Annotated in this window: 73 protein-coding genes, 1 other RNA gene and 2 pseudogenes (1 of these 76 cut by a window edge); 44 read left to right on the top strand and 32 right to left on the bottom strand. The window is 27.0% G+C overall.

The features are described from left to right. A protein-coding gene (locus tag MSROBK_RS08070) for a spiroplasma phage ORF1-like family protein (RefSeq protein WP_174842687.1) crosses the window boundary here: on the bottom strand, positions 1–230 show its 5' portion. 178 nt of this gene lie to the left of the window's left edge; the window shows 230 of its 408 coding nt (coding positions 1–230); it begins with the start codon at positions 228–230; its stop codon lies beyond the left edge, outside the window. Between the two features lie 163 nt (positions 231–393). On the opposite strand from MSROBK_RS08070, the gene MSROBK_RS14060 reads away from it, so the two are divergent. Together MSROBK_RS14060 and MSROBK_RS14055 are read left to right on the top strand one after the other, a co-directional pair. Beyond that, positions 394–846: an IS5 family transposase gene (locus MSROBK_RS14060; protein WP_040092446.1), complete on the top strand. Its 453-nt coding sequence runs from the start codon at positions 394–396 to the stop codon at positions 844–846. After that, the gene (locus tag MSROBK_RS14055) at positions 831–1,229 is read left to right on the top strand and encodes a transposase (protein ID WP_416375044.1); all 399 of its coding nucleotides are present in this window, start codon (positions 831–833) and stop codon (positions 1,227–1,229) included. Before MSROBK_RS14060 ends, MSROBK_RS14055 begins: the two co-directional genes overlap by 16 nt. Positions 1,230–1,314: 85 nt before the next feature. Here the strand turns inward: MSROBK_RS14055 and MSROBK_RS12395 are convergent, their stop codons facing one another. The 5 genes from MSROBK_RS12395 to MSROBK_RS08045 all read right to left on the bottom strand — a co-directional run bounded on the left by MSROBK_RS12395 (position 1,315) and on the right by MSROBK_RS08045 (position 4,611). After that, the gene (locus MSROBK_RS12395; protein WP_369123227.1) at positions 1,315–1,629 is read right to left on the bottom strand and encodes a transposase family protein; all 315 of its coding nucleotides are present in this window, start codon (positions 1,627–1,629) and stop codon (positions 1,315–1,317) included. Beyond that, positions 1,614–2,066 (bottom strand): IS5 family transposase, encoded by a 453-nt coding sequence (locus tag MSROBK_RS08055; protein WP_040093866.1) that lies wholly within the window; start codon positions 2,064–2,066, stop codon positions 1,614–1,616. The genes MSROBK_RS12395 and MSROBK_RS08055 overlap by 16 nt, the downstream gene beginning before the upstream one ends. 993 nt (positions 2,067–3,059) lie before the next feature. Continuing rightward, on the bottom strand, positions 3,060–3,458 hold the full coding sequence (locus MSROBK_RS14050; protein ID WP_242441474.1) for a transposase family protein: 399 nt from the start codon (positions 3,456–3,458) through the stop codon (positions 3,060–3,062). Next, positions 3,443–3,895, bottom strand: coding sequence for an IS5 family transposase (locus tag MSROBK_RS14045; protein ID WP_040092446.1), 453 nt, complete (start codon positions 3,893–3,895; stop codon positions 3,443–3,445). Before MSROBK_RS14045 ends, MSROBK_RS14050 begins: the two co-directional genes overlap by 16 nt. Positions 3,896–3,921: 26 nt before the next feature. After that, positions 3,922–4,611 (bottom strand): rolling circle replication-associated protein, encoded by a 690-nt coding sequence (locus MSROBK_RS08045; RefSeq protein ID WP_227991203.1) that lies wholly within the window; start codon positions 4,609–4,611, stop codon positions 3,922–3,924. A 156-nt stretch (positions 4,612–4,767) separates the two neighbouring features. Here MSROBK_RS08045 and MSROBK_RS14040 point away from each other — a divergent pair, with 156 nt between their 5' ends. Together MSROBK_RS14040 and MSROBK_RS14035 are read left to right on the top strand one after the other, a co-directional pair. Continuing rightward, positions 4,768–5,220, top strand: a complete 453-nt coding sequence (locus tag MSROBK_RS14040; protein WP_040092446.1) for an IS5 family transposase — start codon at positions 4,768–4,770, stop codon at positions 5,218–5,220. After that, entirely contained in the window at positions 5,205–5,603 is a 399-nt protein-coding gene (locus MSROBK_RS14035; RefSeq protein ID WP_242441474.1) for a transposase family protein, read from the top strand. Before MSROBK_RS14040 ends, MSROBK_RS14035 begins: the two co-directional genes overlap by 16 nt. Before the next feature lie 338 nt (positions 5,604–5,941). Here MSROBK_RS14035 and MSROBK_RS08035 read toward each other — a convergent pair whose 3' ends face one another. Beyond that, the gene (locus tag MSROBK_RS08035) at positions 5,942–6,121 is read right to left on the bottom strand and encodes a hypothetical protein (protein ID WP_040093865.1); all 180 of its coding nucleotides are present in this window, start codon (positions 6,119–6,121) and stop codon (positions 5,942–5,944) included. 179 nt (positions 6,122–6,300) lie between these two features. On the opposite strand from MSROBK_RS08035, the gene hpt reads away from it, so the two are divergent. Together hpt and MSROBK_RS08025 are read left to right on the top strand one after the other, a co-directional pair. Continuing rightward, positions 6,301–6,888 carry a hypoxanthine phosphoribosyltransferase gene (hpt, locus tag MSROBK_RS08030; RefSeq protein ID WP_040093864.1) on the top strand — a complete coding sequence of 196 codons (588 nt, stop codon included), beginning with the start codon at positions 6,301–6,303 and terminating at the stop codon, positions 6,886–6,888. 43 nt (positions 6,889–6,931) lie between these two features. Continuing rightward, entirely contained in the window at positions 6,932–7,582 is a 651-nt protein-coding gene (locus MSROBK_RS08025) for a hypothetical protein (RefSeq protein WP_040094052.1), read from the top strand. Positions 7,583–7,614: 32 nt separating this feature from the next. On the opposite strand, the gene MSROBK_RS11790 is transcribed toward MSROBK_RS08025, so the two are convergent. The 4 genes from MSROBK_RS11790 to MSROBK_RS14025 all read right to left on the bottom strand — a co-directional run bounded on the left by MSROBK_RS11790 (position 7,615) and on the right by MSROBK_RS14025 (position 10,072). After that, complete coding sequence (locus MSROBK_RS11790; protein ID WP_227991201.1) at positions 7,615–7,875, bottom strand: hypothetical protein; 261 nt, start codon at positions 7,873–7,875, stop codon at positions 7,615–7,617. Beyond that, positions 7,847–8,662 carry a TSUP family transporter gene (locus tag MSROBK_RS08020; protein WP_227991199.1) on the bottom strand — a complete coding sequence of 272 codons (816 nt, stop codon included), beginning with the start codon at positions 8,660–8,662 and terminating at the stop codon, positions 7,847–7,849. Before MSROBK_RS08020 ends, MSROBK_RS11790 begins: the two co-directional genes overlap by 29 nt. Positions 8,663–9,236: 574 nt before the next feature. Then, entirely contained in the window at positions 9,237–9,635 is a 399-nt protein-coding gene (locus MSROBK_RS14030; RefSeq protein WP_242441474.1) for a transposase family protein, read from the bottom strand. Then, positions 9,620–10,072, bottom strand: a complete 453-nt coding sequence (locus MSROBK_RS14025) for an IS5 family transposase (RefSeq protein ID WP_040092446.1) — start codon at positions 10,070–10,072, stop codon at positions 9,620–9,622. The genes MSROBK_RS14030 and MSROBK_RS14025 overlap by 16 nt, the downstream gene beginning before the upstream one ends. A 229-nt stretch (positions 10,073–10,301) precedes the next feature. Between MSROBK_RS14025 and MSROBK_RS08010 the strand changes: the two genes are divergently transcribed. The 14 genes and pseudogenes from MSROBK_RS08010 to MSROBK_RS14005 all read left to right on the top strand — a co-directional run bounded on the left by MSROBK_RS08010 (position 10,302) and on the right by MSROBK_RS14005 (position 18,658). Beyond that, positions 10,302–10,988, top strand: coding sequence for an SGNH/GDSL hydrolase family protein (locus MSROBK_RS08010; protein WP_040093863.1), 687 nt, complete (start codon positions 10,302–10,304; stop codon positions 10,986–10,988). Positions 10,989–11,025: 37 nt separating this feature from the next. Continuing rightward, positions 11,026–11,601, top strand: coding sequence for a dephospho-CoA kinase (coaE, locus tag MSROBK_RS08005; protein ID WP_040093862.1), 576 nt, complete (start codon positions 11,026–11,028; stop codon positions 11,599–11,601). After that, a complete protein-coding gene (locus tag MSROBK_RS08000) occupies positions 11,601–11,741 on the top strand; it encodes a hypothetical protein (RefSeq protein ID WP_227991197.1) in 141 nt (46 codons plus the stop codon). Before coaE ends, MSROBK_RS08000 begins: the two co-directional genes overlap by 1 nt. 26 nt (positions 11,742–11,767) lie before the next feature. Further along, entirely contained in the window at positions 11,768–12,220 is a 453-nt protein-coding gene (locus tag MSROBK_RS14020; RefSeq protein ID WP_040092446.1) for an IS5 family transposase, read from the top strand. Next, positions 12,205–12,603, top strand: a complete 399-nt coding sequence (locus MSROBK_RS14015; RefSeq protein WP_242441474.1) for a transposase family protein — start codon at positions 12,205–12,207, stop codon at positions 12,601–12,603. The genes MSROBK_RS14020 and MSROBK_RS14015 overlap by 16 nt, the downstream gene beginning before the upstream one ends. Before the next feature lie 169 nt (positions 12,604–12,772). Beyond that, positions 12,773–13,390, top strand: a pseudogene (locus MSROBK_RS07990) (RsmE family RNA methyltransferase); the annotation flags it as partial. Positions 13,391–13,402: 12 nt separating this feature from the next. After that, positions 13,403–13,978 (top strand): hypothetical protein, encoded by a 576-nt coding sequence (locus MSROBK_RS07985; protein ID WP_040093861.1) that lies wholly within the window; start codon positions 13,403–13,405, stop codon positions 13,976–13,978. 44 nt (positions 13,979–14,022) lie between these two features. Beyond that, on the top strand, positions 14,023–14,682 hold the full coding sequence (locus tag MSROBK_RS07980) for a hypothetical protein (protein ID WP_040093860.1): 660 nt from the start codon (positions 14,023–14,025) through the stop codon (positions 14,680–14,682). Positions 14,683–14,735: 53 nt separating this feature from the next. After that, positions 14,736–15,725 (top strand): Gfo/Idh/MocA family protein, encoded by a 990-nt coding sequence (locus MSROBK_RS07975; protein ID WP_040093858.1) that lies wholly within the window; start codon positions 14,736–14,738, stop codon positions 15,723–15,725. Continuing rightward, on the top strand, positions 15,716–16,378 hold the full coding sequence (gene deoC / locus MSROBK_RS07970) for a deoxyribose-phosphate aldolase (RefSeq protein WP_040093857.1): 663 nt from the start codon (positions 15,716–15,718) through the stop codon (positions 16,376–16,378). Before MSROBK_RS07975 ends, deoC begins: the two co-directional genes overlap by 10 nt. A gap of 29 nt (positions 16,379–16,407) precedes the next feature. Beyond that, the gene (locus tag MSROBK_RS07965; protein WP_040093856.1) at positions 16,408–17,247 is read left to right on the top strand and encodes an aldose epimerase family protein; all 840 of its coding nucleotides are present in this window, start codon (positions 16,408–16,410) and stop codon (positions 17,245–17,247) included. Between the two features lie 328 nt (positions 17,248–17,575). Then, on the top strand, positions 17,576–17,803 hold the full coding sequence (locus MSROBK_RS07960) for a hypothetical protein (RefSeq protein ID WP_052443528.1): 228 nt from the start codon (positions 17,576–17,578) through the stop codon (positions 17,801–17,803). A 19-nt stretch (positions 17,804–17,822) separates the two neighbouring features. Further along, positions 17,823–18,275 (top strand): IS5 family transposase, encoded by a 453-nt coding sequence (locus MSROBK_RS14010; RefSeq protein WP_040093083.1) that lies wholly within the window; start codon positions 17,823–17,825, stop codon positions 18,273–18,275. Continuing rightward, entirely contained in the window at positions 18,260–18,658 is a 399-nt protein-coding gene (locus MSROBK_RS14005) for a transposase (protein ID WP_416375046.1), read from the top strand. The genes MSROBK_RS14010 and MSROBK_RS14005 overlap by 16 nt, the downstream gene beginning before the upstream one ends. 85 nt (positions 18,659–18,743) lie before the next feature. Here MSROBK_RS14005 and MSROBK_RS07950 read toward each other — a convergent pair whose 3' ends face one another. From MSROBK_RS07950 to MSROBK_RS07900, 12 genes are all read right to left on the bottom strand, one after another. Continuing rightward, entirely contained in the window at positions 18,744–19,499 is a 756-nt protein-coding gene (locus tag MSROBK_RS07950; protein WP_040093855.1) for a hypothetical protein, read from the bottom strand. Between the two features lie 2 nt (positions 19,500–19,501). After that, positions 19,502–19,849: a hypothetical protein gene (locus tag MSROBK_RS07945; protein ID WP_040093853.1), complete on the bottom strand. Its 348-nt coding sequence runs from the start codon at positions 19,847–19,849 to the stop codon at positions 19,502–19,504. A 96-nt stretch (positions 19,850–19,945) separates the two neighbouring features. Then, positions 19,946–21,412: an Mbov_0396 family ICE element transmembrane protein gene (locus tag MSROBK_RS07940; protein WP_040093852.1), complete on the bottom strand. Its 1,467-nt coding sequence runs from the start codon at positions 21,410–21,412 to the stop codon at positions 19,946–19,948. A gap of 16 nt (positions 21,413–21,428) precedes the next feature. Then, the gene (locus MSROBK_RS07935; protein ID WP_040093851.1) at positions 21,429–21,701 is read right to left on the bottom strand and encodes an Mbov_0395 family pilin-like conjugal transfer protein; all 273 of its coding nucleotides are present in this window, start codon (positions 21,699–21,701) and stop codon (positions 21,429–21,431) included. Between the two features lie 179 nt (positions 21,702–21,880). Continuing rightward, the gene (locus tag MSROBK_RS07930; protein ID WP_040093847.1) at positions 21,881–23,572 is read right to left on the bottom strand and encodes a hypothetical protein; all 1,692 of its coding nucleotides are present in this window, start codon (positions 23,570–23,572) and stop codon (positions 21,881–21,883) included. A 196-nt stretch (positions 23,573–23,768) separates the two neighbouring features. Further along, positions 23,769–24,167 carry a transposase family protein gene (locus MSROBK_RS14000; protein ID WP_242441474.1) on the bottom strand — a complete coding sequence of 133 codons (399 nt, stop codon included), beginning with the start codon at positions 24,165–24,167 and terminating at the stop codon, positions 23,769–23,771. Further along, entirely contained in the window at positions 24,152–24,604 is a 453-nt protein-coding gene (locus MSROBK_RS13995) for an IS5 family transposase (protein WP_040092446.1), read from the bottom strand. The genes MSROBK_RS14000 and MSROBK_RS13995 overlap by 16 nt, the downstream gene beginning before the upstream one ends. A gap of 26 nt (positions 24,605–24,630) precedes the next feature. Beyond that, positions 24,631–25,065, bottom strand: a complete 435-nt coding sequence (locus MSROBK_RS07920; RefSeq protein WP_159373254.1) for a hypothetical protein — start codon at positions 25,063–25,065, stop codon at positions 24,631–24,633. A gap of 3 nt (positions 25,066–25,068) precedes the next feature. After that, positions 25,069–25,869, bottom strand: coding sequence for an IS3 family transposase (locus MSROBK_RS07915; protein WP_206780852.1), 801 nt, complete (start codon positions 25,867–25,869; stop codon positions 25,069–25,071). Positions 25,870–25,901: 32 nt separating this feature from the next. Further along, positions 25,902–26,177 carry an IS3 family transposase gene (locus MSROBK_RS07910; protein WP_040092565.1) on the bottom strand — a complete coding sequence of 92 codons (276 nt, stop codon included), beginning with the start codon at positions 26,175–26,177 and terminating at the stop codon, positions 25,902–25,904. A gap of 22 nt (positions 26,178–26,199) precedes the next feature. After that, positions 26,200–26,532 (bottom strand): IS5 family transposase, encoded by a 333-nt coding sequence (locus MSROBK_RS07905; RefSeq protein WP_052443527.1) that lies wholly within the window; start codon positions 26,530–26,532, stop codon positions 26,200–26,202. 26 nt (positions 26,533–26,558) lie between these two features. Beyond that, on the bottom strand, positions 26,559–27,272 hold the full coding sequence (locus MSROBK_RS07900; RefSeq protein ID WP_206780826.1) for a Pr6Pr family membrane protein: 714 nt from the start codon (positions 27,270–27,272) through the stop codon (positions 26,559–26,561). Positions 27,273–27,502: 230 nt separating this feature from the next. Here MSROBK_RS07900 and MSROBK_RS07895 point away from each other — a divergent pair, with 230 nt between their 5' ends. Next, on the top strand, positions 27,503–27,775 hold the full coding sequence (locus MSROBK_RS07895; RefSeq protein WP_040093842.1) for an HU family DNA-binding protein: 273 nt from the start codon (positions 27,503–27,505) through the stop codon (positions 27,773–27,775). Positions 27,776–27,853: 78 nt separating this feature from the next. Further along, entirely contained in the window at positions 27,854–28,363 is a 510-nt protein-coding gene (locus MSROBK_RS07890; protein ID WP_258267085.1) for a DnaD family protein, read from the top strand. Here MSROBK_RS07890 and MSROBK_RS07885 read toward each other — a convergent pair. Further along, entirely contained in the window at positions 28,338–28,823 is a 486-nt protein-coding gene (locus MSROBK_RS07885; RefSeq protein WP_227991564.1) for a Holliday junction resolvase RecU, read from the bottom strand. The genes MSROBK_RS07890 and MSROBK_RS07885 overlap by 26 nt on opposite strands. A 90-nt stretch (positions 28,824–28,913) precedes the next feature. On the opposite strand from MSROBK_RS07885, the gene MSROBK_RS07880 reads away from it, so the two are divergent. From MSROBK_RS07880 to MSROBK_RS07815, 16 genes are all read left to right on the top strand, one after another. Next, entirely contained in the window at positions 28,914–29,240 is a 327-nt protein-coding gene (locus MSROBK_RS07880; protein WP_040093836.1) for a DivIVA domain-containing protein, read from the top strand. A gap of 68 nt (positions 29,241–29,308) precedes the next feature. Next, positions 29,309–29,678: RNase P RNA component class B (gene rnpB / locus MSROBK_RS07875), an RNA gene on the top strand. Positions 29,679–29,926: 248 nt separating this feature from the next. Next, complete coding sequence (locus MSROBK_RS07870; RefSeq protein ID WP_227991195.1) at positions 29,927–30,754, top strand: hypothetical protein; 828 nt, start codon at positions 29,927–29,929, stop codon at positions 30,752–30,754. Positions 30,755–30,852: 98 nt separating this feature from the next. Beyond that, complete coding sequence (locus MSROBK_RS07865; protein WP_040093830.1) at positions 30,853–32,760, top strand: ABC transporter ATP-binding protein; 1,908 nt, start codon at positions 30,853–30,855, stop codon at positions 32,758–32,760. 134 nt (positions 32,761–32,894) lie between these two features. Then, positions 32,895–33,608, top strand: a complete 714-nt coding sequence (locus MSROBK_RS07860) for an alpha/beta fold hydrolase (RefSeq protein WP_258267084.1) — start codon at positions 32,895–32,897, stop codon at positions 33,606–33,608. A 17-nt stretch (positions 33,609–33,625) separates the two neighbouring features. Continuing rightward, complete coding sequence (locus MSROBK_RS12175) at positions 33,626–33,829, top strand: prolyl oligopeptidase family serine peptidase (protein ID WP_255516886.1); 204 nt, start codon at positions 33,626–33,628, stop codon at positions 33,827–33,829. 114 nt (positions 33,830–33,943) lie between these two features. After that, positions 33,944–34,852 carry a hypothetical protein gene (locus MSROBK_RS07855; protein ID WP_040093828.1) on the top strand — a complete coding sequence of 303 codons (909 nt, stop codon included), beginning with the start codon at positions 33,944–33,946 and terminating at the stop codon, positions 34,850–34,852. A gap of 92 nt (positions 34,853–34,944) precedes the next feature. Further along, on the top strand, positions 34,945–37,146 hold the full coding sequence (locus MSROBK_RS07850; RefSeq protein ID WP_040093826.1) for a lipoprotein: 2,202 nt from the start codon (positions 34,945–34,947) through the stop codon (positions 37,144–37,146). A gap of 23 nt (positions 37,147–37,169) precedes the next feature. Continuing rightward, positions 37,170–41,534 carry an ABC transporter permease gene (locus tag MSROBK_RS07845; RefSeq protein WP_040093825.1) on the top strand — a complete coding sequence of 1,455 codons (4,365 nt, stop codon included), beginning with the start codon at positions 37,170–37,172 and terminating at the stop codon, positions 41,532–41,534. 160 nt (positions 41,535–41,694) lie between these two features. Further along, a complete protein-coding gene (locus MSROBK_RS07840; protein ID WP_040093823.1) occupies positions 41,695–41,898 on the top strand; it encodes a hypothetical protein in 204 nt (67 codons plus the stop codon). A 14-nt stretch (positions 41,899–41,912) separates the two neighbouring features. Next, positions 41,913–42,749, top strand: a complete 837-nt coding sequence (locus tag MSROBK_RS07835) for a MurR/RpiR family transcriptional regulator (RefSeq protein WP_040093820.1) — start codon at positions 41,913–41,915, stop codon at positions 42,747–42,749. A 127-nt stretch (positions 42,750–42,876) separates the two neighbouring features. Beyond that, positions 42,877–43,401, top strand: a complete 525-nt coding sequence (locus MSROBK_RS12390) for a PTS sugar transporter subunit IIB (protein ID WP_227991194.1) — start codon at positions 42,877–42,879, stop codon at positions 43,399–43,401. A 1,222-nt stretch (positions 43,402–44,623) separates the two neighbouring features. Continuing rightward, positions 44,624–45,529: an N-acetylmuramic acid 6-phosphate etherase gene (gene murQ, locus MSROBK_RS07825; protein ID WP_040093818.1), complete on the top strand. Its 906-nt coding sequence runs from the start codon at positions 44,624–44,626 to the stop codon at positions 45,527–45,529. Positions 45,530–45,591: 62 nt separating this feature from the next. Beyond that, positions 45,592–46,383, top strand: a complete 792-nt coding sequence (locus tag MSROBK_RS07820; protein ID WP_227991193.1) for a MupG family TIM beta-alpha barrel fold protein — start codon at positions 45,592–45,594, stop codon at positions 46,381–46,383. Positions 46,384–46,388: 5 nt separating this feature from the next. Further along, positions 46,389–46,631: a phospho-sugar glycosidase domain-containing protein gene (locus MSROBK_RS11780; protein ID WP_241460191.1), complete on the top strand. Its 243-nt coding sequence runs from the start codon at positions 46,389–46,391 to the stop codon at positions 46,629–46,631. A 192-nt stretch (positions 46,632–46,823) separates the two neighbouring features. After that, positions 46,824–49,358 carry a vitamin B12-dependent ribonucleotide reductase gene (locus MSROBK_RS07815; protein ID WP_040093816.1) on the top strand — a complete coding sequence of 845 codons (2,535 nt, stop codon included), beginning with the start codon at positions 46,824–46,826 and terminating at the stop codon, positions 49,356–49,358. 335 nt (positions 49,359–49,693) lie between these two features. On the opposite strand, the gene MSROBK_RS07810 is transcribed toward MSROBK_RS07815, so the two are convergent. From MSROBK_RS07810 to MSROBK_RS07795, 6 genes and pseudogenes are all read right to left on the bottom strand, one after another. Next, positions 49,694–50,704, bottom strand: coding sequence for an Mbov_0401 family ICE element transposase-like protein (locus MSROBK_RS07810; RefSeq protein WP_133165070.1), 1,011 nt, complete (start codon positions 50,702–50,704; stop codon positions 49,694–49,696). Positions 50,705–50,864: 160 nt separating this feature from the next. After that, positions 50,865–51,572, bottom strand: a pseudogene (locus MSROBK_RS07805) (IS30 family transposase); the annotation flags it as partial. A gap of 165 nt (positions 51,573–51,737) precedes the next feature. Beyond that, complete coding sequence (locus MSROBK_RS13990; protein ID WP_416375049.1) at positions 51,738–51,983, bottom strand: transposase family protein; 246 nt, start codon at positions 51,981–51,983, stop codon at positions 51,738–51,740. 23 nt (positions 51,984–52,006) lie between these two features. Next, positions 52,007–52,135, bottom strand: a complete 129-nt coding sequence (locus MSROBK_RS13985; protein WP_416375025.1) for a hypothetical protein — start codon at positions 52,133–52,135, stop codon at positions 52,007–52,009. Beyond that, positions 52,120–52,572, bottom strand: a complete 453-nt coding sequence (locus tag MSROBK_RS13980) for an IS5 family transposase (RefSeq protein ID WP_052443414.1) — start codon at positions 52,570–52,572, stop codon at positions 52,120–52,122. Before MSROBK_RS13980 ends, MSROBK_RS13985 begins: the two co-directional genes overlap by 16 nt. 26 nt (positions 52,573–52,598) lie before the next feature. Further along, the gene (locus MSROBK_RS07795; RefSeq protein WP_040092612.1) at positions 52,599–52,841 is read right to left on the bottom strand and encodes a hypothetical protein; all 243 of its coding nucleotides are present in this window, start codon (positions 52,839–52,841) and stop codon (positions 52,599–52,601) included. Between the two features lie 497 nt (positions 52,842–53,338). Here MSROBK_RS07795 and MSROBK_RS07790 point away from each other — a divergent pair, with 497 nt between their 5' ends. The 6 genes from MSROBK_RS07790 to MSROBK_RS07765 all read left to right on the top strand — a co-directional run bounded on the left by MSROBK_RS07790 (position 53,339) and on the right by MSROBK_RS07765 (position 56,717). After that, positions 53,339–53,578 carry a hypothetical protein gene (locus MSROBK_RS07790; RefSeq protein ID WP_040092486.1) on the top strand — a complete coding sequence of 80 codons (240 nt, stop codon included), beginning with the start codon at positions 53,339–53,341 and terminating at the stop codon, positions 53,576–53,578. A 690-nt stretch (positions 53,579–54,268) separates the two neighbouring features. Next, positions 54,269–54,457, top strand: coding sequence for a hypothetical protein (locus MSROBK_RS07785; protein WP_133165036.1), 189 nt, complete (start codon positions 54,269–54,271; stop codon positions 54,455–54,457). 2 nt (positions 54,458–54,459) lie between these two features. Further along, positions 54,460–54,597 (top strand): hypothetical protein, encoded by a 138-nt coding sequence (locus MSROBK_RS07780; protein WP_157944213.1) that lies wholly within the window; start codon positions 54,460–54,462, stop codon positions 54,595–54,597. A gap of 2 nt (positions 54,598–54,599) precedes the next feature. After that, on the top strand, positions 54,600–55,301 hold the full coding sequence (locus MSROBK_RS07775) for a hypothetical protein (protein ID WP_040093813.1): 702 nt from the start codon (positions 54,600–54,602) through the stop codon (positions 55,299–55,301). Between the two features lies 1 nt (position 55,302). Continuing rightward, on the top strand, positions 55,303–56,232 hold the full coding sequence (locus MSROBK_RS07770) for a recombinase RecT (protein WP_052443526.1): 930 nt from the start codon (positions 55,303–55,305) through the stop codon (positions 56,230–56,232). Next, positions 56,217–56,717, top strand: a complete 501-nt coding sequence (locus MSROBK_RS07765; RefSeq protein WP_133165035.1) for a hypothetical protein — start codon at positions 56,217–56,219, stop codon at positions 56,715–56,717. The genes MSROBK_RS07770 and MSROBK_RS07765 overlap by 16 nt, the downstream gene beginning before the upstream one ends. Positions 56,718–56,922: 205 nt before the next feature. Here the strand turns inward: MSROBK_RS07765 and MSROBK_RS07760 are convergent, their stop codons facing one another. Both MSROBK_RS07760 and MSROBK_RS07755 read right to left on the bottom strand, forming a co-directional pair. Continuing rightward, positions 56,923–57,252 carry a hypothetical protein gene (locus MSROBK_RS07760; RefSeq protein ID WP_133165051.1) on the bottom strand — a complete coding sequence of 110 codons (330 nt, stop codon included), beginning with the start codon at positions 57,250–57,252 and terminating at the stop codon, positions 56,923–56,925. Between the two features lie 77 nt (positions 57,253–57,329). Continuing rightward, a partial coding sequence (locus tag MSROBK_RS07755) for a hypothetical protein (protein ID WP_159373253.1) occupies positions 57,330–57,671 on the bottom strand: 342 nt, incomplete at its 5' end.

Here is a 57,671-nt window from a genome sequence, read left to right as displayed (position 1 = left end):
TTATTTACTAATCAAATCGCCGCATTTTGTATATGACACGCAACATTATATCAACTACAATTTTTATAAGGTATTTCCCAAATATCGCCACCATTAATCTCATTGTTTCAATCAGTAGCATTATAAATGCTAAAATTAAACCCATTAATTGAAATACTATTATTTTCAGTTAACCTAGTCGTATTAAATCTAATTAAATTAAAACCTTGATACTTTGATTTATCTGTCATATCTAATAATTTTATTGATTGAATATATTTATCATTGTTAGAAGGCAAAACATCAGTAATATAATCTCAATTTGAAAAATAAGAAAAATAATCATTAGACTTCTTGCGATACCCTTTTTATTAAAATATTATTATAAAATATAATTTATGAGGACATAAAAATATGAACAATAATAAATTTAATACTCTTAATGATAGAGAATGGTTAAGATTAACAGGAATAAAAAAATCCACTTTTAATAAAATGTTAGATATTTTAAAAGTTGCTGAAATAGAAAAATTTAAAAAAGGTGGTAAAACTAATAAATTATCATTAGAAAATAGATTATTGATGACTTTATTATATTGACGAGAATATCAGACTTATTTTCATCTTGGTAAAAGTTTTGATATTAGTGAGGCTAATTGTTATCGTAATATTAAGTGAATTGAAGATATTTTAATTAAAAACTCTGATTTTCAACAACTTGCTGGTAAAAAAGCACTAATAAATGATTATTTTAATGATAAAACTATTATTATTGATGCTACCGAAACTCCAATCCAACGCCCAAAAAAAGACAAAAACAATCTTATTCTGGTAAAAAGAAAAAACACACGATCAAAACACAAGTAATTATCGAACAAGAAACCAAAAAAATTATTGCAACAAGTTTTTCGCTCGAAAAAAAACATGATTATGCTTTATTTAAAGAATCAAAAATCCCAATTTTAAAAAATACCAAATTAATAGTTGATAGTGGTTATCAAGGAATACAAAAAAATCACAATAATGTTCTAATACCTACAAAGAAAACAAAGAAAAACCCTTTAAACAAAGAACAAAAGCAATATAATAGACTAGTTTCAAAAATGAGAATTATTATTGAAAATATTTTTGCTATTCTTAAAAAATTTAAAATTATTACAGAAAAATATCGTAATCGAAGAAAAAGATTTGGTTTAAGATTTAATTTAATTGCCTCAATTTATAATTTACAATTATTATATTTAACATAAAATATTTATTTAAAATTAAATAATTTAAATAATAAATTAATTTTTCGTTGTGGAAAAATATTAAATTTTTAAATAAAAAACATAATTAATTAAAATTATATTTTTCTATTAGTATCTTTTTTACAAATATTTGCAATTTTTTAACAAGTAATGCAAGAAGTCTATTATATTGCTTTTGTTCTTTGTTTAAAGGGTTTTTCTTTGTTTTCTTTGTAGGTATTAGAACATTATTGTGATTTTTTTGTATTCCTTGATAACCACTATCAACTATTAATTTGGTATTTTTTAAAATTGGGATTTTTGATTCTTTAAATAAAGCATAATCATGTTTTTTTCCGAGCGAAAAACTTGTTGCAATAATTTTTTTGGTTTCTTGTTCGATAATTACTTGTGTTTTGATCGTGTGTTTTTTCTTTTTACCAGAATAAGATTGTTTTTGTCTTTTTTTGGGCGTTGGATTGGAGTTTCGGTAGCATCAATAATAATAGTTTTATCATTAAAATAATCATTTATTAGTGCTTTTTTACCAGCAAGTTGTTGAAAATCAGGGTTTTTAATTAAAATATCTTCAATTCACTTAATATTACGATAACAATTAGCCTCACTAATATCAAAACTTTTACCAAGATGAAAATAAGTCTGATATTCTCGTCAATATAATAAAGTCATCAATAATCTATTTTCTAATGATAATTTATTAGTTTTACCACCTTTTTTAAATTTTTCTATTTCAGCAACTTTTAAAATATCTAACATTTTATTAAAAGTGGATTTTTTTATTCCTGTTAATCTTAACCATTCTCTATCATTAAGAGTATTAAATTTATTATTGTTCATATTTTTATGTCCTCATAAATTATATTTTATAATAATATTTTAATAAAAAAGGGTATCGCAAGAAGTCTAATAGTCTTCTTTACCAGTTTTGTTATTTTTAATAACTTTATTTTTGTTAACCTTTGTTAACATCACTAAATATTTCATATTTGAAATCTCCTTTTAAAAAACTATATAGTTTCTTAAAAGATTTCTTAAAAAATTAAAACTTAAATATAAAAATGATTAATTAAAATATTTATTGCTACAAAGTTAGTGTTTTTTATTTGAATAAATTTATAAATAAAATATAAAAATCATTTAATTATATTTAAGTTCCGCTCAAGGAAATCTTTTAAGATTTAAAACTCAAACACAATAAAATGTTTAAGTTAAATTAATAATACAATAAAATATTAAAAAGTCAAATTTTCAACACAAAATTAAATATATTGTAAAATATACATCCCCATCTTGTTTTTTTTGTTTTAATTAATTTGTGGTGATTGTTGCTCAAGGCAATTGCCACTTTTTTTAATGAGTTTTTAACTCATTTTTTAATTTTAACACCTTAAATTTTTAAATTTATTTTTGTAATTTTCAATTATTTTATTATTTTGATTTCTTCACATTTTACTTTCGTGTGAAACATATTTTTTAAATTCTCTAAATTTATCTAAACCATAATAACTATCACAACTAAAACCAACACGAATACCTTGCTTATTACCAAAACTAAAATAATTAAGTGTTTCATCAGATGACAGAATTAAATCTAATGTATCTAATTCAACAACCCCAACTTTTATTTTTGGGTTTTTACAATTACGACTAAATTGATATGCTTTAATAGACTTCTTGCATTACTTGTTAAAAAATTGCAAATATTTGTAAAAAAGATACTAATAGAAAAATATAATTTTAATTAATTATGTTTTTTATTTAAAAATTTAATATTTTTCCACAACGAAAAATTAATTTATTATTTAAATTATTTAATTTTAAATAAATATTTTATGTTAAATATAATAATTGTAAATTATAAATTGAGGCAATTAAATTAAATCTTAAACCAAATCTTTTTCTTCGATTACGATATTTTTCTGTAATAATTTTAAATTTTTTAAGAATAGCAAAAATATTTTCAATAATAATTCTCATTTTTGAAACTAGTCTATTATATTGCTTTTGTTCTTTGTTTAAAGGGTTTTTCTTTGTTTTCTTTGTAGGTATTAGAACATTATTGTGATTTTTTTGTATTCCTTGATAACCACTATCAACTATTAATTTGGTATTTTTTAAAATTGGGATTTTTGATTCTTTAAATAAAGCATAATCATGTTTTTTTCCGAGCGAAAAACTTGTTGCAATAATTTTTTTGGTTTCTTGTTCGATAATTACTTGTGTTTTGATCGTGTGTTTTTTCTTTTTACCAGAATAAGATTGTTTTTGTCTTTTTTTGGGCGTTGGATTGGAGTTTCGGTAGCATCAATAATAATAGTTTTATCATTAAAATAATCATTTATTAGTGCTTTTTTACCAGCAAGTTGTTGAAAATCAGAGTTTTTAATTAAAATATCTTCAATTCACTTAATATTACGATAACAATTAGCCTCACTAATATCAAAACTTTTACCAAGATGAAAATAAGTCTGATATTCTCGTCAATATAATAAAGTCATCAATAATCTATTTTCTAATGATAATTTATTAGTTTTACCACCTTTTTTAAATTTTTCTATTTCAGCAACTTTTAAAATATCTAACATTTTATTAAAAGTGGATTTTTTTATTCCTGTTAATCTTAACCATTCTCTATCATTAAGAGTATTAAATTTATTATTGTTCATATTTTTATGTCCTCATAAATTATATTTTATAATAATATTTTAATAAAAAAGGGTATCGCAAGAAGTCTAATGTTTAAATCATAATGATTTTGTGACTTATCATTATTAGCAGTTTTAACAATATATTTAGCAAGATATTTAACAACATCTTCGTTTGTTCCACTACGAACTTTAATATTTTTATTAATACCGTGTTTTCAATACTGTTGTACAGTACTATTTGGTATTTTTTGGTTTAAGATTATATGAAAATGGGCTGCTCCCCGTTTTTGATACTCATAATTATACATATATTTTAAAATTCCTTTATGATGTTTTGCTCTAATTGGGTTATTATATCAACGATTAATATTTTGAAAGAATTTCATTAAATCATATTTACACTTTTTAACATCCGTTTCATTAACAGCATAAGTTAAAGTTAGAAAACTTAAATTTTTAGAATTTGAAAAATTATGATATGCTTTACGGATACAATTTCCTTGTGTACGAATACGACTATTTAATAACTTTTTATCATTTTTCCCAGTATTTTTAATACCATCTTTATTACGGGGGATATTATTAATTATATCTAGTGGTAAAACAATATTTTTAACATAATTACCATAAAATACTTTTTTTAAATAATATTCTCTTTTAGCATAATTTAATTTATTCATAAATATATTATGACTATTAATCTTTAAATTATCGTAAATAAAAACATTATTCATTTTTATAAACTCCTTTCAAATAAAAAAACACTAAATTACATTTAAAAATTCCGCTCAAGGAAACTATAAATAGTTTGAAACTTTCAATAGACTTCTTGCGATACCCTTTTTTATTAAAATATTATTATAAAATATAATTTATGAGGACATAAAAATATGAACAATAATAAATTTAATACTCTTAATGATAGAGAATGGTTAAGATTAACAGGAATAAAAAAATCCACTTTTAATAAAATGTTAGATATTTTAAAAGTTGCTGAAATAGAAAAATTTAAAAAAGGTGGTAAAACTAATAAATTATCATTAGAAAATAGATTATTGATGACTTTATTATATTGACGAGAATATCAGACTTATTTTCATCTTGGTAAAAGTTTTGATATTAGTGAGGCTAATTGTTATCGTAATATTAAGTGAATTGAAGATATTTTAATTAAAAACTCTGATTTTCAACAACTTGCTGGTAAAAAAGCACTAATAAATGATTATTTTAATGATAAAACTATTATTATTGATGCTACCGAAACTCCAATCCAACGCCCAAAAAAAGACAAAAACAATCTTATTCTGGTAAAAAGAAAAAACACACGATCAAAACACAAGTAATTATCGAACAAGAAACCAAAAAAATTATTGCAACAAGTTTTTCGCTCGGAAAAAAACATGATTATGCTTTATTTAAAGAATCAAAAATCCCAATTTTAAAAAATACCAAATTAATAGTTGATAGTGGTTATCAAGGAATACAAAAAAATCACAATAATGTTCTAATACCTACAAAGAAAACAAAGAAAAACCCTTTAAACAAAGAACAAAAGCAATATAATAGACTAGTTTCAAAAATGAGAATTATTATTGAAAATATTTTTGCTATTCTTAAAAAATTTAAAATTATTACAGAAAAATATCGTAATCGAAGAAAAAGATTTGGTTTAAGATTTAATTTAATTGCATCAATTTATAATTTACAATTATTATATTTAACATAAAATATTTATTTAAAATTAAATAATTTAAATAATAAATTAATTTTTCGTTGTGGAAAAATATTAAATTTTTAAATAAAAAACATAATTAATTAAAATTATATTTTTCTATTAGTATCTTTTTTACAAATATTTGCAATTTTTTAACAAGTAATGCAAGAAGTCTAATATAATTAAGTGTTTATATCTGAAAGTTATTTTGATTATAATATATCTTTTATAATTTTACAATTTTTTTTAAATTTAAAATGTCGGAAAACACTGTTCTAAAACCATTATTTTATGAGGGTCTAATTTTTTAACCCCTTATGTTTATTGGGTTTTTTTGATGTTGAGTTGTGTTAGTTAATTAAATCAATTTTAACATAAGTTTTATTTTTGTTAGTATCTTTTGCAATAGCAAGGCGATATCCTTCCCGTGTAAAGGAAAAGTATGCGGCAAATTTTAATTGGCTTAATCTTAAATGCATACGAATGTTTTCTAAGCAATTAATAATCCTGTGATAAATTTCAATTTTCATTTTAGAATTCTCCTGTTAAGTTTGCTACTACCTTTATTTTAACCAAGTTTTTTTATAAAACTTTTTAAAAACAAAAAAATCACTTGTATTATAAATAATGATTTTTTAAAACTAAGAACCTTTTAATTGGGGCTTGATTATAATATAATTAACTTATTAATATTAAGTGAGGCAAAAAAATGAAATTACATCCACTCGTCAAAGAAGTTTTAATTACCGCAGAAGAAATTGAACAAAAATGCTTAGAATTAGGGCAAGAAATTAGTGGTTATTATCTTAATGAATATCCGGTTCAAGATAATACCATTTTGTGTTTGGGATTACTAAAAGGTTGTATTCCTTTTATGGCAAAATTTATTCCCCATTTAGTTGGGGTCGAATGTGAGACGGAATATATGGTTGTTTCATCATATTTTGGTGGGGTAAAAAGTAATGGTGTTCCACAAATTTTATTAGATTTACCAATTCCGGTCACAAATCGTGATGTTTTATTAGTCGAAGATATTATAGATAGTGGTAAAACAGTTAAAATGATTAAAGAATATTTATATTTAAAAGGTGCTCGTAGCGTTAAAGTTGTTACTTTATTGGATAAAAAAGCGGGACGCAAAGTAGATTTAGTTGCTGATTGATATGGTTTTGACGTTCCGGACGCTTTCTTAATTGGTTTTGGGTTAGACTATGAAGAACGTTTACGAAACTTACCATATATTGCGATTGCTGATACAGCAAAGTTAAAAACATGACAATGAGGAACAAAAAAATAATGAAACAATAATAGTAAGTGTGAAATTATTATTGGAGGCACAAATGAAAAAAATTACAACAAGAATGATTACAATTAATAGTATTATTATTGCTATTTTTTTACTGTTTGTATTAGTTCCTTCATTAGGATATATTGCGGTTGGTCCAGTTAATCTAACTTTAATGCATATTTTATTTTTAATTGGAATGTATGCGTTATATGTCACAATGAATCTAAATTTAATTTGAGCAGGTTTAATTTATGGTCTTGTTTTTGGCCTGTCTTCGTTAGTTCAAACACTTATTTCCCCAGGGATTACAAGTTTTATTTTTATTAACCCCTTATTTTCCGTTGTTCCCCGTGTTTTAATGGGACTTTGTGTCGGGGTTTTGGCTTATTTTTTAACAAAGATTTCTGATAACATTGAAACAAAAATTTATGCAAATCAAATTACTGAATTAACATGATATCAACGACATTATTTAAAAATTTATAATGTTATTATTGCCTTTACAACAGCAACTTTAAATACTATTTTTGTTTTAGTTTTTATGTATTTTATTGGACCATTAATTTATACTAATCCTGATCAACAAGCTATTTTTCGAACTTTTACTTGACTTATTTTAGCAACAAATTACTTACCTGAGATGGCTTTAGCAGTTGCGATTTTCCCACCTGTTGCTTATGCTTTACGAAAACGTTATTTATAATTTGAATTTGTATAAAAGAACATTTATCTTATTTATGGTTTAGCTAAAACTTTTCGATGTTGTTGATAATAATTATAAAACATCATTGCTGCTGTATATCAAATTACTACAATAATAATTCAGTTTAACACATTAATAAAATTAGTTTTATCTAGTCCTAATCCATTTTGAATTCCGATAAAGACAATTAAATAAGAGGCAATAACCCCAAAACTACCACCTAAGGTAAAACTAGTGGCAATCTTAATATCGTAATTTTGATCTTTAATAAAACGAAAGGCCCCGATGGGCATTAAAAAGTCTGCTGATCCCATCATAATTGGGAAGGCACATAATGAACTTAAGCCCATTAAATATGTTACCGCCATTGCTGGCGCATAAATTCCGACCCCTAATGATTGTAGAATTCCTAATATAAAAAAATATCATAGATCCTAAGAGATATTTTCACCACACTTCTAACGAATCACTTGTTCTAGCGGATGGCATAACATGAACTTCTTTTTGACCTAATAAAATAATGATTGAAATAATAATTAGAGCAACTCCTAGTAAAATTTGAGTTCATCCTAATTTAATCTTATTAACTAAAAAAGCGCCAATATAAGCACCAATAGCAGCTAATGTAATTAATAATATTAGTGTTATTCATTCGACTTTTACTAAAGAAATAAAAATAATTGCTTGTAAACAAGTAGGAATAGCATGACCAACATTTAATGTTCCTAGTAATTGTTTATCGTTTTTAACTTGCTTTGTTAACTTTAATAAAACAATGCTAATGGCAAAAGAACCAATCCCAATTGTGTCACAAAAATCTGCAATAAAACCAATTAATCCTAATTTTCAAAATTTTTGTTTAATATTATACTGAAATTCACCGGGATCATCTTTTGCAAAGTTCCGATAACTATTTTGTAAATAAACTACGGCAAAAATTCCAACAATAATTAATAAAATACTATTAATAACAATTGCAATGACTGTTGGCTTTCAAATATTTGTAAAATATAACGATAATAACAGAATTACCATTACAATTGGAATACTAATAAAACTTCAAAAAAAGATTTTTTTCACAACCCAATAAATGCTCCTTTACTAATTACGAATATTTTAACAAATTTATTCGAAAAGAAATATCATTTATTTATAATTGCAAATTCTAACTTAAAAAAACAATTTGTATTGTATTCTTGTTTAGAACATTATAAGATTAATAATAGTAAGAAAGAAGCGAGAAATAGTGAAACAACCGGCAGGACTTATTTTTATAAAGGTAATTTTATTTCTTTTGTTGTCACCACTGTTATATTTTTGATATCTTTTATTATGACCATTGGGTTATTTTTTAGCTCGGTTCCACACCACAGACGAATTTTCTGAACAACTAGAAAAGAATACTACTGAGTGAGTAAATATTATGGTTGTAATGTTATTATGAATTTTTTGTTCTATTATTATTGCATTGTTATTTTTAATTTATACATTAGACTTCTTGCATTACTTGTTAAAAAATTGCAAATATTTGTAAAAAAGATACTAATAGAAAAATATAATTTTAATTAATTATGTTTTTTATTTAAAAATTTAATATTTTTCCACAACGAAAAATTAATTTATTATTTAAATTATTTAATTTTAAATAAATATTTTATGTTAAATATAATAATTGTAAATTATAAATTGAGGCAATTAAATTAAATCTTAAACCAAATCTTTTTCTTCGATTACGATATTTTTCTGTAATAATTTTAAATTTTTTAAGAATAGCAAAAATATTTTCAATAATAATTCTCATTTTTGAAACTAGTCTATTATATTGCTTTTGTTCTTTGTTTAAAGGGTTTTTCTTTGTTTTCTTTGTAGGTATTAGAACATTATTGTGATTTTTTTGTATTCCTTGATAACCACTATCAACTATTAATTTGGTATTTTTTAAAATTGGGATTTTTGATTCTTTAAATAAAGCATAATCATGTTTTTTTCCGAGCGAAAAACTTGTTGCAATAATTTTTTTGGTTTCTTGTTCGATAATTACTTGTGTTTTGATCGTGTGTTTTTTCTTTTTACCAGAATAAGATTGTTTTTGTCTTTTTTTGGGCGTTGGATTGGAGTTTCGGTAGCATCAATAATAATAGTTTTATCATTAAAATAATCATTTATTAGTGCTTTTTTACCAGCAAGTTGTTGAAAATCAGAGTTTTTAATTAAAATATCTTCAATTCACTTAATATTACGATAACAATTAGCCTCACTAATATCAAAACTTTTACCAAGATGAAAATAAGTCTGATATTCTCGTCAATATAATAAAGTCATCAATAATCTATTTTCTAATGATAATTTATTAGTTTTACCACCTTTTTTAAATTTTTCTATTTCAGCAACTTTTAAAATATCTAACATTTTATTAAAAGTGGATTTTTTTATTCCTGTTAATCTTAATCATTCTCTATCATTAAGAGTATTAAATTTATTATTGTTCATATTTTTATGTCCTCATAAATTATATTTTATAATAATATTTTAATAAAAAAGGGTATCGCAAGAAGTCTATTAGTACAATATTTGCGAGTTTATCAAGATTTAAATAATGCTTTACGTAGTTTATTTGGTTTAGCATGAATTATTTCCTTTTTTCAAAAAGTTTTAAAAATTAAAGCATAATTAATTATAAGTAAGATAAAATAATCGTATAGAGGAGAGAGTGGTTTCAATGAAGAAAAAAATTGCAATTTTAGGAGATTCATTAACATTTGGTTATTTACCAATGGGAAGTGGTAAGATGCCAGAAGCGGATAATTGACCGGCAAAATTAGCAAATTTATTAACTCAACATTATCAAACAACAGAAATTGAAATTCAAACTAATGCACAACCAGGACGAACAATTATTAAACCATTAATTGATTTTGGGTTTCCACAAGATAATGGGATGAATAGTTTATTAGCATTGTACCAAAAAGCGAGTCCGTTTGATTTGTTTATCGTTTTTTTAGGAACAAACGATTATTTTGGTTATGATGCGTATGCAAAGTTAAAAGAAATCGCAGACTATCCAATTGAAGAAAAAATCGTTACTTCATTAGGACAATTAATTAATCAAATTAAAAATTTTCATCGTGATAATCATGAAGAAATTAATTATAAAATATTAGTTGTTTGTCCACCAAAAGCATTAACAATGCATAATGGTGAATTATTAACTTCATTACCAAGTGCTTATCAAAAATATTTTGCTAATTTAACAATTCCTGTTGTTAATTTACAACTAACTGCTAATCCACATGTAGAAGATCAAACAACATATGATGGAATTCACTATACGCCATCTGAAACTTCAGCGGTAGCACAAGCCATTTTTGATGTTATTATTAATGACAATTTATTAGCAGTAAATTAATGTATTTTGTAAAACATTGTGAAAGGAATAAATAAGAATGATTCTTGGTGTTTATGGTTATATTGGTACGGGTAAAACTAGTGCTTGTGAATATCTGCAAAATAAATATCATTTAACTTATTTAAACGCTGATCAAATTGCTAAAGAAATTATGCAGGAAAAAACTACTTTAATATTTTTAAACAAAACTTTTCCTGGGGTTGTTAAAGATGGCGTTTTAGATCGCCCTTCTTTAGGAACAATTATTTTTACTAATCAAACAGCTAATACAAAGTTAAATAGTTATTTGTGACCAAAAGTAAGAGACAAGATATTAACAATAATTAATAATAATCCGGCGCAAGATTTTTTAATTGAAGCGGTGGGACTTAATATCTTACCTTTAACTTTTAGAGCTAAGATTTTGATTACAGCTAGGGAAAAAACAGTTTTAGCACGAATTGCCGCTCGTGATCAACAATCAGCATCGCAAACAAAACAATTATTAAAAATTCAGAAGGCTTTATTTAAAGATATTAAACCAGACTATCAAGTTAAAACCACTGCATCATTACAATTTTTATATAATCAATTAGATGAAATAATGAGAGAAATATTAGGAGATAAACAGTAATGCATCGTTTTTTTGCAATAACATTAGAACATAATTATTTTGTTTTAACAGCTGATGATGTTAAACAAATTAAACAAGTTTTACGCTTAAAAGATAATAGACTTCTTGCGATACCCTTTTTTATTAAAATATTATTATAAAATATAATTTATGAGGACATAAAAATATGAACAATAATAAATTTAATACTCTTAATGATAGAGAATGGTTAAGATTAACAGGAATAAAAAAATCCACTTTTAATAAAATGTTAGATATTTTAAAAGTTGCTGAAATAGAAAAATTTAAAAAAGGTGGTAAAACTAATAAATTATCATTAGAAAATAGATTATTGATGACTTTATTATATTGACGAGAATATCAGACTTATTTTCATCTTGGTAAAAGTTTTGATATTAGTGAGGCTAATTGTTATCGTAATATTAAGTGAATTGAAGATATTTTAATTAAAAACTCTGATTTTCAACAACTTGCTGGTAAAAAAGCACTAATAAATGATTATTTTAATGATAAAACTATTATTATTGATGCTACCGAAACTCCAATCCAACGCCCAAAAAAAGACAAAAACAATCTTATTCTGGTAAAAAGAAAAAACACACGATCAAAACACAAGTAATTATCGAACAAGAAACCAAAAAAATTATTGCAACAAGTTTTTCGCTCGGAAAAAAACATGATTATGCTTTATTTAAAGAATCAAAAATCCCAATTTTAAAAAATACCAAATTAATAGTTGATAGTGGTTATCAAGGAATACAAAAAAATCACAATAATGTTCTAATACCTACAAAGAAAACAAAGAAAAACCCTTTAAACAAAGAACAAAAGCAATATAATAGACTAGTTTCAAAAATGAGAATTATTATTGAAAATATTTTTGCTATTCTTAAAAAATTTAAAATTATTACAGAAAAATATCGTAATCGAAGAAAAAGATTTGGTTTAAGATTTAATTTAATTGCCTCAATTTATAATTTACAATTATTATATTTAACATAAAATATTTATTTAAAATTAAATAATTTAAATAATAAATTAATTTTTCGTTGTGGAAAAATATTAAATTTTTAAATAAAAAACATAATTAATTAAAATTATATTTTTCTATTAGTATCTTTTTTACAAATATTTGCAATTTTTTAACAAGTAATGCAAGAAGTCTAATGAACAAATCATTTGTATTTATAATGCTGAACATTATTTAACAACAATTGAAGTTGTTCCAGCACAAAATTATTTATTTAAGTTAACAAAAAAATTAAAACAAAATCACGAAAGTTCAATTAAGATTCGTTTAATTGCTGGTTTAATTCGCAATACAAAATGAGATTATTTATTGCAAAAAGCTACTGAATTAGGTGTTAATGAAATCATTCCCTTTCAGTTTAAACGTTGTGTGGTACAATTAAAAGGTGAAAATAACATTAAAAAAATTGAGCGTTGAACAAAAATTTGTAAAGAAGCTAGTGAACAATCATATCGAAATCAAATCCCTTTAATAAGTAATGTTGAGAGTGATTTAAAAGTTTTACAAAAATATCAGAGTGATGTGAACCTTGTTTGTTATGAAAAAGTGGGGCAAAATTCACAACTAAAGGATTTTTTACACCAAGACTTTACAACAGTTACTATTGTAATTGGACCAGAAGGTGGCTTTACGACAGAAGAAATTACGGTTTTAACAGCGAATGGTTATAATCTAGTTTCACTAGGACAACGTATTTTGCGAGCAGAAACAGCACCGTTAGCTATTTTAGCAATGATTATGTATGAAAAAGAGTTATAGGAGAAAATAAGAATGACAAAAGTAGTATCGATTAAAGCACTAGTTAGTGTTGCAAATATAATATTATATACCGCTTTAGTATTAATTTTTTTAATTCTAGGATTACAAAAATGAAATATTGCGGCAGTAACAGGATATAAAATTGGTTATGTCTTAATTGGCTTTGCGACTATTATTTTTATTATTTATCATTTAGTTCGAATTAATGAATTGAAAAAAACTCCATTACAATTATTACGTAAGCATATTATTTTTATGCAAGTTTTTTATATTGGTCAATATTTAATTTTTGATATTAGTTTATTTTTTTTAATTTTAGCTAATGCCAAAGTTTTAAATCCAACGCAAATTTGTATTTTTTGATATGTTTGGTTTCCAACTGTTTTTGTTGGAACAATTGCTTTTTCTGTTTTAGAGTCAATTGTTCGTGTTGAAGAACGAATTTTTATTGTAAAGAAAAATTGGCAGGACTCTGAGTTATGAGAAAAAGAACAACAAGAATGTGATGATAAGCTAATATTAGAAAAAAAAGATTCCACAAAAAAAACACAAAATCCTTTTTTTGATGATGATAAAAATAGTAATTAGTTTATAATTAGTGCAAAGGATAATTAATAAAGGAGTATGAAGAAATGAAGAAATTTTCAGTTTTACTAACCAGTATTTCATTAACAACAGTCGTTAGTGCAAATGTTATTGCATGTTTACCTCAACCAAAAGATGACGGGAATAATGCTATTGGTGATAAATTAGATTTAAGTTTATTTGCTTTTGATAAAATAGGTAATAAATTTAATTTGAAAAAAGATAATGTCATCGAAAATAATCAAGTTGATTTAAAAACAGGAATAACAAAAGGAATTCAAGACCTTGCGTCAATTTATTTACCTTGAAATGAAGTTGACGTGACAGTTTCAGCTATTACACCAAAACCAACTTTTAAACAAGTATATGTTAAAATGCAAGCAAAAGATGGGGCAAAATCAATTAAAGGTTCAGTAGTGTGAGGAAATGCCGAAGCAAAACCACCAACATATGTTGATCTTCGTCCTAGTTTAAAAGATTGACAACCAGAAGGACAACAAACATTAACTGTTAGCGCAGAAGGTGAATTAGAAGCAGCAGCTTTTACAGCGTTAGGGGGAGCCGCTCTAGGCAAAACCACTTTAACAGAACTTGGTTTAAGAGGGAAATATGATCAAGCAAGTAATTCTTATACTGTTTCAGCTGATGGTACAACAAGTGATTTCTTTGCAACGAGTGATTTTATTTTTAATGCAGTTATTAAGTAAATAATACTACCAACCACTTAACAAAAATGAAAGGTGCATAGTGAGGTGCTTTTATGTTAAAGATTGGAACAATTGGAACTGGGAATATTGTTAGTGAATTTATTGAAGCTTGTCGGGAAGTAACGGGAGTTGAAGTTAGTTGTCTTTACTCGCGTAGTTTAGAAAAAGCGAAAATTTTTGCGTTAAAAAATAATTTATCAGTGCGAATAGTTGATAATTTTGAAGATATGCTTGATCATATTGATATTATTTATATTGCTTCCCCAAATGGGTTACATTATCAACAAGCAAAATATTTTTTACAGCAGCAAAAATATGTTTTAATTGAAAAACCAGCAACTTTTTTAGCGCAAGAGTTAATTGAATTAAGAGAGGTAGCGATTATTAATAATGTTTTTTTAATGGAATCTTTTAAACCAATCCATTTGCCAGCATATCAGGTTTTACAAGAAAACGTTAATCGAATGCATCCTTTTTTAGCAACATTTCATTGTAACCAATATTCAAGTCGGATGAAAGAAGTTTTATTAGATGATTATAATTCTGTTTTTGATGAAATCTTAGGGAAAGGTTCGTTATATGATATGTTAATTTATCCAGTTGAACTAGCGGTGGCATTGTTTGGCCCAGTGAAAGATGTTAAGGCAATGAGTCATAAGTTAAAAAACGGTGTTGATATTAACAACGTTGTTCTCTTACGTCATCATAGTAATATTTTAACAAATATTGTTTGTTCAAAAGCAGCGGTTGGGATTAGTGCTAGTGAAATTTTAAGTTATGATGCAACAATTAATTTTACTAATTTAACAAAATTAGAAACAATTAGCGTATATAACCGTTTAACAAATAAAACAACGATGATTCCCTTACCAGCTGAATATCAGAATAAAATGTATTATGAATTACAACATTTTGTGAATATAATAAATACAGGGAACTATTCTGAAATGCAACGCTTATTAGATTATTCTATTGCTGCAATTCGCATTTTAGAGGCAGTACAAGTTAACGAAGAACAACAGGGAGAACTATTATGAAATTAAATAAATATATTGATCATACTTTATTAAAACCAGATGCCACAACGACGGATATTAAGCAGTTATGTCTTGAAGCAAAACAATATGATTTTGCTGCAGTTTGTATTAATCCAACATATGTATTATTAGCTAATGAATTATTGCAAGATAGCAATGTTAATGTTTGTGTTGTTGTTGGCTTTCCATTAGGAGCAAATACAACAGCAACAAAAGTAACAGAAATTACTAATGCTTTACAAGATGGCGCCAATGAAATTGACATGGTAATGAATATTAGTCAGTTTAAATCAAATAATTATGATCTAGTAGCAGCTGATATGATGGCATGTAAAAAAGCGGCCGGAACAGCTGTTGTTAAAGTTATTTTAGAAACATATTTATTATCAGACGCAGAAATTATTAAAGCATGTCAATTAGCTGAACAAGCAGAGGTTGATTTTGTTAAAACGTCAACTGGTTTTAGTAAAGCAGGAGCAACAACGGCGAATGTCAAGTTAATGAAAGAAACAGTTGGTAATCGTTTGCAAGTTAAAGCAGCCGGGGGCGTTCGTAGTAAAGCTGATGTTTTAGCAATGATTGCGGGGGGAGCAACTAGAATTGGAACTAGTGGTGGTGTTGCTATTATGCAAGATAAAACACACTTAACGGGCTATTAATTAAAACAAATAGAAAAGTGGGAAGAAGAATGTACATTTTAAAAAATGAAAACTTAACAGCACAGATTAGTAAAAATCCTTTTGAATTAGTTTCATTAAAAAAAGATGGCAAAGAATATGTTTATCAACAGGATAGCACTTGAAAAAAATCATGACCAATTTGTTTTCCAATTACAGGAAAATTAATTAATGACCAATATCGCCTGGATGATAAAACATATCATATGACAGGGTATGGTTTTTTTCGTGCTATTACTGACTGAAAAGTTGTTACACAGACAACGGAGATGTTAGTTGTTGAGTATGTTGCAGCAAAAACTTTTTATGACCAATATCCGTTTACCTTTAAACTAGAAGTAACATATAAATTAGTAGGAACTGAGCTAATTAATAAGGTTAAAATTACTAATCTTGATTCAAAACCATTACCTTATAATTTTGGGTGGCATCCAGCGTTTATTTGTGATGATCATTTAGGAAAAATTATTTTTGATCAACCTCAAATAGTTACGCATATTCCTGGCGGTGCTTTTTTAGGAACAACAATGACAACAGAAGTTAAAAATGAAATTGGATTAGATGAGTATGATTTTGCGACAGGGCAATGTTACGCTTTATTAAATCAAACAACTGAACAAGTATTAATTGTTGATCCAATCCGAGTTATCCGCTTAACAACAAAGGGTTATCCTAATGTTTTGGTTTGAAAATGTCAAAATGATGCAAAATATATTTGTGTTGAACCATGAGATGGTCATCAAGATGATGTTAATTATGCAACAACACCATTTGATCAAAAACCATGAATTAATCATCTTGCTCCACAAGCAACAAAAGAATATTTATTACAAGTTGAATTAAAAAAATAAAACCTCTTAATTTCTTAAGAGGTTTTAATCAATTAAATGAATATTATTTTAAAGGTTACAATAACCAAGCAGGGGGGCTGCTTGATGCCTAAAGAAAATATTGGGTAGGAAAATATGATCAGTAGATTTTTTATTGTAAAAAGTTTTTTACTTTTGTAAATTGTAAATGCAAGTGCAACAAATCTATTAATTAAATAATAACATAAAAAAGACATAAAAAATGTATTATATTAATTAATATCAAATTGGAGGAATATAATAGACTTCTTGCGATACCCTTTTTTATTAAAATATTATTATAAAATATAATTTATGAGGACATAAAAATATGAACAATAATAAATTTAATACTCTTAATGATAGAGAATGGTTAAGATTAACAGGAATAAAAAAATCCACTTTTAATAAAATGTTAGATATTTTAAAAGTTGCTGAAATAGAAAAATTTAAAAAAGGTGGTAAAACTAATAAATTATCATTAGAAAATAGATTATTGATGACTTTATTAGACTTCTTGCGATACCCTTTTTTATTAAAATATTATTATAAAATATAATTTATGAGGACATAAAAATATGAACAATAATAAATTTAATACTCTTAATGATAGAGAATGGTTAAGATTAACAGGAATAAAAAAATCCACTTTTAATAAAATGTTAGATATTTTAAAAGTTGCTGAAATAGAAAAATTTAAAAAAGGTGGTAAAACTAATAAATTATCATTAGAAAATAGATTATTGATGACTTTATTATATTGACGAGAATATCAGACTTATTTTCATCTTGATAAAAGTTTTGATATTAGTGAGGCTAATTGTTATCGTAATATTAAGTGAATTGAAGATATTTTAATTAAAAACTCTGATTTTCAACAACTTGCTGGTAAAAAAGCACTAATAAATGATTATTTTAATGATAAAACTATTATTATTGATGCTACCGAAACTCCAATCCAACGCCCAAAAAAAGACAAAAACAATCTTATTCTGGTAAAAAGAAAAAACACACGATCAAAACACAAGTAATTATCGAACAAGAAACCAAAAAAATTATTGCAACAAGTTTTTCGCTCGGAAAAAAATATGATTATGCTTTATTTAAAGAATCAAAAATCCCAATTTTAAAAAATACCAAATTAATAGTTGATAGTGGTTATCAAGGAATACAAAAAAATCACAATAATGTTCTAATACCTACAAAGAAAACAAAGAAAAACCCTTTAAACAAAGAACAAAAGCAATATAATAGACTAGTTTCAAAAATGAGAATTATTATTGAAAATATTTTTGCTATTCTTAAAAAATTTAAAATTATTACAGAAAAATATCGTAATCGAAGAAAAAGATTTGGTTTAAGATTTAATTTAATTGCCTCAATTTATAATTTACAATTATTATATTTAACATAAAATATTTATTTAAAATTAAATAATTTAAATAATAAATTAATTTTTCGTTGTGGAAAAATATTAAATTTTTAAATAAAAAACATAATTAATTAAAATTATATTTTTCTATTAGTATCTTTTTTACAAATATTTGCAATTTTTTAACAAGTAATGCAAGAAGTCTATTTATTAAAGTAACATTATCAGCAGTAATCATTAAAAAGTAAGCAGTTTTTAATTTTTGATTACCATATTGCAAATTCATATATCAATTTTTTCAATTTGTTAACTGAGTTTTTTTAAACTCAGTTTTTTCTTTGAGTAATAATTTATCAATATTTTTAATTTGTTTGTTAAATTCATACGGAATTTGAATTTTACAAATTTCAAAATCAATATCTATTGTTTTAAAAATGCTTGCTAATTTATAGATAGGAGTATCACGCTCTTGTTGATTAGCCAACGAAATATCAACAGCTTCAATACGATAAACAACACTAGTTTTATGTTTAAATTTAATGGTATTGTTTTCTATTTTTTGAATTTGACTAATTTTTAAAACATCATTATTTTGTTTTTTAACAAAAATATATTTGAATGCAGTTCAAATAACGCTGTATACTTTGTTTCCATTTTTTGTTGGAAACATTAAAATTAAGCTTGTTAATCACATAAAAATGGTAATAAGCACACTAGCGATTATTTGATACTTAAATAGAAAAGAAAATATCAACGCTGTAATTAAAAAATCAATTACAATAATTCCAATTTCAACTTTACCAATACCACCAAGAGCATTAGAAATCGTAAAACGAATTTTACTGGCTCGTTTTGTAATAATGCGTGCTTTATTATCATCCATAATTATTCACCCCCTAGGTTTTTTGTTGCTTGTTGTTTGTCAAGTCAAGCAACAATCTTTTTAAATTCTGCTTGATAAAGATTGATTAAGTACTGTCCTTGTCAAATTTCACTTTTTAAATGGCGGTTGCTATCAGCGTCATATATTCAAATCATATATTCATCATTCTTTTTAATACTAACAGCAAACATTTTACCGTTACGCGACCCGTGAATACATTTTTTACTAATTCACACCGACAACCCCCTATGCTTGGGGATAGAAAATAAACTGGCCTTTTCGGTTTCGCGTTTTAGTTTTCTGCGTGCCATAATGTTAACTGTTGTTCACTTGTTTTCTTTTGTTTCCATATTTTATGTTTCCTTTCTAAGCGTTTTTAACGCATTGAGTTAATTCTTTTATTCATTAAAATAACTTTCACTGCGTTACAAACGACAATTTAAAATTTATTTATCAGTGAACCACTGATTAATTTTTTCACTTGTTTTGCTGTTTTGATTTTTATAATCGCCAGTGAATGCGTTTTTAAATTGTGCCTTGGCAACATTTTTAAACCCGTGTTCTTTCGCCCCAGCTTGATATGCACGAACCGCTCCAATTCCACGAGCAGTTTTCTTACTTAAACTATAACTTGCCTTCACACCACTAACTGTCAATGCACCACCAGTCATAAAGGTATTGGTTGCTATTTTCAACCCCATTATATTACCAATCCCGTCACTCAACGATGTAGTACCACCCAACAGTGAGGATAAGAGTTGCGGTGATTTCACAACAACAATGCCAAAAGCAAAAATACCTAATAAAGTAAAAATTGGTCTTGTTGTTGGGTCGGGAATGGCTTTGCCAATTTCCGCGAACACCGACATACTCCATAAGAACAAACTATATGCCAAGAAAACCATATTAAAACTAATAAAGCGAGCAACAGTTAATTCTTTTCAGTTTTTAAATCTTCGTCCCTCATCTTGAATTGCTGATACTATCACAACGGGCGATAATACATAAAGAATTAATAGTTCAGCCGTGCGTCAAAATAAAAACAATGCAATCAACAAGAAAATGTAAATCATAAAGCCCTCTGAAAACAAACACAGCAAATAATTAAAATGCCCACTATCTGTAAACGTTCAACTCACTGGCACATAATCAAAGTCGTGCATACCATTATCAAACGACGAATTAAATATAAACAACCCGATATTTTGAAGCTTCAAGTTACTTGCTTGCATAATCGCTTGTGTTAGCAAGTTAACAATAATATTCAAGGTATAGAAAATAACTGGTATTGTCGGAATAGCTACAAACAATAAAATCATATTACGCAATGTCATTCTTAACTTGTTATGTTTTTCATCAGCCAATATTATTTCAATCATCCGCCCTGCCAATAGCAACGCCAATATTATTCCCGCAATTGATAACATCATAATAAATAACATCGGCACACCACTAGCAGTATTATTTTCAAACAACAAACGATTTGCCAAATTCCCACCCGACATAAAATAAATTATGTCTTGGAATTTATTTAAAAGCCACAACAACGGTTTTATGAAAATAATATATAAAACCATAAATACCGCGTCCATAATTTTACCAAGCAACCAACTTGGTGCGTCCCCACCACCATCACTCACTGATTGATTATATTGTATAAACATTTCTGAGGAGTTAGTGCTAGTAAAATGATTGATTGTGTCAGGGGTAAATATTGCTATAATCGCGGCGATGATAGCAACAATAATAACCGCTATTAACATCAACGGCAAAAATGATATAATAAGAAAGATAACCATTTTCTTAATCATATTATTGACAATGGCTATGACATTTTTAAATGATGTTGGTTTTATCTTGGCCGATTTGCCAACACGAAAAGGGTTTTTTAACCCTTTTTTATTTTGGACCATATTTTCTTTTTCCCCCTTACGCAATGCCTAAAATAACATCTTTTAGACCCAATACAATTGCACTCGCAAGAATAACAATTCCCAAACAAACCCCCACTCAGGTTACACGAGAAATCGTTTCTCTGCGTTGTTCGGCGTTTTTGGCAAATTTCCCAGCAATGCCATAATATGCTACCATAACAATACCAATTGTTACTGCTAACCCGATTAGAATTGGCATTCCAACGGAAATAATTTTATTACCGATTTCTTGCAAGTTAGTTGACCCACTTGTCGCTAACAACATCATATCTACCACCTCCTTTCATTTGTTTATTTAATTTCTTTTTCTTTCTAACGTCACAAATGCCTTTGCAGAAACCAGTTATAAAACCTAAAAGACCTAGTATTTTTCTAAATACTCACCACGCCGGACGAGCAAAAAGACAGATAAGAATAAGCACAGCAAAGAAAATTGTTCAATTCATGTTATTTCCCTCTTTTTTCTTTTTCGGCTTCTTCTTCGGCTTGTATTTCTGCTAAGGATTTGTCTTCTCTAATTCTTCACGCTTTTTGTTTTTTATCGCGGATTGGTCCTAAAATAAACCGGTCAACCACAAATTTTCATAACAACCACCCAAGAAGAGCAAAACCCGCAAGCGACCCAACAACAATTCCAACAATTGCTAAACCAGTTAAACCACCTTTTTTATTATCTGGTACATTACTGTTTTTTATTTGTAAAGTAAATTGTTCTGCTGTGACATTGTTGTATTTAACAATAATGTTGACTTTATCGTTTGGGTTAAATTCAGTTTGGTTTAGTTGAAACGAAACTTTGTTTACATCATAATTGCTAGTATTTACCGCAGGAATTGTGATATCACTTGGAATTTGTTTATTTAATTGCTCTACTACTTGCTCTTTTGTCAACGGTTCTTTCGAAGCAAGTTTACCATTGGTTTTAAACCAATCAGCAAGAGCAGTTGCAAATTGACTATCACTAGCTAGTTGCTGTCAGTTTTTACTTTCTTCAAACAATTTATTCAATTGACTAGCATCGTAGCCACGGATATTATCATGTCCATTTGCTTTGGCTCACATTTCAAACTGTTTACCATTATCAGTATCAAAATAATTTGCTACTTGTTTGTCCTTTGCAATTTGTAAATAAACATTATTGGTATGACCTAAGTTATCTGCCAGTTCAACAACATATTTACCATTTGTTGTTGCCAACTGTGAGCCATCAAGTTTAATCCCACTTGTTGGGTCAATGGTGCTTGATTGTGATGTTTTATTTCATTGCTCATCACAACCATACACAACCCCAGTTATAACACTACTTGGTGTTGGTTTAACCATTGTAATAACACTTTCACTATTCGCATAAGAGAATGTGTTAACTGGGTTTGTGATATTGCTATCATCAATTTGCCCTAGATAATCTTTTATTACCGTTGCTTTTGATGATGTTGGTGTTACATCAATTTTTAAGTCAACCACTGTCGCTGGTACAACATTATAAGTTACATCAACAGAACCTTTGTAGCTTTTACTATCATCACGTGCTTTTAAAGTTGCTTTGTTGTTGTCTTTTTTCTCAATTGTAATTTGTGAAAAATCATCAATGACATTGCCGTTTTTCTGATTAACAGCAGTGAAAATAGTATTATCGTTGTTATCAATGATAGTACCTAAATCAGTAGTTTTTATTAAATCAATTAGAGTTTGTTGCACTGGTGGGCTTGGTGGATCTATTTTTGCCTGCATAGAGACCGTAATTTCACTGGTATATTGCTTACCACCCAAAGTAAACATTACTTGTAAATTATGGTCTCGTGGTGCAGTTTCGGGTTTAACATTGATTTTTCATTGTTTATTTGTTTGTCCTTGTTGGACATTATCAAACATAACTTTATTAATGTTTGGGTTAGCAATATCAATGTTAACCTCCCCATCAACCGCAATCAAGTCGTTTCGTGTTCAAGTTTGCGTTTTACTACTATCCACCAAAGTAAACTGACTTTGTTGTTTTGTTCACGACAAAGCAGATTGAAAAACAAATGTACCCGTAGAACTACTAAAATAAATATTGTCATCATTGTTGCGGTTAATAGAAGAAGTATATTCATTTATTGCATTAAATTTATTTGCTGTTGTTTCACCATTTTTTAACAAATAAATTCCATCAGCAACACCGAAGTAAACATTAGACTTCTTGCATTACTTGTTAAAAAATTGCAAATATTTGTAAAAAAGATACTAATAGAAAAATATAATTTTAATTAATTATGTTTTTTATTTAAAAATTTAATATTTTTCCACAACGAAAAATTAATTTATTATTTAAATTATTTAATTTTAAATAAATATTTTATGTTAAATATAATAATTGTAAATTATAAATTGAGGCAATTAAATTAAATCTTAAACCAAATCTTTTTCTTCGATTACGATATTTTTCTGTAATAATTTTAAATTTTTTAAGAATAGCAAAAATATTTTCAATAATAATTCTCATTTTTGAAACTAGTCTATTATATTGCTTTTGTTCTTTGTTTAAAGGGTTTTTCTTTGTTTTCTTTGTAGGTATTAGAACATTATTGTGATTTTTTTGTATTCCTTGATAACCACTATCAACTATTAATTTGGTATTTTTTAAAATTGGGATTTTTGATTCTTTAAATAAAGCATAATCATGTTTTTTTCCGAGCGAAAAACTTGTTGCAATAATTTTTTTGGTTTCTTGTTCGATAATTACTTGTGTTTTGATCGTGTGTTTTTTCTTTTTACCAGAATAAGATTGTTTTTGTCTTTTTTTGGGCGTTGGATTGGAGTTTCGGTAGCATCAATAATAATAGTTTTATCATTAAAATAATCATTTATTAGTGCTTTTTTACCAGCAAGTTGTTGAAAATCAGAGTTTTTAATTAAAATATCTTCAATTCACTTAATATTACGATAACAATTAGCCTCACTAATATCAAAACTTTTACCAAGATGAAAATAAGTCTGATATTCTCGTCAATATAATAAAGTCATCAATAATCTATTTTCTAATGATAACTTATTAGTTTTACCACCTTTTTTAAATTTTTCTATTTCAGCAACTTTTAAAATATCTAACATTTTATTAAAAGTGGATTTTTTTATTCCTGTTAATCTTAACCATTCTCTATCATTAAGAGTATTAAATTTATTATTGTTCATATTTTTATGTCCTCATAAATTATATTTTATAATAATATTTTAATAAAAAATGGTATCGCAAGAAGTCTATTATCATTACTATCAACGGCAATGGAATTAACAGTTTTATCAATACCATCAATTTTTGTTGATGTTGTTGAACCTTGTTTCAACACATACGCACTATTGTTTGTTCCAAAATAAATGTTATTTGAACTATCAACAGTAAGCGAGTTAATAGTACTAGTTATTATTGCATTAAATTTATTTGCTGTTGTTTCACCATTTTTTAACAAATAAATTCCATCAGCAACACCGAAGTAAACATTATCATTACTATCAACGGCAATGGAATTAACAGTTTTATCAATACCGTTAATTTTTGTTGATGTTGATTGACCTTTTTTTAAAACAAACGCACCACTTTCTCCTACATTATGACTAAAGTAAATGCTATGGAATGGCAAGGGTTTTTTGGACAAATTTTATGTAGAGTAAAGATTTTTATATTCAATTGGTGTTAAATAATTTAATTTGCTGTGAATTCGTACATTATTGTATCAATTAACATAGTCAAATAATTCTAATTTAAATTGTTCAATATTTTTAAATTTTCTGTTTTTAATTAATTCTGTTTTTAAAATTTTATAGGTTGATTCAGAAACAGCATTATCATAAGGACAGCCTGGTTTACTATAAGATTTTGCAACATTGTTTTTAGCTAAAAGATTGTAAATGATATTGTTATTAAATTCGCTGCCTTGATCAGTATGAAATATTTTAATATTATCTAAAGAAAAACTAAGCTTTTTAAAAGTATTTTCAACTAATTTGGCATCTTTATGAGAACTAACATCATAACCAATAACTTCACGATTAAATAAATCAATTAGAAAGCACACATAATATCATTTGCTATTGATAGCAACTTGTGTTAAATCACTGACAACAACTTCATGTAGTTTATAATTATTAAATTCTTGATTTAACAAATTATGATATTTGTATGTAGCGTTTTTGTTACTTTGATGTTTATATTTAAGTTTTGTATAATTGGAAATTAAGTTATATCTTTGCATTATTTTACTAATTTTTATTCGTGATAATAAAATATTTTGTTGTGCTAACATAACTTTAATTTTTCTTGTACCATAATTTTTACGACTTTTTAAGAAAATACTGATAACAGCATTATCAATAGTATGGTTTGATTTAGGATTATTTGATTTCAATTGATAATAAAACGTTGATCTAGGAACTTTTAGTGTTTTGCATAAATTAGTAATTGCATATTTTTCTTTGTTGTTTTTAATAATTACTATTTTTTGCCTATTATCAGTGTGGCTTGCTTTAAAATATCATTTTCCATTCGTAATTGTTTAATTTCTTTTCTTAGATGAATTAGTTCATTTTCTTCTGGGCTTCGATTATCTTTTGCTTTAAATGAACCAGAATTATTGAATTCATAAATTCATTTTCAAACTGTTGATTTACCGACCTGATAGTCACTGGACAATTGTTTTGCTGTTTTACCTGTTTTATAAAGACTAACAATTTGTTGTTTAAATTCATCGGTATAATGATTCTTTGCCATAATTACACCTCCATTTATTAATTTAATTATAATCCTTACTCCACATTATTGTTGTCCAATTTATCTTAACCCATCCAAAAATATCTTCAATTAACTTAATATTACGATAACAATTAGCCTCACTAATATCAAAACTTTTACCAAGATGAAAATAAGTCTGATATTCTCGTCAATATAATAAAGTCATCAATAATCTATTTTCTAATGATAATTTATTAGTTTTACCACCTTTTTTAAATTTTTCTATTTCAGCAACTTTTAAAATATCTAACATTTTATTAAAAGTGGATTTTTTTATTCCTGTTAATCTTAACCATTCTCTATCATTAAGAGTATTAAATTTATTATTGTTCATATTTTTATGTCCTCATAAATTATATTTTATAATAATATTTTAATAAAAAAGGGTATCGCAAGAAGTCTAATAAATCACACATATCCTGGCAAACCAAAAAAGGTTCCGTGGACATTTAAAAAGAAATATGGATATCAACGATTTTCAATTACACCAGGTGTACTTCCTGGTCAAGTAAAATGATCACCAGAAAGACAACGTAATTCACCTCTAATCATTGCATAAGCACAATATCCTAGTAAAACAAGTACATATTTTCAAAAGTTTGTGCGAAAAAATTGTTTTAACTTAATTTCTTGCTTATTTTCCATAAAAAATAGAACATAAACAACAAACGCAATTGGATTGGTCATATGATCAATAACGGTTGTAATTCAGCCTAAAGCACCACCTGGTAGGGGGTGTGTTGGTAGTAGTAAAAAATTATATATAATAAAAGTAATGGTAATATAACAAGCTGCAGCTAGGGCAACTGGATATGATTGAATTTTATTTTTATTTTCTTGATGATGGCGAATTCCACTAATTAAGAATCAGAATAAGATTCCTAAGTTTGATAAACAAGTAAAAGTTGTAAAAAAATCTAATGTATATACTGTGTAATCACCATGGTAATGGTTAATAATATCATTTTGATTGAGAATCCCATTGACAAATGCTCATGTTAAGATGGCAATTCCAACTATTGCAAAAAATAGTTTATAAATTTGCTTTCAAATTAATTTTATTTTTAAAGTCATTTATAACTATTTCTTCTTGATTCTTGGTTGATTTGTAGTAATTCTAATAATCCTGCAATTACTACCATAATATTTTAGCATTAATTAATTTAAAAGATAGACAAACTAATAAAAATGATATGGGTCTGGCAAAAATAATGTTTTTTTTTGAAAAAGGTATACATTTGAAATAAAATTGGGTAAGATAATATAAACCTAAATTATAAGGTTTAATTAGAAGAGGTGTAATAATGTCAAAAAAAGAACTAGCAGAGTTAATTGCGGGACAATTTAATTTATTAAAATCGCAAGCGGGAGAAATTGTCGACTTTGCTTTTGATAGAATTAAAGAAAATTTAGTCACGGGAAATGAAGTTGCAATTGCCGGATTTGGGAAATTTTTTGTATCAGCAAGAGCAGCAAGAGAAGGAAGAAATCCAGCTACTAGTGAAACAATTAAAATTCCAGCTTCTAAAGCAGCTAAATTCAAAGCAGCTAAACAATTAAAAGATGCATTAAACTAATCAACAGTTAGTTAAGAATTTATTGTAATGTTAAATAATTTATTTAACAAGGGCAGTATTAATAAGTGGCGATTTTTGTTGAGCCATTACAAATTAATAAATTTGTCAGAAGAACAGTTAGTGTTAATCATGTTGATTATGAACTGTTCTTCTTCTGATAAAAGGTTCATCACTCCGTTAGAAATTGCTAATCATTCCAATTTTACGGAAACAAAAGCAAAAAGCATGTTAGATCAATTAAAACAAGAAGGTTTTATTGATATTAAGATGAAAAAAGATGTTTTAGAAATGGATCTATCACCAATTTTCAACAAAATTATTATCGCAATCGAAAATTTAGAGTTAAATGTTGAAAAAAAGATTTTGTTTGACCAAGTCAATCAAATTTTACAAAACCCTTTAACCGAACACGAAAAAGCCACTTTAAATACTTACTTAGAGAATAAAATTTCTGATTTTCAATTAACCCTAATTATCACTAATCATCAAGAAACAAAAATGACGTTTAAAGAACTTATTAAGTTTATTGATAATTATCTTAAAAATAAACCAAAATCATTAACTAAGTACAATTGATTAATTGATTAAGAACTGGTTTAAAGTCAAGAAAATTAGGAAGGGTCGGAAAAAGTTCATAGCCATTTTCTTCAAAAAAAGAAACTGGGATTTGTTTTGTTGGCATTAGTTTTATTCATTCTGTTAATTTCTGATATGATAGGATAAAATAACGATTATAATGATGAAAATAAATAATAATAAAACTAATGCCATGATGTTTTTTAACTAAAGCTAATTGTTTTAACTGATGTGCTTTAATATTGTTTAAGTTGAATTTTTGCTGATTGGTTTCTTTTACTTCAAATTCGATATAATGGCCTTGATAAAGACTATAATAATCACAACCAGTTTTTTCTTTAAAATAACCTTTTATGATTATGTGTTGATCTTTTTCCAACGAAATAATATTGACTGCTCGTTTAAAAAAGAGGCCAATATTATGGTCAAAATATTTTTGAATAGTATAATTAAGTAAAGATTCTAAAAACATTCCACGATTATTGGGTAGGTGCATACTTGTTTCCTCATTCAATAATATAACAAAAAAAGGACACTTGTTCCTTGCAAAAGAGGTGTTAAAATGAAAACAATTAAATTGCGAGCAGTTGATATCATTAATAAGGAATTTCAGGTTGATTATCAAGGCTATGATCCGAATGAAGTTGATATGTTTTTGGATATGATTGCCACTGATTATCGTGTTTTTGAAGGCATTACTAATGATTTCAATAAAGAAATTAAATATTTGCGTCAGCAAATAAATGATTTGCAAGATAAGAATGATGTTTTAAGAGCCCAACTTGATGAAACAAAAGCCCAAAAAGCACGATTAGAAGAAGAAGGTTTTTCAAAAGCTGATCTAATAAAACGAATCCATAATTTAGAAGGTAAGATAAAAAATGACTAAATTTTAACAAATGGTTATTAGTAAAATTAACACTTTATTTTTAGATATAGTATAATTATTATGAGTTATAACAGAACTAGTTGCTATTAACAACAGTTAATAGAGGAAACTCCACGCTCGCACAATCTGCGATGATTGTAGTGTTTGTGCTAATTTAATTCATAAGATTAGGCATAAGGGATCCTTATGACGGCTGAAAAAAATCCTAAGTTATTATTAATATGGAATTTTTTCTATAAAAGTGCCACAGAAACGAGTTTTTAAAGAAATTTAAAAAATGGAACGGGTAAACCCCACAAGCGAGAAACCTAAATTTTGGTAAGGGAACTTCTTTTTTTCAAAACAGAAGAAAATAAGAAGATCAATTTTAAAAAATTGATAGATAAATAACTAGTATTTTATTTTATAAAATAAAAAAACAGAACGTGGGTTATGATGTTATGACTTTGCAAATAAAAATAGAGCCATCTATTTTTATTTTTTCTTTATTAAAATAAATTATAATTTATTTTGTTAAAAATTTATTGTGGTCTTGACTTTTTAAAAAGATAAATTATAATTTTTATAAATAATAAAGGAAAAAAATAATGAAAAAAAATAGTAACAATGATTTAACTGTGAAAAATGATAGGATTTGGGTTCGAATTAAATCATCATTATTTCACAAAGAATTATATAATCAAAGGTTGGTTACCTTTAAAATTACCGCTGCGGCAATCTTTTTAGCTGTCGCTGTTGGTTTAAGTTTATTAGAAATTTTTAATATTCCAACGCCATGAGGAGCAACCTTTGGTTTACGCTTTTTTGACACATTAGTGATTATTTATTCAATCTCAATTGTTGGGTTAGGGTTTGCGTTATTGGAGGGAATAGCTTTACCTTGGATTCATAATCTAATTGATGGTCACCACACTTGGATTGAAATGGCATTCTTTATGATTTCTAACATTCTAGTTGTTCTTATCACATGGTTTATCTATTATATCTTGCTTAATGCTTACTATAAAGTAGAAGTTCCAGAAGATATTGAAGATCATACAATTCATGAGTATCATCATGTTAAAAAGGCTCATGATCACCATCATAAAATTATTAGTATTGCTTGAACAAAGAAGATTTTAGCATTTGTAATTATTGTGCCATTGTGTGCTTTAGTTGAAACGTTATCATTTCTAATTGTTGCAAAAATTCTAGTAAATACTGGCCATTCTCATTTAGAAGAAGAATATGTTCATATGATTAACCACGGGATTAATATGTTATCCCCCGCAGTTAGTACACCAAACGAAATTATTAATTGACCAGATAGTGTTATTGTTGCTCACGCTGGTCATAACCATGATCACGACAATAATGGGATGGCGTCTATTTTCGAATCATGACAACATACTTTAATCTTTATTGGAATTTTCTTTGGAATTTTTATCGCAAAGTATATTGTTAATGCTACATTGTTTTTATTATTAGAACGACGAACAAGACAGTTGGTTGATCGATATGGAATATATGTCTAAAAAACTTTTTTAAAACATTAAAAAAGTTTTATTTTTTGTTATAATATAGAGATAAGAGAGTTTATTGATAAAACTTATTTGGAATAAGAGGTGAGTTTATGGGGAAAATTAAAGAGTTAATTGATATTAATAAGATTGAAAAAGACTTGGAGTATAACGAATTAAACCATAAAAATCAGACTCGTAAGCAACAAACGCCATTAGAAATGATGAAGGAAATTAAAGCACCGCGAATCGGTTTTTTTAAGTTGGTTGCAATTTATTATCGTCGCTATTTATGACGATCATTTACAATTTTATTTACTTTAGTTTTAAGTTCAACGTCAATTGTAACAATTACCCTTTTAATAAATAAGTTAATGACCCAAATTTTATTTGAATTTGGAAATGATCCGGGGGCAGTATCAACTGGTTTAGACTGATGAATTTGATTAATTATCATTGGTGTTGTCTTAGTAATCGGGGTTGTCACAACAAACATTCGTGAACGTGTTGGGGGAATGTTGGGACGGAATATTGAAATTGATGTTCGAAATGCCGTTCTAAATAACTTAGTTGATTTAAACATTGGTTATTATTCTGATAAAAAAATTGGAGAAACAATGACAAAATTAATTAATGATACGCAAATTATTGGGGATGAATCACAATTAACGCCAGCTAACTTAATTAGTATCCCAATTATCTTTATTGGAAGTGCAATCGTATTGTTAAATATTGATTGAAAATTAGCGTTAATTTGTTTAGGGGCAACCGCTTTATTTATGACAGCAGTTGCTGTAACATTCCGTTCACAAGCATCAGAAACAGAAAATGTTCGTGCTAAAATTACTGACGTTAATGGTGATGTGACTGATCGAATTGCTTCAATTGCTTTAATTAAAGCGACAGGAACAGAAGAATATGAACGTGTTCGTTTTGAACAAATTCATAAGGAATACTATCGTATTAATCGTCGTTTAAATCGTATTCAAGCGCGAATGACAACAATTATTATTCTTTGTGCATTAAGTTTAACTGTTATTGTTGTCTTATCAAGTATTATTTTATATGGTAATAAAGGGTCAGAAAGTACTAACCACATTATGAAAGTTTTACCAGCTTTTATTACAGGAGTTAATACATTAGCCTTCCCAATTTGAACATTAACTGGATTAGTACCAGGATTAGCGCGGGCAACAGCATCAACAAAAAGAATTATTCAATTAATTCGTGTTGATACAACAATTGAACCAAACCGTGACGCGCCAAATGTTAATGAAATCACTGGTGATATTGTTTTAAAAGATATTGTTTTTGAGTATCCAGAAAAACCGGGGGTTGTTATTTTACCAAAAACAACTTTAAAATTTGAAAAAGGAAAAAGTTATGCTTTTGTTGGCGAAACTGGAAGTGGAAAATCAACAATTTCAAAATTATTGTTACGCTTTTATGATCCAACAAGCGGAGAAGTTATTATTAATAATACTAATTTAAAAGATTTAAATTTAGCAAGTTACTTAACACATGTTGGTTATGTTGAACAAGAGCCAAAAATTTTATTTGGGGATGTTATTTATAATGTTCGTTATGGAATGTTTAATGCGACCGAAGAAGAAGTTATTGCAGCTTGTAAAAAAGCTAACTTACATGATTTAGTAATGGGCTGAAAAGATGGTTATAACACCATTTTAGGTGAACGTGGCTTTATGTTATCAGGAGGACAAAAACAACGGTTAGTTATTGCCCGAATGATTTTAAAAAATCCGCAAATCTTAATTTTAGATGAAGCAACAAGTGCGTTAGATAATATTGTTGAAAAAGAAATCCAAGCCGAATTAGAAAAAATTATGGTTGGTAAAACAACAATTTCAATTGCGCACCGATTAAGCACAATTAAAAATGTTGATGAAATTTTTGTCTTAGGAAAAGGGCAAGGAATTATTCAGAATGGAAAATATGATGAATTAGTTTCAATTGATGGTCCGTTCCGTGATCTTAATCGTGCCGGAAACCAAGGGCGGTAAAAAAGTGTTAAATGACACTTTTTCTTTTTGTTTAGTTAACAGGATTATTATTTTTAAATAAAGTGCTTTTAATAACAACTTGAAAATGGTAAAATATAGCAAATTTATTTTTAATTAGAAGGGTAATAAAGCATATGAAATTTAAAGAGTGAAAGCAACAATTACGTGATGGTTCAGAATTACAAATGTATGAATGAAAATTAGTAAACGACAAAGATATTAAAGGCGTTGTGCAATTAGTCCATGGGAGTGCGGAACATTCTTTGCGTTATGAAGATTTTGCAAAATTTTTAGTTGTTAATAATTATGTTGTTGTTGCCGAAGATCATCGCGGCCATGGGAAAACAGCGACTTGTTTTGAAGATTTAGGATTTTTTGCAGAAAAAGAAGGCTGAGAAAAAATTATTGATGATTTATATGAAGTAACAACTTATATTAAACATTGTTATCCTAATACGCCAATTGTGATGTTTGGTCACTCAATGGGATCATTTATGGTTCGCCATTATGCGATTAAATATGGAACAAATATTGCTGCTTTAGTTATTTGTGGAACAGCGCATTATCCAAAACGATTATTAAAATTTTCAGTTAAAATGGCTAGAATTGGTCAAAAACTTAAGGGACCAAAGTCAAAAGATAATTTTATTTATAAATTTTCTTATGCGCCACTAAATGTTCGTTATAAAGATGAAGGAGTCTTAGGAACAGAATGATTATCAACAGATAGAACCGTGCAAGAGGCATTTACAAATGATCCGCTAACAGGTCAAGTTTTTTCAACGAGTGCTTTTAAAGATATGTTTACGGGATTATTATTTATCACTAATAAAAAAATATTTAGTTAACACCAAATACTTTACCGTTGTTATTTATTGCTGGACAAGATGACCCGGTTGGCAAATATGGGAAGACAGTATTAAAAACCGTTGAATTGTATAAAAAAGCCGGTAAAAAAGTTAAAGTGAAATTATATCCAAATGCTCGTCATAAAATTTTAAATGAACCAATTAAACAAGAAATTTATCAAGATATTTTAAATTTTTACAATAAGAGTCTTTTTCGATAGTTGAAAGTCTAATTTTTATAAAAAAACAAAGAGTACCACTTTTTTTTTTTTTTTTTTTGCTTTAATATATTCAATAAGCAACAACGGACTATTTAAAATTTGTGAGGAGAAAAAATGAATTTACAAAATGGAATGTCAAATTTTAATATCCCAAGATCAATTCATTTTTTCTTTAATTCCTCATTGGAACGTGTTGCAATATTTTTTCTGGCAAGTATTATTTTATTTTATACAATCTTAAAAGTTGTTACTTATTTTTTTAGAATTTATGCAATTAAATTAAGATTAGGAGTACAAGCAACAAAATATTTTTTTAATGTAATCTTAATTGTTACTGAATTTATTATGACAATAATTTTACAAATGGTTTTTATAAAAATTTATGCTCTCGGTAATGATATTACTACTTATGCTGTGATTGAGACAGTGTTAGTTTTTCAATTTATGATTGGAATTATTATTTTAATGAACAAACAATTTTTAAATTATATTTTTAAATTAATGATGTTAATCTTTACTTCATTGTTATTTTCATTTTTAATGGGAAAACAATTATTGCTTTGACTTGATAAAATTCATAATCATCAAATCTTAGTTCTATGGTTAACATGAAGTATTTTAACCGGTTTTATTGTTGCAATTTTTTACTTATTTGATCTAAAAACAAAATTTGTACATGAGTTTGCTTTTCATTTGCTAATCTTTTTAATTACAATTAGTAATTTTGAAAGCCGACCAAATGATTTACGAGTTTTAAGACATTCGTTACTTTTAAAAATTTTATTAAAACTAATTAAAATTCTATGCTTACTAGATTTGTTTTTTTTGATGAAAACAGTCAAAAAAACAATGCAAAATTTATGAAAAATTACTGATAATAATGAAATCGAATTGGTTGAACTTTCATTATTATTAAATGCCCTTCATTTTTTTAATATTAGTCAAAAAAATGGTTTAGAAAGCTTACCAAATAAATTCTTAAAAAATGAAATTAATGGCTGAATGGGGTCGTTGCAAGAATAAAATAATGCTTAGATTAACTAATTCAATGGCTTATAAAAAACAATTTATTAACAAAGACAGCTTATCAATAAAAAAGAAAAGAGGGAACAAGAATGCGCAAGTTACTTAATATTTTGGCTGCTACAGTTTTAGTGACAACTCCAGCTATTACTGTTGTTAGTTGTAAAAACAAGGGAAAAGCACAAACGGGGGATAAATATAAAGATCCCGAAGTAGAAAAAATGCCAAATGGACCATTAAAATCAAAGATTTTACAAACAACATTATTTTCAAAAATGGCAATTGCTAATCGACATGAAAATTTAAATGGATATACACCATCAACTTTACAGATGTTAACACGATTGCCAGATTCATACAAAGATAAAGATGGCAATTTAGTTGATGTTGATTATTATCGTGGTCGTTATTTAAATCAAAAAGATGGAATGCCATTAAATAATATGGCATCAAATTATGATTATATGAATATCTTGAATAATGACTTATATAATACGGAAAATCAAACAAAAGCAAAGCTTCCAGGATATTCTGAAAATGATTTATTACCAGCAATGCCTAGTTTAGCAGCAAATAGTAATATGTTAAATTATTGATATGATGGGGGACCACTATCAAATTATTCAATTGCAAAAGAAATTTTAGCAACACAACAAGGCGATGCGCGATTACATAAAACGATTAAGGATGCTTATAACAAAGCAATGTTTGAGTTACCACGAACAACTTACTTTTATGATTTAAATATGAATTATAATCCGTTGGCAACAAAAGACATTAAATTTGATACTACAACAAATTCAAATTTTGTTATTAATGGGAAAAAATTTGCGACAGGTAAATCATTTACCACAGCACAGAAATCAGAAGAACAAGATAAATTAATGGTAATTTTACAGTTAATTTTAATGACTGATATGTTTACGGACCGTTCACAATCAAAAACATATATTAATCAATTAAACAAATTTTTACCATTGTCAAAAGATGCGGATGGGACTTTTTTTGGAAGTATTTTAGGAGCTATTTATTTTCAAATTTTTGGTTCACCAACAATGCCAAATAATCCAAACGAAAAAAATCCAAATTATGAATTAGCAAAAAAAGGTGTTTCAGTAGCCTTAAGTAATTTAGGAGCAACAGGAAATGCAAAACAAGAAATTGAGGCAAAAATTAATAATTTCTTTGCCCAACAAGCACAAATTTTTAGTGATTTATTATTAACAAAACCAATGCAAGATGATTTAGATTTGACAAAACCAGAGGACCAATATAAAAATCGTGATGCAATGTGGAATGGAAAAACACCAAAATTATCAGTAACTGATTTATTATTTAAAAAAGATAGTTCATCAAAATCATTAGCCGAATTATTTATTGAATTTGGAAACGAAGTTAATGGTTGATATACAAAGGCAACAACAGAACAACAAGGGGAGGCCAATAATGCTATTGGAACATTTTTAAAAGTTGCAGGACAAGTTGTTACGCCAGGATTTAAAGTAGTCTTACAATCTATGGCTAAAATGATGATGTTACCAACAAATGATGATTTAGGAACTTTAACAATTAATGATATGAATCAGTTTGTTATTGCCTTATCACAAGGAATTTTAGATAATGCTGATTCATTAACAAAAGTTAGTCAAATTTCATGATCTGATCCAAATAACCAGGAACAAAATCAAACAGAAATTGCAAAATTATTAACTGGTAGTGCAGATCCAACCAAACCAGCAGCCGGTTCATTTATGGACGTAGCATTTACATGGTTTAATGATGGAACCAAACCAGTTCGCGCGTTATTAAATAAATTATATTTTGATCCTAATTCAGAAACACGGAAAGATTTATTAGCAATTAATAATGCCTTATATGATTATACGAATACGTTATTATTAGGAGAAAATTGATTTATTAATAATGGAAAGTTTTTAAACGAAAATAATATGCAGTATGACCTTGAATATAAAGGAATTGGTGATGCTGATGTGGCTACTAATCTAAACTTACATGAAAAATGATATGTGGCAAAAGATGGAATTAAAACATACCAAGATTTAAATAAAGCTTATTTAGATGCGTTAGGAAACTATGATTTAGATTGATTTGAAAAGTATGATGGTTTAGGAAATAATTATCAAAAAGTTAATTACAAATATACTATTACTTGGACAAATGTCAATCCTGGTGATGATAGTCATCAATACTGAGTAATTTCTAATACTCAATGATTTGCAAAAGATAGTAGCGGACAATGAAAACATTATTATGATGTTGTGCAAAATGATTAAGATAGTGGTGTAGGGGATTAAACATGAAAAAAACACTGTTGATGAAGCAAGGAATCTTAGGAATAATTAAGGAAAAAGGGCAATTTATTTCATTGCTCCTTTTAATTTTTATTTGTTCAATTATTACTTCTTGTTTATTTACGACGGTAACTAGTTTACAAGCAGCGAACCGTCAAATGGGATATGGTAGTTTTGATTATAACTATTCTTTTCACTATTCAGCAATGGAATTTGCAAATTCAAATATGCAAACAATTACACCAAGTTTTGCCTTTGATTCAGAATATGTTATTGTAGAAAACAATGATAATAAATTAACATATCCAAAAATTACAATTGGTACGGCCAATAGTGATGTTTTTTACGCTTTAACACAGCAAGATATTACGTTTGACAAAACATCTTCTGGAGCAATAACTGGGTTAGGGTTAGCTTTAAAAATTCGCCAATCAGCACCGAGTTATCAAAATACATTAATTGCAAAATTACGGGCAATGGGGCAAAATACATCAGCTGATCAGTATTTTGCTGATTTTAAAACAACGCAAATTTATAAAAACTTTTTAGGAATTATTATTGATTATATTAATAAACATTTTCTAGTAATAAATCCCACCGCAACAGAAGTAGAAATTAAAAATGCCATTGCTATGTTTACAAATGGGCAAGCAGATCAAAATCAAAAGGCAGTTAATCGTTGAGATTGAGAATTAAAAACAACAAATAATGATTTTTCTCATTTTGAGATGCCTGATATTGACGTCACATTAGGGAAAGACAATAAAACAATTAGCACTGTTAATATAAATACTTTGTTTGATAAAGGTTTACGTGGTAGTTTTGGAGTTGCAGCGCGTTATAAAATAACAGATAGTGGTGGGAATGAAGCAGAGCGAATTCAATATTTAGCGCAATCACCTTATCAATATATTGATAAATTAAACCAAACCGGAATTAATGAAGGACGAATGGTTATTGGTGATTTATTTAATAAGGTTACTTTTTTTGGCAATAATAGTGAACGAAGTTCGTTTATTAATTTTGTTCAAAGTTATTACAAAATGCTCGGAATTGTTAGTAATTTTGCAATTTCAATGCTTCAGGAAGTTACAACGTGAGATATTGTTAATAATTTAAAATACAAAGTAATTGGTTGACATGATTTATTAAAAGATGAGCAATTAAAAATTTTTAATAAGGTTTCTGAATGAGAAGGACCATCTCTTGTTGAATCAACCTTAAACAACTATTATGCTGTTGTTAGTCATAATTATTTAAAATTTCAAAATAAATCCTTACGTGATGATATTAGGATTGGCCAACAAACTTTTACGGTTGGGGCAACGGGGGGAGACACATTAAACATTTATCCAACAATTTATGAAACTGATTTTATTCCTGATTTTAAAACAGATACTGTTGTTTATTTATCTTCATATTGCATGTGATTATTGTCAGAAGATAATAATAAAGGTTTAATTAGTTTAAAAGATAATTCACGTGTTTTTTTAAAAAGTTTAGCTGGACAACCAGCAGCTAATTTAGCACTTTTTAAAAAATATTATGCTAACAATCCTAATGAATTAGATACTTATGCACAAGCGTTACAAATAAATAATAATCAAAAAGCAACTGATCCTGCCATTGGTACTTTTGAAGCTAAAAATGAAACAAGTCAATTAACATGACGTTATAGTTTATTAGATAAAACAATTAATGTTTATATTTATATTGGATTATTTTTCATTATTATTTTTGCAATAACATTATTTGTTGTTTCATATATTATCATTAAAGAAATGATTAAACGAGAATCATCACAAATTGGGATGTTAAAAGCGGGTGGATATTATCTTCGTGAAATTACTTTATCTTATTGAAGTATTTTAATGCTTAGTGTTCTTATTAATGTCCCGACCGGTTGGTTAGTTGGGATTACCCTCCAACTCTTTGTTGTAAAATTATTTAATTTATTCTTTATTATTAATTGAACCTTTACTTGAAACTGAATGATTCTGCTCTTTTTATTAGCCTTTTTTGTTGCTTTTCTATCGTTGATTACATTTGTTACTTGTTATTTTTCAATTAGTAAAACAGAAGTATTAAGTTTAATTTATCCAACACGGGAATTAAATGTTGATAATAAATTAGCACGTTCTGTTCGTAGTTTGGACTTCAAAACGTTTGTTGGTCGCTTCCGGATGGTGGTTTTATCAACTTCCTTAAAGCAAGCTTTTACTTATTTAGGCATCTTTGCTTTAGTAACTTTTACTTTAACAGTATCATTATTAGCCCCCGTTTATGCTAAAAACTTTAATACAAACTATTATAAAAATATTAAATATGGTAGTGAGGTTAAATATAGTAATGTTATTAGTAATAGTCCATTGTCATATTACAAAACATATCCGTGAAATGGAATTAATAATGTTCCAAACACCGGGGATCCAACTGATAAATATTTATATCCAATTGGGGGAATGACACCATTAGCAAATTATTATAGTATTGATGGTGGTAAAACAATTAAGTCACTAAAAACAGTAAACCAAGAACCAACAGTGGCAGGAATTTTAAAAGATATGTTGTCATATAACTTTGTTACTTTGTCAGGAACTAATTTATCATTAGGAATTTTTAATTATCTAAATGAATTAATAAAAAATTCACCGAGTGGCGATAGTGTGCGAGCTTTAATTTCTGAAATTTTATGTACTGTCTTACCAAAAGCCCTTGGGATTGGCGCGATTCCATATCCACCGTTCCCAGGCAAAGGTGATTATGTTGCTTTGTGAAATACTTGTTTTAGTAAAGCAACAAACGGGATTATTCCAGCTTCGGTAAAAGAGGATTGAAATAAGAATCCTGATCGTGCAAATCACTTTGCTTTAGGAATTGGAACAATGAGTTATAATAATGCAACTGATGATGTTTTCACTAGTTTTGATGCAGCATATAATGATAAAAACTTACCAGTTTATGGGATTAATGCTAATACAAAAATGCTACAATTATCAGCAGATGATCGTGCTGCTTTAGCGAATAATAATAGTAATAATCAAGTTGTTAATGCAATTGCAAATGTGACAGCACTTCAGCAGTTAAACTTGTGGGTTGGGAAAGAAATTACTTTGACACCACAATTATCAACCTTACAATATAATGTTGGTCCAGAGCAGTGAACAGAGTTTAGTAATAATAATACCGCATTAGTTAAACAAAACTGGAAATATAACCTTAGTGGTAGTCCAGGGCCATGAAATCCAAATAATTACCAGAGTTTATATTCGTTAGATAAAAGTTATTTTACTTATAACACAAGTTCTAATACAAAATATTATGCTTCAGCAGATCCAAAGAGTGAATATTATAATTTAAATAATGTTGAATTATGAATTCAATCCAATTCAGCAATGGAACAAATTTGGACGAATAAAGTGATTACTTTAAATAATGGTCAACAACGGAAACTATTAGAGGTATCATCAGGATCTAATAAAATAGTACGAAAAGAAACTGTTAATAGTCAGGAATATTGAGTTATTAAACCATATGATTTTAACTTTGATGGTTCATATAGTGGCGACTTTGTTAATGGCATTCCAACAACGTGATATCAAGCAGCGATTGATAATAATTTTATCAAAGTTGTGCCATCATTGACAGTAATGCCAGTCAAAGTTAAAATTGTAAAAAGTATTGCCACTTATGATAATCCACGGTTATTTGTTAGTATGCAGAATGCAAATAAAATTAATTTCTTTTCAACAACAGAATTAAAGGACAATCTTAAGATAATGCAATGGTATAATGGTAAATATACTACGGAATTACAACCATCTGATCAAATTAATCGATATGCTTTATCTTCAACTAATGGTGATTTATCCTTAAATAACTTTACAAATTCTTATACATCTTCTGTCTTGTCGGCAGATTATGTTGGAATTAAAGCCCAAGTGATGAATCGCATTATTGTTATTGCGTTATCAATTGTTTTAATTTTCATTGTTATTATTGTTATAGTTTCAGTTATTACAATTTACTTTGCCATTGATTTATTTATTAAGAAATTTATTAAAATCATTGCGACAATGAAAGTTCAAGGTTATAGTAGATGAGAAATTAATAATTTAACATTAGGAATCTTTATTCCATTTGCTATTGTTGGTTGACTAATTGGTTATTTCATTACATGAGGACTAACTTGAACAATTACGCAAAAGGTTTTAATGTTCTTTAACTTCTATGTTCCAATTGGAACGGGGTTAATTACCTTACCAATTATTTTGGGAGGAATTATTATTTTATATATTTTCTCATATTTTGTTTCTATGAAAAAAATCAACCAATTAAATATTCAACAAATTGTAATGATGGAAAGTTAATTCAATTAAAAAAACTATGCTACTCGCATAGTTTTTGTTTTGATTGCTATTACTTATTAAAGGATAATTCATTGCAAAAAGTAGAAAATAAGGTATAGTTAAAAAAGAAGATATTATTTTAAATAAAATAATATAAGTTATCTTTTAATGAGGGTTTTAAATGTTTAATTTTACAACAAAACAAAAATGAGTGATTAATGGTAGTCTTTTAGGGTTAACTTTAGTGGCATTAATTGGGTTATTGCTTTATCTTTTAAAATTTTTAATTCCTGCGATTGTTTTACTATCAATTGCTGGAATTGGTTTTTTTGTGTTAATGATTGTTTGATTAGTGTTTGAAAGGTATAATAAGAAGAAGGGATAAGAAGAAAAATAATAATGACTGAAAATGAAGTAATCCGCAAAATTAAAGCAATTAGTATTGATAGTGATCAGCGCTTTTCTTTTCTTGCAAAATATATTTTACAAAATTTAATTATTGTTCCCGATATTACAATTAAAGAAATGGCTGAATATGCTTATACATCCGTTGCAACAATTAATCGTTTTACTAAATTTTTAGGTTTAGATGGCTATAAAGAATTAATTCACATTATTAAATATTTTAATCATAATCTTGCTGGTGAAGAAAGTATTATGGCGGGAGAAAGTAATAATGCTTTAATAGTTAATACTTATCATAATATTGTTCGTAGTTTACATGAAACCTTTCGATTAGGACTAAAACAAAAAGAGACTATTAACAAAGTAATAACACATTTAAAAACAGCTCATCGAATTGTTGTTTTTGCTGTTGGGGGAACTTATAATGTGGCGAAGGATTTTCAGGAAAAACTCCTTCGTGTTGGTTTTAACATTATTGCTGTGAATGATTTTCATAATGGTTATTTTTTAGCACAGCAATTAAATGCTGATGATTTAGCTTTTTTTGTTTCATATTCTGGTGAAACATTGGATTTAATTAAATTAGCAAAAATTTGTCAACAAAATAAAACACTAATTGTTGTTGTTTGTCGTCAGTCAAATAATACATTATCTAATTTAGCTAATTATGAACTTACAATTAGTAGTAATGAATCAATTGAACGTTTAATTTCAACAACAAGTCGTTTTGCCTTGTTATTTGGGTTAGATATGATTTATTTTTCATTATTAGCAACTGATTTAGAACATTATCGTCGTGTGTTAGAACAAACATTAGTGGCTAAATTTTAAAATTTACAAATTTTGAGATTAAATTACAGATAACGGGGGTTTTCTTGTAATTGTATTATTTTCTTTTATGATATATATGGGTATTAAGTATAAAACATATTTTTAATGAGAAAGAGGGAAAAACAAAATGGCCAAAGATCCGAAAAAGACAGCGAAAGATATTGCTGATATTGTCAAAGCAGAGAATGTTGTCTCATATACAAATTGTTTAACAAGATTACGACTTAATTTAAAACCGGAAGCAAATGTTGATTTAGAAAAACTAAAAACAACTCCTAATGTGATGGGAATCTTAACCCCGTCACCAACTGAATTACAAATTGTTTTAGGCCCAGGTTTTGTTGCAAATGTTACCCAAGCATTTGGAAAACTAGTTAATGCTAATAAAACAACTTATAACGACAATGATGGTTCTGATTCATTTGTAACAGCAGCCGAAGCAGCGCAAGCTGTTAAAGGCGAAATGAAAGCAAAACAAAATTGAGTCCAAACTTTTTTACTAAATTTTCAAAAATCTTTTCACCAATGATTATTGGGTTCATTGGAGCTGGGATTTTATCAGGAATTGCTGGAATTATGCAATCAGCATATGGGGGAACAATGGATACAAGTCATGCTCCCACTGCTGCAGTGTCATGATTTAAGGCATTAAGTTTAATTTTAGATATTTGAAAAAACGCCTTCATTATTATTGTTGGTTGAAGAACTTGTGAGGTATGAGGCGGTAGTGGTGTTTTGGGAGCGATGACAGCGGCAATTTACTCACCAGTATTTGTAAGTAGCGTGGTTCCAATGCTAGTTGTTGGGGATGCTAACCATGTTAATTATTTAGGAATTAACATTAGTAATCCATTAACAAACTGATTAACAGTTGGATTCCGTCCTGAACTAGTTAATGGTAAATTAGTGTTTAATAATCCATCAGGAAACATTTTAGGAGCATTACTAACAGCAATTGCAGCGTTGTGAATGGAACGTGGTGTTCGTAAGTTTATGCCGGGAGTTCTAGATACAATTGGAACACCAACCTTGGTATTATTTGGCCTATTATTATTAAATATTTTCTTATTAATTCCAATTTCAGGATATTTATATCAAGCTGTGGCATGATTATTTGCGCATTTGTATACTAATCCGTTTGGGGCGTTTGTGTTAGCAACGATATTCTTAATGGCGGTTGCCTTTGGTGTTCACCAGGGGTTTATTCCAATTTATGGAATTTTAATTAAGGAAACGGGGGTTAATGGTTTATTCCCAATCTTAGGAATGGCTGGAATGGCCCAAGTTGGAACTGGGATTGCTTTATGAATTATGGCAACAAAAGGAAGTTTATTACGTCGTCAAATTCAAGGGGCTTTAATTCCGGCAATCTTTGGAATTGGTGAACCAATGATTTATGGGGTAACTTTACCACGAATTCGTCCCTTTGTAACAGCATCAATTGGTGCTGGGTTTGGTGGATTCTTTATTGGTGTCGTTTATATGTGAGGAAATGTTACCTTTGGCTTAAATGCAATCTTTGGTCCATCAGGAATTTTAGCAGCCTTTATGATGACAACTAATACGGGAAATATTCCATTAGCGGTTGGAATTTATTTAGTGGGATCTGTTATTTCAATTGCCGCCGGATGACTTATTACAATGTTTGGTTATTCGCGAATTGTTAAAGCCGGTGGAAAAGATATGAAAGAGTTATATCGTAAAGACGGAAAATATAAACTATATCAAAAAATTTTATGAACATTAGCTTTTATTACTATTATTGGAATTTTTATTTACTGAATAGTGGCATATTATCAATTACCAAAAGAAGAACGTAGTAAAATGGCCCATGTTAAAGTTGAATAAGATTAATATGTAGGGGGAGAAATATTATGCAAAAAATTGATTTGTCAAAAATAGATACTGAGCAACGAAATCCAAATAGTATGGCACTTGATCAAGCTGATACAATGGGGGTTTTAACAATCATTAATAATGAAGATGCTAAGATTGCGGCAGCAGTGCAAGCACAATTACCAACAATCGCAAAAGTAATTGATTTAATTTTTACTCGTTTTAGCCAAGGCGGAAGGTTAATTTATATGGGTGCTGGAACATCAGGGCGTCTTGGGATTCTTGATGCTTCAGAAATGTTACCAACTTATGGTCTTAAACCAGATCAAATTATTGGAATTATTGCCGGTGGTGATGATGCAATTAGAACACCAGCGGAAGGCGCAGAAGATGACCGCGAGTTAGGTGTTGCTGATTTAAAAGCGTTAAATTTACAACCATTAGATACTGTTGTTGGGATTGGGGCATCAGGACGAACACCTTATGTTTTAGCTGGTTTAGAATACGCAAAAACAATTGGTGCTTTAGCGGTTGGTTTATGTATGACGAAAAACTCAGAAATGTTAGCGGTTGCAGATGAAGTTATTGCGATTGAAACAGGAGCAGAAGTTGTGACTGGTAGTACAAGAATGAAAGCAGGAACAGCAACAAAGTTAGTATGTAATATGATTTCAACCACTTTAATGGTTAAATGAGGAAAAGTATATCAGAACTTAATGGTTGATTTACTTGCTACAAATGAAAAGTTAAAAGTGCGAACAGCACGAATTGTCAAAGCCGTAACAAATGCTAGTGATGATGTTGTTGCCACAACGTTAACTGCAGCAAACTACGCATGTAAAAATGCTATTGTTATGATTTTAAAAAATGTTTCTTATGCAGAAAGTGAAACATTATTAGCCGAATATGATAATTTAGTAACAAAAGTAATTAATAGTAAGTAACAGATAACTTTTAACATCTTAATTTTTAAGATGTTTTTTATTTTTGAAGCGGAGGAGATAAAATGTTAGGAATCTCAATTTATACAAACCAAGGAATTACAATTGAAAAAAACAAAGAATATTTGCAAAAAGCATATCACGCTGGTTTTAAAACGGTTTTTTATAGTGGACATTATTTTGAAAAAGATCATAATGCAGCTGATTTAAAAATATTAATTAAATATGCTCGTGAATTAGGCTTATATACAATTTTAGATATTAGCAAAAATTATTTTAGTTATGACTTAATTAGTGCTTATGCTCCAGATGCATTACGATTAGACTTTGGGTTTTCAACATCAGAAATCCTTGATCTTATTGATAACTTAAAATGTGACATTCATTTAAATGGTAGTGATAACCAGTTAGGAGATTTATTAGAAATTATTAAAGCACGCGGAACAAAACGATTAGCGATTTCTTATAACTTTTATCCAAAGCCATATACTGGAATGGATATTAGTGAGTTTATTTTCCGAACAAAAACATTACAAGAATACGATCTGCTAATCTTCACTTTTCTTGCTTTGTTAGAACATCCCCGCGGGCCTTTATTTCAAGGATTACCAACAATTGAAAAATTTCGGAAAATTTCACCATATGTACAATTACAATGATATCGTCACTTTGGGATTGAAAATTGTATTATTAGTGATACAATGATTAGTGATTCTGACTTAAAGTTCTTAGTAGAAATTAATAACAGTCCAGAATTGACAATTAGATTAGACTATAATAATTTACCAGAGCAAATTACTGCCCTATTAAAAACAAGGTTTATCACATTCGAAATGATGCGAATAGCCACGTTTTAAGATTTGTGGAAAGCCGTGGGTTACATAACAATAATACAAATATTAAGACCTGGAATAATCAACAGTTAGTTGTTCCACGTTATAGTTTATTAATTGATAATTATTTGTATCAGCGTTATAATGGCGAGATTTATTTGACAAAAACAAAACTGTCACTTAATGAAAAAACAAATTTAATTACAAATTTGAAAAAGGAAGGAGTTTTAATTGATTTATTAGAATCTTCCAAAGCACTTAAGTTTATTTAAGATAGAAAGAGACAAAACAAGATATTGTTGGCGTCTTTTTTTTCCAAAAATAAAGATATTTTGTACCTATTTTTTAAAATTATGCTTAAATTATTATTAGGCTTTAAAAGATATTAATTTGTTAATAAAGTTTGGTATACTTATTTTATGTCTATGACAATAGGAATGGAATGAGTAAGGGGGAAAAACAAGATGTACTCAAAAGAATTAATTAATAGTTTAAATAAGGATATTAGAGAACATTTTCCCCATTTAAAAGAAATTGAAGAAAATTATAATATGGTTTTTGATGGGGTTTCAAGAATGGTAGTGCTTGATCGTTATGCACAAAAAGATAATGAGCTAAAAACATTAAAAGCAAATGATTTAGTATTAACAGTGATTAAAGATGATGGTTGATTTCCAACCCGGGGAATTGGAAATGTTGTTGCTGTTGATCGTAAGAATGACACTGTTGATATTCAAATTGAAGCTGATTATGCTCATAATATTGACCCTGATTTATTAATTAATAATTCAAATAATATAATTCGAAAAAACTTACATATGGTTGAAAAGCCATTAGAAATCTTTTACGAACAAATTGCCTGAAGGGTAGGGAATGCACTTAGTAAAAACGAACAAAAACATAATGTTTATCGTGACCAGTTCTTTAATGAATTAAAAGATTTAAATATTATTCCGGCTGGACGGGTATTATATGGTGCTGGAAGTAATAGCGATGTTACTTTTTTTAACTGTTTTGTAATGCCATTTATTAAAGATTCACGCGAAGGAATTTCAATCCATCGAAAAGAAGTAATGGAAATTATGTCACATGGAGGTGGGGTTGGAACAAATGGTTCATCATTACGTCCTCGTGGAACAGTAGCTAAAAGTGTTGGGGGTCGTTCATCAGGAGCAGTATCGTGATTAAATGATTTATCAACGTTGACCCATTTAGTTGAACAAGGAGGATCACGTCGTGGTGCGCAAATGATTATGATGGCTGATTGACACCCTGATGTAATTGAGTTTATCATTTCTAAAATGCAGAATCCAAAAATTTTACGTTGGTTAAAAGAAAACTCAAAGGATAAATTAATTCGTGATGAAGCAAGTCGAAAAATTAAATTTGTGCCATTATCAGAATTAGACCGTAATCTTTATGAATATGCTTTAAATAATGAAACTGAAATTGGTAATGATCGTGTTATTAATGAAGCACGAATTAAGTTAGAAGAGGGTGGCGCTTGGGAAGTTAATAACCCGTCATTTTTATCGGGAGCAAACATTTCAGTAACATTAACTCATAAATTTATGAAAGCAGTTGAAGATGATGCTGAATGAGAACTACAATTCCCTGACTTAGATAACTACACCAAAGCAGAAAAAGATTTTTATGATGAAAAATGAGCTGAAATTGGTGATATTAATGAATGACAAGCAATGGGCTATAAGGTTAAAACATATTATCGTATGCGTGCTCCTGATTTATGAGATTTAATTAATTTCTGTGCTAATTACTCAGCAGAACCAGGAATTTTCTTCTTGGATACTGCAAATGATATGACAAATGCGAAAGCTTATGGGATGAAAGTTGTTGCGACAAACCCTTGTGGTGAACAACCATTAGCCCCTTATTCGGTATGTAACTTAGCAGCAATTAACTTAGCTAATTTTGTTAATAAAGCAACAAAGGAAATCTTATATGATAAATTAAAAACAACTGTTCAAACTTGTGTTCGTATGCAAGATGATGTTATTGATGCAACACCATATTTCTTAGAGGCGAATCAAAAACAAGCGCTCGGAGAACGAAGAGTTGGGTTAGGAGTAATGGGATTACATGACTTGTTAATTTTCCATGGTGTTCGTTATGGTAGCAAAGTAGGAAATGAAATTGTCGATAAGATTTTTGAATTAATTGCTACTGAAGCTTATTGAACATCAATTGCTTTAGCACAAGAAAAAGGATCATTTCCGTTCTTATCATCACGTGAAAGATTTATTGAAACGGGTTACATGAAAAAAATGCCAGAAGATATCCGTCAAGCCATTTTAAAACATGGAATTCGTAATTCACACTTATTAACAATTGCACCAACTGGTTCAACAGGAACAATGGTTGGGGTTTCAACTGGATTAGAACCATACTTTGGATTTAAGTTCTATCGTTCAGGACGATTAGGAAAAAACATTGAAGTTAATGCTAAAATTGTTTATGAATGGTTAAAATATAATCCTGAATATACGGCAGAAACATTACCAGATATTTTCGTTGCCGCCATGGATTTAGCACCTGAAGATCATGCTGATACACAATGTATTATTCAACGTTGAGTTGATTCATCAATTTCAAAAACTGTTAATGCTCCACGAGGATATTCGGTAAAAGATGTTGAAAAAATTTACACTCGGTTATATAAAGGTGGTGCTAAAGGGGGAACAGTTTATGTTGATGGTTCACGTGATTCACAAGTATTATCATTAACAACCGATAAAAATCACCCCGCATTAGAACAATTAAACTTAGATGATTTGGGGGTTGAAGTTGATAATCGGCCAAATAAAAAAGTAACCGAAAATGTTAAAACAGTTGGAAAATTACGGGGAATTAATCAGGACCGTAACATCGGAGCTGAAGTTGGCGATGTTTGTCCAATTTGTAAAGAAGGAACGATGATTGATGCGGGTCGCTGTGTTACATGTAATAACTGTAATGTTCAATTAAAATGTGGCTTATAATAATTAATAAGATTTAAAAAAGCAATGATCATTGCTTTTTTTATTAGACTTCTTGCATTACTTGTTAAAAAATTGCAAATATTTGTAAAAAAGATACTAATAGAAAAATATAATTTTAATTAATTATGTTTTTTATTTAAAAATTTAATATTTTTGGTCGTATAAATTATTTAAGGGTCTTAAATTAATATCTTAGAAATTGTGGAATAATATACCACTTACTTATTTAGATTTTATTACTTTTAATTTTATTGTCAACACTTTTTTCTATTTTTTTAAATTTTTTCAGACTAAAAATACATGTTTATTAAAGTTATTTAATTTATTAGATAAAATTAATAAAAATATAAATTTCTTTGTAAATTATTATTTACAAAATTATTAACTGAATAATTAATTCTATTTTCTTCTAATGCTTCATTAGTATTAAATAAATTAATTTTATTTTTAAACTCCCTCATACTAGAATTTAATTTATTTCTAATAGTCTTTTCGCTATAAATTGCTTTTTTAACCATAGCATCTTTTCAATAATGTGATATATCACCCTCAATATGACAACCAATATTATTTCATAGTGTTTGATTTTCAATACCTTCTTTATTATTTTTAATTAATGTAATAGTTTTATTTAAAAAATCTAATTTAGTATCACTTATAAACGATTTACTATCTTCTAAACACTGTAATAATTCTTCATATTTAGCATTAAAAAAATAATCAACGGCTTTATGATATGTTTCTCTATTTTCTTTGTTTTTACTTTGAAACGGATATAGTTTTTTAAATCTACTTGTAAGATGAAATTTATCTATTGTATAGTTAATTTTATTTTTAGGAAAATATTGATGCATAAAATTTTTAGTATTTTTAATTCAAGGTGCACCATCACCTAAAATCATAATTTCAATATTGGGTGTCATGTTGTAATGAGTTTCAATTAAAGTAAATAATTTTAAAAGAACTGGTTTTAAATTTGCTTCTTTTTTAAGATAATCTGGAATATTATCCATTTCAAAAACACCTAATTTATTTGCAATTACAGGTCTTTTTACAGTATATTTTTCTTCATCAAAACCAGTATGTACAGTAGAAACTATTGTGTGTTTTTTTATCTTTTTTCGTCCTTGTTTTGTTGCATCTAACATTTTCAAATAAGTACCATCCATTTGAATATATAAAGTGTGGGGAATATCTATTTTTTTATTAGTTTTATTAATGTAATATTCTTCATCAGTTTTTGCATTTTTCATAATATTAGATATTGTCATTAAACTAATTTTTACATGTTCCATAGTATCTAAAATATCTTTATATCTTTTTTTATTGTAAATTGTAAATGCCAAACCATAAAAAGTTAATAAAATTATAACAAATTAAAAATAAAAATCAATAATTACAAAAAATATTAAAACAAAATATTATTTTTAATATTTATTTTCAAAATTATAAAAATAAGCACAACAAAAAATAAACTTTATTAATCTTATACATTAAAATATTAGTTTAATTTACAAAAACTTTTTTAAAATATTGCTTTGATGTAAAATATCCCAAACACGGTCTAATTGTAGTATTTAATATATCTAAAACAGATTTTAATTTACTACGAATATTAATTAACGGTTCATTTTGGTCAAATCAACGCCTTAAATCCCTATTTATCCGTTCAACTAATGCTTTTTGTTTTGGTTTACCAGGGTCACAAAAATAAACTCTTATTTTAAAATGTTTTTCTATTGTTTTTCATTTATAAAATTCTTTTCCTCTATCTGTTAAAATACAACTAAATTTACTAATACCAATTTGTTTAATCATTTTCATTAAAACCATTAACACAATACTTGCTTTTTTAGTAAATAAAATATCATAAAAAACTATTTTAGATTTCCTATTTACTAAAACTAATAAATGAAAATTACCACAATCAAGAGTATCCATTTCTCAAATTCCACTAAAACTAAAATCATCACCATAATCATTTAAAAATTGCTTATAATCTCTAATATTAAGCAATACACCACGATTATCATTTTTTTCACCATTTTTTGTTTTTCGTTTTTTATTTTTAAAATACAAATTATCTTTTGATAAATTAAAATAACCTAATCTAATATATTTATACATTGTTTTAAAACACACACCAAATTTTACATTATATTGTAATTCATAAGACATAATAATATTTTGTGGAGAACGACCAAAATTATTATATTAGATTTCTTGCATTACTTGTTAAAAAATTGCAAATATTTGTAAAAAAGATACTAATAGAAAAATATAATTTTAATTAATTATGTTTTTTATTTAAAAATTTAATATTTTTCCACAACGAAAAATTAATTTATTATTTAAATTATTTAATTTTAAATAAATATTTTATGTTAAATATAATAATTGTAAATTATAAATTGAGGCAATTAAATTAAATCTTAAACCAAATCTTTTTCTTCGATTACGATATTTTTCTGTAATAATTTTAAATTTTTTAAGAATAGCAAAAATATTTTCAATAATAATTCTCATTTTTGAAACTAGTCTATTATATTGCTTTTGTTCTTTGTTTAAAGGGTTTTTCTTTGTTTTCTTTGTAGATATTAGAACATTATTGTGATTTTTTTGTATTCCTTGATAACCACTATCAACTATTAATTTGGTATTTTTAAAATTGGGATTTTTGATTCTTTAAATAAAGCATAATCATGTTTTTTTCCGAGCGAAAAACTTGTTGCAATAATTTTTTTGGTTTCTTGTTCGATAATTACTTGTGTTTTGATCGTGTGTTTTTTCTTTTTACCAGAATAAGATTGTTTTTGTCTTTTTTTGGGCGTTGGATTGGAGTTTCGGTAGCATCAATAATAATAGTTTTATCATTAAAATAATCATTTATTAGTGCTTTTTTACCAGCAAGTTGTTGAAAATCAGAGTTTTTAATTAAAATATCTTCAATTCACTTAATATTACGATAACAATTAGCCTCACTAATATCAAAACTTTTACCAAGATGAAAATAAGTCTGATATTCTCGTCAATATAATAAAGTCATCAATAATCTATTTTCTAATGATAATTTATTAGTTTTACCACCTTTTTTAAGTTTTTCTATTTCAGCAACTTTTAAAATATCTAACATTTTATTAAAAGTGGATTTTTTTATTTCTGTTAATCTTAACCATTCTCTATCATTAAGAGTATTAAATTTATTATTTTTCATATTTTTATGTCCTCATAAATTATATTTTATAATAATATTTTAATAAAAAGGGGTATCGCAAGAAGTCTATTAAATAAAATTTTAAAGCCTATTGCTTCACTAACACTACTACCCTTATCCGGTTTTCAATAAAATTGATTATATGGGTTAGGATTATTACCATTTTGACTTTGATTTCATCAAGTTAAATAAAAATCATCTTTCAAAGTAGTTAAAATAATTTTTAATTGTAAATTGTAAATGCCAAACCATAAAAAGTTAACTATCAATTTAGTTAACTTTTTTAAGTTAGTTTTAAGGAGTTGAAATTATGCAAACAAAGCAATATTTGATTTTGCGGTCGTTAGTGAAAAAGTACGGTAAAGATAATGTTATTAATACTGTCAATAAGATTGCAAAAGATATTGAAATTAAAAAGTAAAAGAATAAATTATTGGTCGTATAAAAAATATTGGGGTTTTGGAAAAAAACTCGGAAATTGAATAAGAATAATAAATTAAACCATTTACTAAAATGGTTTTTTTATTTGTAAAACCAAAATTATTAATTGATTCAGAGAAAGGACAGCATCTTAAATTCTTAAAATAGAAACTTTTTACACAACTTTCTGATACCCTCTTTAAGTTGTTTACACATTTATAAATATCTTAGAAATTTTTACAAAGTGTACCTGTTTTTTCTCCTAATTTAAGGTGTTGTCTTTTCTTTGTTTCAGTTAATTAGTTTGTTAATAAATAAAAAAACTTAATAAAAGAAGGAGTAAGTAATGGAAATTAATAAACAACAAAAAATATGTGATGTTATTGATTGCTATAAATCAATATCATTCATTACCAAAGAATTTTTATCAAATAAAGTTTTATGAACTTGTGAAAAACATAAAAATTTATTAAATCATACAAAAGATAAAAACCAAGAGTGGTTTTATAAACGTTTAGAAAATTCAAAAATTATCTTTGATTATAAAACTGGTTTTTTAAAACTTTGATTTTATAAAACAACTTAATGCAGAGTGGAACGGTTATTTTAAATAACTAAGTGTTTTTATTCCACAGGAGGCGGTCTAGCACAGCGGTAATCAGTCCGGAAATAATAGACGCTTTAACAAGCGATAGTGGTGATAAGTGCGCGGTCAACATCGAACCACAATAAACAAAAGAGATGGTCACTTTATAAATAAATTTGCGATAGATATTACTTCTTAGAAGTGACAGCGGTTTAAAAACCACAAAGTCAGCATTAGGCTCTTCAAGGTGCAAGTAGATTTATTTTAAAAACTGAACGCTTTGACCTGAAATGGTGCGGGTGAAGAGAGAGAAAACTCTCTGGCTACAAAAACAAAAAACAACTGTCGATTATTTAACTAACAACATACCGCCACCTCTCACCCACAGCGAAGCGGATGGCGTAGTAAATAAAATAGATAAATACAATACTTATATAACTAATTCTCGCTTTGGCACTTTCACTTGGTAGTGAGTGCCAGCGAGTTAAAAAATAGGAAAAATAATTTAGGAGGTAAATATGAAAAAGTTAAATAAAATTTGTCTTAAACAAAAATATTGAGGATATTGCTCAAAATGCAATCAAGAAAACAAATTACAAGAATTAATGTTTAAAAGTTATTCAGTATCATTTTAAGATATGACTGATGAACATTGAGCATTAGGGAAACAAAATTAGGAGGAATTAAATTATGAATAAAAGATACGTATTAATAATGAAATATAATAATTTGTTTGATAAAACAACTATTTTTAAAACAGATTTTTTTTATACATTAGAAGAAGCGAGGATTACTGCTAATGTTGAAAATGAAAATCATTGATTAACAACTATTATTGATTTAGAAGATAGCAATATTAAATGACAAGGAGATAAATAATTATGTGAAAAGATGAAAATGGTTATGTTTATACAGAAGAAGATTTATTTAATTTAGCATTAGATGAATGTTATTCAGAAGAAAGTGCTTATGAATATATTGATAATTTAATTAATGAAATGGAATTAGAGGAAATTTAATTATGGAAGATTTAAAATTAAATAATGAAGTTAAAAATATTACTTATCCGTTTTATTTAAAAGGAAATAATTTTAAAGAATTAAGCTTAAAAGCATTAACAATTAAAAAGTGAATTGATGAAAATGGACAAGAATTAGCAGAATTTATATATCGACAACAAGCTTGATTAATAAATGGAGAATATAAATCACAATCACTAAAAGATTTAAAATTAGTAGTTTCAAAAATTGATTATATTTTTAGAGAACCATTAGAAATAATAAAATCTTTTAAAGATGAATTAAATTTTATTAGAAAAGATATTTTAAATTTAGAAAATAATATTAAGAATAATCATGATTCTTTAAAAAATAGTGTCATTAATATTCAATTTCAAAAACAAAATAAAATTATTGAAACTCATAAAAAAGAGCAATTTTTAGAAATTAAAAGTATAGCAAAACAAGAACAAGAATTAAAAATTATTACTAGTAATTTTCGGAAAGAAAAATTATTAATTAAAGATATTGAGGTTATTGGTATTAATGATGATTTTTTACAAAATGCTGATAAATTAGAACTTATTAATCTTATTAAAAATTATTTAACTGTTGATGAACAAATTGTTAAAAATGAAATTAAAGATCAATTAGATAGTAATAAAGATATTAATTTAATTGGGGTTAAAGGTATTAATTTTAAAATAAATAAAGGAGAAAAATAACATGACAAATATTGTAGAATTTTTAAGAACAGATAAGGTAACTGATTGAATAAAAAGTAAATTTTCTAATGAAAATGAAATTGCAAGATTTAAAAGTAATATAATTGCAATATCAAATAGTAATGAATTATTACAAAAAGCAGATCCAAAAACAATTATGACTGCTTGTTATCAAGGTGTTTTATTAAATTTACCAATGGAAAAACAATTCGGTTATGCTTATGTAGTACCATATAATACAAAAATAACAAGAATTATTAATGGTCGTGAAATCCAAGAATGAATTAATCAAGCCCAATTTCAAATGGGTTATAAAGGTTATATTCAATTAGCCCAAAGAAGTGGCCAATATTTAGATATGTCAGTATCAGATGTTAGAGCAAATGAATTAATAAATTATGATCGTTTAAAAGGTACTGCTTTTAATTGAAATCAAAATGAAGATGAACGAGAAAAATTATCAATTATAGGTTATGTAGCATATTTTAAAATGGTTAATGGTTTTGAAAAAACTTTATATATGACAAAAGAGCAAATGGAAAATCATTTTATGAAATATTCTAAAACTTATGCTAAAAATAAATCATTTTATATTGCTAGTTTTGATGAAATGGCCCTTAAAACAGTATTAACATCATTATTAAGAAAATGAGGTATTATGTCAGTTGAATTACAACAAGCATATAAATCAGATCAAGCAGTTATTACAACTAATGATGAAAAGATTTATATTGATAATGATGCTACTTTCATCCAAAATAATGGGCATATTAACGATGAAACTTTATCAAATAATATAAATTTAAATTATAATACCCCACCTAATGGTGAAATAGTGGACATAAACGATAATGTAGTTAAAGAAGAAGATATATCAAATGTAGTACCAGTAGTTAATAATAACAATGATGAAGAATGAGCCAATTGATAAAAATAGGTATTGACCCATCAGGAACTGGTACTACGGCTATTGTTGTTTATAAAAATAATAAATTAATAGATAAACAAGAATTTACAAATAAAGGCTGAAAAGAACATTATGAATTTATTATAAATTATTTGAAAAATGAAAAACTATTTGGGAAAATATTATCAAATAATCATAAACTAGAATATTTAATTTTTATAGAAAATTGTTTATATACAAATGCCAATGGCTCAAAAGATAGAGATGATTTATTGAAATTATTAGGTTCATTAGAAACGCAAGGATATATTGCTACTATTTCACCAAAACATACAAAATCAGTTGTTAAAAATATGGAAAATTTAAGTAAATATAATGATGGTTATATATGAAAATATGAAAAAGATGTTAATTTAACTTATCAATATGGTAAAAGTTGAAAATATAATAATGAAAAAATAAGTAATCATTTACGAGATGCAATTATTATTGCTAATTATGAAAGTTAATTTATGAAACATTCATATAATCAAAAAACAGGAAAATATTATTCTTGTAAAATTCGGAATATAAATGTTTACTTAAATGAAAATGAAGAACAAGTTTGAAATGAATTAAATTTTAATACTTATTCGCAACGAATTGAATATCTTATAAACTTTTATATAACACACAATAAAGAAAAATAAAAAATAACCAATTAAGGTTATTTTTTTAAATATTATTTGTTAATTGTCTAATGGCATCTTTTTGTGCTTGTTTTTTATCATTAACTTTAACTTGTTTTTTAACATTTTTAATTTGACCTGTTTTTAATGCTAATTCTGTTGCATAATCAGGTCCTCGTAAATGTTTTTCGTGGGCAATAACAGCAGTTCTTAATTCTCTGATTTCTGCTTTATATTTTTTAATTTTTTTAGCAGATAATCCTAGAATACCAAGACTACCCATTCCACCCGCACCCGCTAACACAAGTAAAGCAATCATTAATGTTTCATTCATTTTATTTAATTCCTTTCTTATTCTTACTCAAACAGTGGCCATCTATCCTTTCAGAACAAAATAATTTATAAATTAAACTATATAACCACCCAAAAATATCAACCGCCCCTATATATAGTCTATTTTAAATTTAATTCTTTGTTATTTTCTTCTTGTTTTTGTTTTTTAATATTTTCATTTTGTATATTTTTAAATATTTCTTCTGTTATGCCATCTAAATTATTTCATTGTTTTGCTAATCTTGGTTGAATAACACGCGGATTAATCCGACAATCTAAACAATGTCTTAAATGGTCTTTTTTTCATTTTGATTTATCAATTCAAATGATAATTAAAGAAATTATTAAAGTAATTAAAGGTAATATTGTAAATACTAATCCCATTTTAGATATTTTTAATCTTGGTATATCAATTTTCATATCTACTTTTGGTTTACTACTAGCAACAAATATGCCCTGAAT

This window comes from Spiroplasma poulsonii (assembly GCF_009866525.1).
GTDB lineage: Bacteria > Bacillota_I > Bacilli_A > Mycoplasmatales > Mycoplasmataceae > Spiroplasma > Spiroplasma poulsonii.
This window is presented reverse-complemented; position numbering and strand designations above follow the sequence as displayed.